At 61.9% G+C, this 55,398-nt stretch carries 64 protein-coding genes (2 of these 64 running past the window's edge); 8 read left to right on the top strand and 56 right to left on the bottom strand.

What is annotated here, in order from left to right:
- Window positions 1-496, bottom strand: the beginning of a protein-coding gene (locus ACQZF9_RS22605) for an NADP-dependent oxidoreductase (RefSeq protein ID WP_428311209.1). 524 nt of this gene lie to the left of the window's left edge; only the first 496 of its 1,020 coding nucleotides appear in the window; it begins with the start codon at window positions 494-496; the stop codon falls past the left edge of the window.
- A 933-nt stretch (window positions 497-1,429) separates the two neighbouring features.
- On the opposite strand from ACQZF9_RS22605, the gene ACQZF9_RS22600 reads away from it, so the two are divergent.
- Window positions 1,430-3,052, top strand: coding sequence for a hypothetical protein (locus ACQZF9_RS22600; RefSeq protein WP_428311208.1), 1,623 nt, complete (start codon window positions 1,430-1,432; stop codon window positions 3,050-3,052).
- 384 nt (window positions 3,053-3,436) lie between these two features.
- The gene (locus ACQZF9_RS22595) at window positions 3,437-4,780 is read left to right on the top strand and encodes a hypothetical protein (protein WP_428311207.1); all 1,344 of its coding nucleotides are present in this window, start codon (window positions 3,437-3,439) and stop codon (window positions 4,778-4,780) included.
- 281 nt (window positions 4,781-5,061) lie between these two features.
- Here ACQZF9_RS22595 and ACQZF9_RS22590 read toward each other — a convergent pair whose 3' ends face one another.
- The 4 genes from ACQZF9_RS22590 to ACQZF9_RS22575 form a co-directional block, all read right to left on the bottom strand.
- Window positions 5,062-5,172, bottom strand: coding sequence for a type II toxin-antitoxin system RelE/ParE family toxin (locus ACQZF9_RS22590; RefSeq protein ID WP_428311206.1), 111 nt, complete (start codon window positions 5,170-5,172; stop codon window positions 5,062-5,064).
- Window positions 5,169-5,405, bottom strand: a complete 237-nt coding sequence (locus ACQZF9_RS22585; RefSeq protein ID WP_428311205.1) for a hypothetical protein — start codon at window positions 5,403-5,405, stop codon at window positions 5,169-5,171. The genes ACQZF9_RS22590 and ACQZF9_RS22585 overlap by 4 nt, the downstream gene beginning before the upstream one ends.
- A 280-nt stretch (window positions 5,406-5,685) precedes the next feature.
- A complete protein-coding gene (gene ssb, locus ACQZF9_RS22580) occupies window positions 5,686-6,198 on the bottom strand; it encodes a single-stranded DNA-binding protein (protein ID WP_428311204.1) in 513 nt (170 codons plus the stop codon).
- 98 nt (window positions 6,199-6,296) lie between these two features.
- The gene (locus ACQZF9_RS22575; RefSeq protein WP_428311203.1) at window positions 6,297-7,367 is read right to left on the bottom strand and encodes a hypothetical protein; all 1,071 of its coding nucleotides are present in this window, start codon (window positions 7,365-7,367) and stop codon (window positions 6,297-6,299) included.
- Between the two features lie 259 nt (window positions 7,368-7,626).
- On the opposite strand from ACQZF9_RS22575, the gene uvrA reads away from it, so the two are divergent.
- Window positions 7,627-10,527 (top strand): excinuclease ABC subunit UvrA, encoded by a 2,901-nt coding sequence (gene uvrA / locus ACQZF9_RS22570; RefSeq protein ID WP_428311202.1) that lies wholly within the window; start codon window positions 7,627-7,629, stop codon window positions 10,525-10,527.
- Between the two features lie 51 nt (window positions 10,528-10,578).
- Here uvrA and ACQZF9_RS22565 read toward each other — a convergent pair whose 3' ends face one another.
- The 17 genes from ACQZF9_RS22565 to ACQZF9_RS22485 all read right to left on the bottom strand — a co-directional run bounded on the left by ACQZF9_RS22565 (window position 10,579) and on the right by ACQZF9_RS22485 (window position 26,866).
- Window positions 10,579-10,989, bottom strand: coding sequence for a hypothetical protein (locus ACQZF9_RS22565; protein ID WP_428311201.1), 411 nt, complete (start codon window positions 10,987-10,989; stop codon window positions 10,579-10,581).
- A gap of 105 nt (window positions 10,990-11,094) precedes the next feature.
- Window positions 11,095-12,012, bottom strand: coding sequence for an alpha/beta hydrolase family esterase (locus tag ACQZF9_RS22560; RefSeq protein WP_428311200.1), 918 nt, complete (start codon window positions 12,010-12,012; stop codon window positions 11,095-11,097).
- A 240-nt stretch (window positions 12,013-12,252) separates the two neighbouring features.
- Window positions 12,253-13,218 (bottom strand): ABC transporter ATP-binding protein, encoded by a 966-nt coding sequence (locus ACQZF9_RS22555; RefSeq protein ID WP_428311199.1) that lies wholly within the window; start codon window positions 13,216-13,218, stop codon window positions 12,253-12,255.
- 103 nt (window positions 13,219-13,321) lie between these two features.
- A complete protein-coding gene (locus tag ACQZF9_RS22550; protein ID WP_428311198.1) occupies window positions 13,322-14,113 on the bottom strand; it encodes an ABC transporter permease in 792 nt (263 codons plus the stop codon).
- 146 nt (window positions 14,114-14,259) lie between these two features.
- The gene (oppB, locus tag ACQZF9_RS22545) at window positions 14,260-15,177 is read right to left on the bottom strand and encodes an oligopeptide ABC transporter permease OppB (protein WP_428311197.1); all 918 of its coding nucleotides are present in this window, start codon (window positions 15,175-15,177) and stop codon (window positions 14,260-14,262) included.
- A gap of 58 nt (window positions 15,178-15,235) precedes the next feature.
- A complete protein-coding gene (locus ACQZF9_RS22540; protein ID WP_428311196.1) occupies window positions 15,236-16,786 on the bottom strand; it encodes a peptide ABC transporter substrate-binding protein in 1,551 nt (516 codons plus the stop codon).
- Complete coding sequence (locus tag ACQZF9_RS22535) at window positions 16,783-17,673, bottom strand: EamA family transporter (RefSeq protein WP_428311195.1); 891 nt, start codon at window positions 17,671-17,673, stop codon at window positions 16,783-16,785. The genes ACQZF9_RS22540 and ACQZF9_RS22535 overlap by 4 nt, the downstream gene beginning before the upstream one ends.
- A gap of 76 nt (window positions 17,674-17,749) precedes the next feature.
- Entirely contained in the window at window positions 17,750-19,120 is a 1,371-nt protein-coding gene (locus tag ACQZF9_RS22530; RefSeq protein WP_428311194.1) for a tetratricopeptide repeat protein, read from the bottom strand.
- A complete protein-coding gene (locus ACQZF9_RS22525; protein WP_428311193.1) occupies window positions 19,033-19,695 on the bottom strand; it encodes an energy transducer TonB in 663 nt (220 codons plus the stop codon). The genes ACQZF9_RS22530 and ACQZF9_RS22525 overlap by 88 nt, the downstream gene beginning before the upstream one ends.
- Window positions 19,696-19,701: 6 nt before the next feature.
- Window positions 19,702-20,112, bottom strand: a complete 411-nt coding sequence (locus ACQZF9_RS22520; protein ID WP_428311192.1) for an ExbD/TolR family protein — start codon at window positions 20,110-20,112, stop codon at window positions 19,702-19,704.
- 6 nt (window positions 20,113-20,118) lie between these two features.
- On the bottom strand, window positions 20,119-20,535 hold the full coding sequence (locus tag ACQZF9_RS22515) for an ExbD/TolR family protein (RefSeq protein ID WP_428311191.1): 417 nt from the start codon (window positions 20,533-20,535) through the stop codon (window positions 20,119-20,121).
- Window positions 20,536-20,547: 12 nt separating this feature from the next.
- On the bottom strand, window positions 20,548-21,063 hold the full coding sequence (locus ACQZF9_RS22510; RefSeq protein WP_428311190.1) for a MotA/TolQ/ExbB proton channel family protein: 516 nt from the start codon (window positions 21,061-21,063) through the stop codon (window positions 20,548-20,550).
- A 1-nt stretch (window position 21,064) separates the two neighbouring features.
- A complete protein-coding gene (locus ACQZF9_RS22505; protein ID WP_428311189.1) occupies window positions 21,065-22,447 on the bottom strand; it encodes a MotA/TolQ/ExbB proton channel family protein in 1,383 nt (460 codons plus the stop codon).
- A complete protein-coding gene (locus ACQZF9_RS22500; RefSeq protein ID WP_428311188.1) occupies window positions 22,447-23,220 on the bottom strand; it encodes a DUF3450 domain-containing protein in 774 nt (257 codons plus the stop codon). Before ACQZF9_RS22500 ends, ACQZF9_RS22505 begins: the two co-directional genes overlap by 1 nt.
- Before the next feature lie 174 nt (window positions 23,221-23,394).
- Window positions 23,395-23,673, bottom strand: a complete 279-nt coding sequence (locus ACQZF9_RS22495) for a hypothetical protein (protein WP_428311187.1) — start codon at window positions 23,671-23,673, stop codon at window positions 23,395-23,397.
- A gap of 50 nt (window positions 23,674-23,723) precedes the next feature.
- Window positions 23,724-25,547 (bottom strand): sulfotransferase, encoded by a 1,824-nt coding sequence (locus ACQZF9_RS22490; RefSeq protein ID WP_428311186.1) that lies wholly within the window; start codon window positions 25,545-25,547, stop codon window positions 23,724-23,726.
- Window positions 25,544-26,866, bottom strand: coding sequence for an aspartyl/asparaginyl beta-hydroxylase domain-containing protein (locus ACQZF9_RS22485; RefSeq protein WP_428311185.1), 1,323 nt, complete (start codon window positions 26,864-26,866; stop codon window positions 25,544-25,546). Before ACQZF9_RS22485 ends, ACQZF9_RS22490 begins: the two co-directional genes overlap by 4 nt.
- A 75-nt stretch (window positions 26,867-26,941) precedes the next feature.
- Here ACQZF9_RS22485 and ACQZF9_RS22480 point away from each other — a divergent pair, with 75 nt between their 5' ends.
- Window positions 26,942-27,511, top strand: a complete 570-nt coding sequence (locus ACQZF9_RS22480) for a 2OG-Fe(II) oxygenase (protein ID WP_428311184.1) — start codon at window positions 26,942-26,944, stop codon at window positions 27,509-27,511.
- On the opposite strand, the gene ACQZF9_RS22475 is transcribed toward ACQZF9_RS22480, so the two are convergent.
- The 34 genes from ACQZF9_RS22475 to rpsL all read right to left on the bottom strand — a co-directional run bounded on the left by ACQZF9_RS22475 (window position 27,508) and on the right by rpsL (window position 51,319).
- Window positions 27,508-29,328, bottom strand: a complete 1,821-nt coding sequence (locus tag ACQZF9_RS22475) for a sulfotransferase (protein ID WP_428311183.1) — start codon at window positions 29,326-29,328, stop codon at window positions 27,508-27,510. The genes ACQZF9_RS22480 and ACQZF9_RS22475 overlap by 4 nt on opposite strands.
- A gap of 65 nt (window positions 29,329-29,393) precedes the next feature.
- The gene (locus ACQZF9_RS22470; protein WP_428311182.1) at window positions 29,394-32,258 is read right to left on the bottom strand and encodes a TonB-dependent receptor domain-containing protein; all 2,865 of its coding nucleotides are present in this window, start codon (window positions 32,256-32,258) and stop codon (window positions 29,394-29,396) included.
- A 563-nt stretch (window positions 32,259-32,821) separates the two neighbouring features.
- Window positions 32,822-33,214 carry a 50S ribosomal protein L17 gene (rplQ, locus tag ACQZF9_RS22465; RefSeq protein WP_428311181.1) on the bottom strand — a complete coding sequence of 131 codons (393 nt, stop codon included), beginning with the start codon at window positions 33,212-33,214 and terminating at the stop codon, window positions 32,822-32,824.
- A 48-nt stretch (window positions 33,215-33,262) separates the two neighbouring features.
- Entirely contained in the window at window positions 33,263-34,246 is a 984-nt protein-coding gene (locus ACQZF9_RS22460; protein ID WP_428311180.1) for a DNA-directed RNA polymerase subunit alpha, read from the bottom strand.
- 99 nt (window positions 34,247-34,345) lie between these two features.
- Window positions 34,346-34,969, bottom strand: coding sequence for a 30S ribosomal protein S4 (gene rpsD / locus ACQZF9_RS22455; protein WP_428311179.1), 624 nt, complete (start codon window positions 34,967-34,969; stop codon window positions 34,346-34,348).
- Window positions 34,970-34,980: 11 nt separating this feature from the next.
- A complete protein-coding gene (gene rpsK / locus ACQZF9_RS22450; RefSeq protein WP_299698550.1) occupies window positions 34,981-35,379 on the bottom strand; it encodes a 30S ribosomal protein S11 in 399 nt (132 codons plus the stop codon).
- Between the two features lie 36 nt (window positions 35,380-35,415).
- Window positions 35,416-35,772, bottom strand: a complete 357-nt coding sequence (gene rpsM, locus ACQZF9_RS22445; protein ID WP_428311178.1) for a 30S ribosomal protein S13 — start codon at window positions 35,770-35,772, stop codon at window positions 35,416-35,418.
- Between the two features lie 106 nt (window positions 35,773-35,878).
- Complete coding sequence (gene rpmJ / locus ACQZF9_RS22440) at window positions 35,879-35,995, bottom strand: 50S ribosomal protein L36 (RefSeq protein WP_428311177.1); 117 nt, start codon at window positions 35,993-35,995, stop codon at window positions 35,879-35,881.
- A 59-nt stretch (window positions 35,996-36,054) separates the two neighbouring features.
- The gene (gene secY, locus ACQZF9_RS22435; RefSeq protein ID WP_428311176.1) at window positions 36,055-37,461 is read right to left on the bottom strand and encodes a preprotein translocase subunit SecY; all 1,407 of its coding nucleotides are present in this window, start codon (window positions 37,459-37,461) and stop codon (window positions 36,055-36,057) included.
- Window positions 37,462-37,503: 42 nt separating this feature from the next.
- Entirely contained in the window at window positions 37,504-37,941 is a 438-nt protein-coding gene (gene rplO, locus ACQZF9_RS22430) for a 50S ribosomal protein L15 (protein WP_428311175.1), read from the bottom strand.
- A complete protein-coding gene (rpmD, locus tag ACQZF9_RS22425; RefSeq protein ID WP_428311174.1) occupies window positions 37,941-38,132 on the bottom strand; it encodes a 50S ribosomal protein L30 in 192 nt (63 codons plus the stop codon). Before rpmD ends, rplO begins: the two co-directional genes overlap by 1 nt.
- Before the next feature lie 9 nt (window positions 38,133-38,141).
- Window positions 38,142-38,645, bottom strand: coding sequence for a 30S ribosomal protein S5 (gene rpsE, locus ACQZF9_RS22420; RefSeq protein ID WP_428313480.1), 504 nt, complete (start codon window positions 38,643-38,645; stop codon window positions 38,142-38,144).
- 15 nt (window positions 38,646-38,660) lie between these two features.
- Window positions 38,661-39,017: a 50S ribosomal protein L18 gene (rplR, locus tag ACQZF9_RS22415; protein WP_428311173.1), complete on the bottom strand. Its 357-nt coding sequence runs from the start codon at window positions 39,015-39,017 to the stop codon at window positions 38,661-38,663.
- Window positions 39,018-39,079: 62 nt separating this feature from the next.
- Window positions 39,080-39,610 carry a 50S ribosomal protein L6 gene (rplF, locus tag ACQZF9_RS22410; RefSeq protein ID WP_428311172.1) on the bottom strand — a complete coding sequence of 177 codons (531 nt, stop codon included), beginning with the start codon at window positions 39,608-39,610 and terminating at the stop codon, window positions 39,080-39,082.
- A gap of 40 nt (window positions 39,611-39,650) precedes the next feature.
- Window positions 39,651-40,049, bottom strand: a complete 399-nt coding sequence (rpsH, locus tag ACQZF9_RS22405; protein WP_428311171.1) for a 30S ribosomal protein S8 — start codon at window positions 40,047-40,049, stop codon at window positions 39,651-39,653.
- A 15-nt stretch (window positions 40,050-40,064) separates the two neighbouring features.
- Window positions 40,065-40,370 (bottom strand): 30S ribosomal protein S14, encoded by a 306-nt coding sequence (rpsN, locus tag ACQZF9_RS22400; RefSeq protein ID WP_428311170.1) that lies wholly within the window; start codon window positions 40,368-40,370, stop codon window positions 40,065-40,067.
- A gap of 17 nt (window positions 40,371-40,387) precedes the next feature.
- Window positions 40,388-40,927 carry a 50S ribosomal protein L5 gene (gene rplE / locus ACQZF9_RS22395; protein WP_428311169.1) on the bottom strand — a complete coding sequence of 180 codons (540 nt, stop codon included), beginning with the start codon at window positions 40,925-40,927 and terminating at the stop codon, window positions 40,388-40,390.
- 97 nt (window positions 40,928-41,024) lie between these two features.
- A complete protein-coding gene (gene rplX, locus ACQZF9_RS22390; protein ID WP_428311168.1) occupies window positions 41,025-41,345 on the bottom strand; it encodes a 50S ribosomal protein L24 in 321 nt (106 codons plus the stop codon).
- A 21-nt stretch (window positions 41,346-41,366) separates the two neighbouring features.
- Complete coding sequence (rplN, locus tag ACQZF9_RS22385) at window positions 41,367-41,732, bottom strand: 50S ribosomal protein L14 (RefSeq protein WP_428311167.1); 366 nt, start codon at window positions 41,730-41,732, stop codon at window positions 41,367-41,369.
- 21 nt (window positions 41,733-41,753) lie between these two features.
- Window positions 41,754-42,038 (bottom strand): 30S ribosomal protein S17, encoded by a 285-nt coding sequence (gene rpsQ / locus ACQZF9_RS22380; protein ID WP_428311166.1) that lies wholly within the window; start codon window positions 42,036-42,038, stop codon window positions 41,754-41,756.
- Window positions 42,039-42,042: 4 nt separating this feature from the next.
- Window positions 42,043-42,231, bottom strand: coding sequence for a 50S ribosomal protein L29 (rpmC, locus tag ACQZF9_RS22375; RefSeq protein WP_428313479.1), 189 nt, complete (start codon window positions 42,229-42,231; stop codon window positions 42,043-42,045).
- A gap of 17 nt (window positions 42,232-42,248) precedes the next feature.
- The gene (rplP, locus tag ACQZF9_RS22370) at window positions 42,249-42,662 is read right to left on the bottom strand and encodes a 50S ribosomal protein L16 (protein ID WP_428311165.1); all 414 of its coding nucleotides are present in this window, start codon (window positions 42,660-42,662) and stop codon (window positions 42,249-42,251) included.
- 54 nt (window positions 42,663-42,716) lie between these two features.
- The gene (rpsC, locus tag ACQZF9_RS22365) at window positions 42,717-43,406 is read right to left on the bottom strand and encodes a 30S ribosomal protein S3 (RefSeq protein WP_428311164.1); all 690 of its coding nucleotides are present in this window, start codon (window positions 43,404-43,406) and stop codon (window positions 42,717-42,719) included.
- Between the two features lie 9 nt (window positions 43,407-43,415).
- A complete protein-coding gene (gene rplV / locus ACQZF9_RS22360; RefSeq protein ID WP_428311163.1) occupies window positions 43,416-43,760 on the bottom strand; it encodes a 50S ribosomal protein L22 in 345 nt (114 codons plus the stop codon).
- Window positions 43,761-43,770: 10 nt separating this feature from the next.
- Window positions 43,771-44,043 carry a 30S ribosomal protein S19 gene (rpsS, locus tag ACQZF9_RS22355; RefSeq protein WP_428311162.1) on the bottom strand — a complete coding sequence of 91 codons (273 nt, stop codon included), beginning with the start codon at window positions 44,041-44,043 and terminating at the stop codon, window positions 43,771-43,773.
- A gap of 23 nt (window positions 44,044-44,066) precedes the next feature.
- The gene (rplB, locus tag ACQZF9_RS22350; RefSeq protein WP_428311161.1) at window positions 44,067-44,903 is read right to left on the bottom strand and encodes a 50S ribosomal protein L2; all 837 of its coding nucleotides are present in this window, start codon (window positions 44,901-44,903) and stop codon (window positions 44,067-44,069) included.
- Between the two features lie 34 nt (window positions 44,904-44,937).
- Window positions 44,938-45,279 (bottom strand): 50S ribosomal protein L23, encoded by a 342-nt coding sequence (gene rplW / locus ACQZF9_RS22345; RefSeq protein WP_428311160.1) that lies wholly within the window; start codon window positions 45,277-45,279, stop codon window positions 44,938-44,940.
- Window positions 45,276-45,881 (bottom strand): 50S ribosomal protein L4, encoded by a 606-nt coding sequence (gene rplD, locus ACQZF9_RS22340; protein WP_428311159.1) that lies wholly within the window; start codon window positions 45,879-45,881, stop codon window positions 45,276-45,278. The genes rplW and rplD overlap by 4 nt, the downstream gene beginning before the upstream one ends.
- Before the next feature lie 14 nt (window positions 45,882-45,895).
- Window positions 45,896-46,531, bottom strand: a complete 636-nt coding sequence (gene rplC / locus ACQZF9_RS22335) for a 50S ribosomal protein L3 (RefSeq protein WP_428311158.1) — start codon at window positions 46,529-46,531, stop codon at window positions 45,896-45,898.
- 15 nt (window positions 46,532-46,546) lie between these two features.
- Window positions 46,547-46,861 carry a 30S ribosomal protein S10 gene (rpsJ, locus tag ACQZF9_RS22330; RefSeq protein WP_072895552.1) on the bottom strand — a complete coding sequence of 105 codons (315 nt, stop codon included), beginning with the start codon at window positions 46,859-46,861 and terminating at the stop codon, window positions 46,547-46,549.
- A gap of 106 nt (window positions 46,862-46,967) precedes the next feature.
- A complete protein-coding gene (tuf, locus tag ACQZF9_RS22325) occupies window positions 46,968-48,170 on the bottom strand; it encodes an elongation factor Tu (RefSeq protein ID WP_428311141.1) in 1,203 nt (400 codons plus the stop codon).
- 57 nt (window positions 48,171-48,227) lie between these two features.
- Window positions 48,228-50,324, bottom strand: coding sequence for an elongation factor G (gene fusA, locus ACQZF9_RS22320; protein WP_428311157.1), 2,097 nt, complete (start codon window positions 50,322-50,324; stop codon window positions 48,228-48,230).
- A gap of 113 nt (window positions 50,325-50,437) precedes the next feature.
- Complete coding sequence (gene rpsG / locus ACQZF9_RS22315) at window positions 50,438-50,911, bottom strand: 30S ribosomal protein S7 (protein WP_428311156.1); 474 nt, start codon at window positions 50,909-50,911, stop codon at window positions 50,438-50,440.
- Between the two features lie 3 nt (window positions 50,912-50,914).
- Entirely contained in the window at window positions 50,915-51,319 is a 405-nt protein-coding gene (rpsL, locus tag ACQZF9_RS22310) for a 30S ribosomal protein S12 (protein WP_428311155.1), read from the bottom strand.
- A gap of 389 nt (window positions 51,320-51,708) precedes the next feature.
- On the opposite strand from rpsL, the gene ACQZF9_RS22305 reads away from it, so the two are divergent.
- The 4 genes in view from ACQZF9_RS22305 to ACQZF9_RS22290 are tightly spaced (at most 46 nt apart) and all read left to right on the top strand, a layout consistent with a single transcriptional unit that may run on beyond the window.
- Window positions 51,709-53,064, top strand: a complete 1,356-nt coding sequence (locus ACQZF9_RS22305) for a hypothetical protein (RefSeq protein ID WP_428311154.1) — start codon at window positions 51,709-51,711, stop codon at window positions 53,062-53,064.
- Window positions 53,061-53,936: a glycosyltransferase gene (locus ACQZF9_RS22300; RefSeq protein WP_428311153.1), complete on the top strand. Its 876-nt coding sequence runs from the start codon at window positions 53,061-53,063 to the stop codon at window positions 53,934-53,936. The genes ACQZF9_RS22305 and ACQZF9_RS22300 overlap by 4 nt, the downstream gene beginning before the upstream one ends.
- Window positions 53,933-54,709: a glycosyltransferase family 2 protein gene (locus tag ACQZF9_RS22295; protein WP_428311152.1), complete on the top strand. Its 777-nt coding sequence runs from the start codon at window positions 53,933-53,935 to the stop codon at window positions 54,707-54,709. The genes ACQZF9_RS22300 and ACQZF9_RS22295 overlap by 4 nt, the downstream gene beginning before the upstream one ends.
- A 46-nt stretch (window positions 54,710-54,755) precedes the next feature.
- Window positions 54,756-55,398, top strand: the 5' portion of a protein-coding gene (locus ACQZF9_RS22290; protein WP_428311151.1) for a glycosyltransferase family 4 protein. The gene runs 530 nt beyond the window's last position; the window shows 643 of its 1,173 coding nt (coding positions 1-643); the start codon lies at window positions 54,756-54,758; the stop codon falls past the right edge of the window.

Below are 55,398 nucleotides of genomic sequence, written 5' to 3'. Positions count from 1 at the left end.
TCTGGCCGACCAGCATGCCGACCGCGCCGGCCGCCGCGGTCACCACCACGGTGTCGCCGGCCTTGGGCCGGCCGATTTCCATCAGCCCGACCAGCGCGGTGGGGCCGGCGATCGCCAGTACGCCGAAAGCCTCGGCGAGTTTCAGGCCCGCAATGCGCGGTACCAGCGACAGGCCGCTGCCGTCGCTGAGCGAATAGTCCGACCAGGGCACCAGCCCGGCGACCAGCGAGCCGGCCGGAAATGCGGCGTTATGCGACTCGATGACCTCGCACAGTGCAAAGCCCTTCATCGCCTCGCCGGGCCGCACCGGCTCCATGTACAGATCCCAATCGCCCAGCCAGAGCCGGTTGGTCGCGTCCATCGACAGGTAGATCGTGCGCAGCAGCAACTGCCCGGCCCCGGCTGGCGGCAAGGCCTCCTCCCGCAGCAGAAGGGTGTCGGCCTCGATGTCCTTGGCAGGACGCCGGTTGAAGTACCAGCGGCGGGTGTGGGTCATGGGCAGCTCGGCGGGACCGGGTTACCCAGTGTCGACCCGCCACTGGCGCACGGCCCTACCCGAAAGGATGGCCGGCGGCGGCCACGCTCACAAAATGGCGGCTACGTCGCCGGAACAGCTCCGCGTCCAGCCCCGGATGCGGGCGCGCCGCTCAGAACGGGTAGCGGCTGCCAGTCTGCACGCAGTAGTCGAAGCCGGCCGGCCGCGCATAACGTTGGGGCAAGAAAAGAGCCCGACTTCCAGGGGGAAAAGTGCGGGCTTTTTACCAACAGTTTTAGCGTTTAGTCAGACTCAGAACGGTAGTGCACACAATCGGTTGGCGAAAGTATCTGGGTGGGTTAGTTGACGGTCTGGCTGCATCTTTTCAGCCAATTTTTTTACATACATATTTCGTAAATGTGTAACCGCTATCGGTGTGCCAGCGGGACATATCGCAATGTTTTGGCGCGCGCCGCGCCATGCTGCGACCTTGATTCGAGAGGCGCCGTCCGGGCGCACGACAGATGATCGGAGCGCGCCTACACGGATCCTCCGCCGTCCCTTTGCGGGCGCCACTAGGCCGCCCGCAAATCCGCTTGGCGGTGGCGACGACATAGGCTCTATTAACAATCAAATTCAGACTCTGCTCCCAACTCATTGAACGAGTTAGGAAATGGGGCGACGTGTTCTGCGTAACGATCAATGGGACCGGATCAAGGATATGTTGCCCGGGAAGGAGAGTGATCCAGTTCATCACTGGGCGTCCATATGTAATTGGTCCCGCCAGCCGTGCCCCGGACCAACGAGATGTGCCCCGCACTTTTAAGGAATGCTCCGGCCGTTGTGGCATCGTTGCTGCTGGCCTTTTTCGTAAGGTCAAGTTCGTAGGGCCGTGTCGTTGCGATTTGCGCGGCCATCAGTAAGCCGATCGAAAACTATGACGGGGAAGCCTCAATGTTAAAAGGCGCGTTCGTCGCCGGTATGGCGACACTTTTTTTACCGTGGGCAATCAATGCGGCAGCTGCCAATCCCGCAGTGCATTTGATTCCGGAGGACGACGGCGTGCTTGCGGTGAATTCCAGCGGTATCCCGCTTTGGCATCGCTACATTGATCTATCCCAGCCGCTACAAGTCGAAAGCCTGCCAGGCGGTGATTTTTCGATCAACGGCGACATCCGCATCTCATCGACCGGCAGATTAATGCCATCGACGGCGGACGGCGCTCTCCAATTTACTGAGCGTGAGCCTGCCTACGTATGGACAATGCCCAATCCTGTTTATGACACACCTTCAGGATCCTATAGTCCGCCCGTATTCGATTCCAAAGGCAACGCTTGGACGCTGATACAAGATGGCGCCGCCGGCAAAGCGCGCGTCATGCAGTATGTTGCAAAAAAAGGGGTTTGGAAAAGCATAAAGACCCTTCCTCTGGTTTGGTCGACGGCGCATCTCGAAGTTGACGTGCTTGGGAACGTCACGATTGCGCTCATTACGGCTTCAGAAGACACCGGTTGGTCGATCAACGCCGTTCGTTATGAACCGGATATGGGCTGGAGCAAACCCGAGGCAATCTATACCGAGCCCTACACGCCGAACGCATTCCTTAACTATGACGTCGCGTCTGATAAATCAGGCAACGCGGTGATCGCGGCTGAAAACGCTTCATTAGGCGCGATCACGCTGGTCTATTCAATTGAAGCCCATGCATGGCAACCGTACCAGCAAGCGCCGTTGCCCACTAACTTTGCGGGAGAGCAGACCAACTACATCGCCTTGTCGCGCAGCGACAATGGCAAGTATTTAAACCTCGTCTATCTCGCACGCGTGCAGAGCAAACCCAAACTCGTACAGCGCGCTTACTACGGCAGTAGCTTCGATCGTAGTACCTTGAAGTTTGGCCCTGCTGAATACCTACCAGGCTCGCTTGGCATCGCTGGCGATGGCAGCAGCTCTACCGAAAACTATCTCGATCAGGTCAAAGCGGTCGTCGACAACAGCGGGACGGCCACCGTTATTTGGAGCGATGGCGGAAACGTACCTGTCCAAGCTTTGGGCGTTTACGCCAATCGGCGCGTTGGCGGCGTCTGGAAAGATGCCTCCCGCTTGTCCAAACAACATCTCAACATGACGACCGACTTCTCCAGCATCGAGGTCGATGCCGACGGCCGGGTGGCTGGGTGCACCACGGGCGGGACTTCTCAGAGCGATGGCACTGCCACCACCGATTTTGTCGTCTTTAAATTTATCCCCAATACCGGATGGTCGACCGACATACCTGCCAGTTGGGCAAGGGGCCTCACAACCCGCACCCGTATCGCGTGGATCGGTAGTGGAAAAGCGGTTGGAACCTATATGGTTGCGCCCGATAGCGACGTGGGCTACCTCGGACTCTCGTATAGCGTATTCGATGGCATGCAATGGGGCGAGAGCGAAACCGTAACGCCCGAAGTTACCAACGCCTTTTTTCAAAGTGTCGCCTCGACTGAAAAGGGGACAACGCTTCTGGAATTTGATCCGAGTGTGGATGATCAGACCGTCACCAAGGTGTACGCCTCATTCCTGATCGGAGCGCAGTAAAGATCTCGTGTGCCGCCTCGGGAGGGAGGTACGCGATGGCTCGTTGTTTCATTTAAAAAGGTGGGGGATATGATGGGGAAGACTTCGCTATATACGCTTTCGCTCGCGACAATCTTGCTAGCATTGGTCGGTACGCCTGAAACTTGCCTTGCTCAGGTCATCGAAGGACCGGGGGTCACACCCACTGCCGGCTTATGCCCGCAAGCTCACTGCACGGCAACACTATCTAACAACGCCGGCACCACGCCGCCGGCAGGCGGCAATACCTTGGTTCTCGACAAACCGTTCAACAACGGCGGCAGTAGTGTTGGCCTGGGGTGCTCAAGCAACGACACAATCGTCGCCTGTTCTTACGCGACCGCTACTGGCGATGAAGATACTTAAGTGCGCGTGTTCGATGCCAGTACTTACACGCAATACGGCGACAGCAATAACATCTTTGTTCCCTCCGCATTCGGCTCTGCCCCAATCGTCTTGTCCGATGGCGGGGTAATCGCAGCCGATGCTAAACGAGTTGGATACCGTCCGCCGGGCAACAACACGACATGGATTACCACCAGAAAAAAGACCACCGACACTACGCCCGTTAATGACGATGGCACCCCGGTCAGCCCCGTCCTCGTAGGATCCAAAATTGTTTTCATAGCTGAAAAGTGTCCGATCGGCTCCTCGCCAACGACTGCACCAGATTGCGGAATCTCGACCTACAAGGTCGTGCAGTCCGGAACAACCGTTACCTCACTTGATCTAAAGGCTTTCAAGCGGTTGAAAGTTGGCTCGAATTACTATGAAACGCTGAATACGCCGACGGTGGATCTCGTTCACAATCGCGTGTATATCGCGGCGTCAATCATCTGTCCCGCATGTGGATTGAACCAAGATCGAGACGCAAAAATTTTCTCTGCCGATATTGACCCTGCGAGCGGCGGGATTTCCAATCTGACTGCCATATATAGCTTTACAGGACCTGGTGGCGCGAGTCCTGTGCTGGTCGTAGGTGAGCAAATTGGAGGCGTTACTGGTAACGGCATCTACTTCGATGGTCAGACTCATTATGTTCCGCCAGCGACCCCGGATTGCAGCGCATCGGTCGCCACCGCGTCGGACTACGCCGGTTGCTTTTATAAAATCTTTGACACGACCGCAGGCACCACGCCGACCGTGATTGCCTCAGCAGTTTGGGTGCACAGCTATCGCGGAAGCACCTTTCAGGCGGGCGGTGCGTTGGATCCGCGTGGCGGCCTTTGGGTATATCCCTTCTTTCAAGCTGGCAGTGGCGATCCGCCGACTTGTGTCTATGGCGCACTCGACCACGGAAACTGCTTGATTAGGCTTGATCAAACCACTGGCAACGTGGTCAGCGGTTCTGAAACCGACCTCACGATGCTTATTAACGGGTTTACGACAACACCTACGCAAAGAAAATACGCGTTTATGCCTTCGTCAGCTTTAACGCTAACAAGGAACCTCTCTACTTCCAGCTATTATTTGACCATGGGAGCGATGAAGGCCTCCGCTGGGAACTATGGCACTGTGCCATCGGTGGTCACGGTCAACGTGACCTCAACACCAGCGCTCTATTCGACAACGCAGACCACCGTCATCGGCGCCGATACACCGAGCCTTCCTTCGCCAGCCAACGGGCAGTTTCCCGTCGTAACAATCGGCACCCATCAGAAGACGGTGTTCACCGGCCAATCATTTGGCCCATATTTTTTTGGAAACTAGGCAGGCTCTTATGCCGAAGCATGTGTGGCCGAGTTTCTTACGGGCCTGTGAGTGCAGGCAGGGTCTGCAAGAGTAAGGCTGGCTGCAAAGGACGAGGCAGGCGTCAGACGGGATGGCGGGGCGCTTACAAAGATTCAGCCAATTCCTCTCCCCCTCAGCATACTGCGGGCGGGAATAGAAAGAGTCGCGTGCTCAGTCGTCCGCGGGACTGGGCTATTTTTTTATTGCGTGCACAGGAAACCTCCGAGTGGCGGTGTTGACCGCCGGCTTGTTGGTTCGCTTCACAAAAGCGCGTCGATCTGGCGGCGCGCCGCCGGCGGATTGTCATTGGCGATGAAAGCGCGGAGCCGTTGCAGGTCGGTCGCCGCGCGATAGGTAAAGCGCAGCCTCACCGTGGAAGCTGCGGCGCTTCAAGCTCGTGGTCGGTGCCCCAGCTGTCGATCCAGCGCAGCACCTCGTCGCCGTCGACGACGCGCCCGGCCTTGATGTCGGCCAAGCCTTCGTCGGCTTCTGCGCGCACGGCCGCCTGGTAAGCGACATCGCGCCAGGTCGCATTCTCGGGCAGATGATCGATCAGTTCATGAGCTTTCTGCTTGAGGGTGGCAGCGGCGCTGGGAGTGGGCACGGTGATTTCCTCGAAAACGGCTTTCAGTGTAGACGCTGGGCCTGCGCCAGCGAAGCCTCGGCGCCTGTGTCGGCGGCAAAATGTCCCCCAATTTTGCGAATCCGCGCCTTCACGCATTCCGCTTCTTTTATCGGATGTGTCCGGAAAATCGGGGGAAGGTCAGAGGTAGCTAATAAGTAGCAGATAGTCTAGCTACAAACGCACCACTGACTTTTTCTATAACTATCTGTAAATAAATAATATAAATACAAAAAAGCAACAGATAAAAGGGTGGTAGGCCCTAAAACGGGATATCGTCATCCTCGAAGCCGGCGTCCTGGGCCGGGGCCGGCGCGCTGCGCGGGGCGCCGCGTTCCGGGGCCGCGGAAGAGCGGCCGCTGCCGCCGTAACCACCGCCACCGCCGCTGGAGCGCTCGGAGCTGCCGCCGAATTCGGCGCTGCCGCCACCGCCGCCGGTCTTGCCGTCGAGCATCTGCATTTCGTTGGCGTGGATCTCGGTGATGTAGCGATCCTGGCCGCTGGTCTTGTCCTGATACTTGCGCGTGCGGATCGCGCCTTCGACGTAGATCTTGGCGCCCTTGCGGCAGTACTGCGCAACGATTTCGCCGAGCTTGTTGTGGAACACCACGTTGTGCCACTCGGTGCGTTCCTGCTGGTTGCCTTCCTTGTCTCGCCAGGAGTCGGAGGTCGCCAAGGTGATGTTGGTGACGCTGCCGCCGTTGGCGAAGGATTTGGCTTCGGGATCTTTGCCCAGGTTGCCGATGAGAATGACCTTGTTGATACCACGAGCCATGGGAGTCCCCTGATGCGATGAACCCTATTGTAAGAGGCTCGGCACCGGCGCGAATAGCGATGCGGTCGGCGAAACCGCATCGCCGCCCTGCAGGCGTCTCAGAAGCCGCAGCCGCCGTCGGCCTTGGCCTGGTCGAGCTCCGCGCGTGTCAGCGTACCGTTGGAGCCGCCCTGGAACTGGTAGCTGGCGCTGCCGTCGTTGTTGAACACCACCGTGACAGCTGCGCTGCTGGTGCTGAGCTTGAGCGTGCCGCCGTTGATATAGCTGCCGGCGTCGTCGCTGGCGGTGGTCAGAGTCGCGGTGGTGTCGGCGGTGGCGCTGCCGCCGTCGCACTTGCTGGTGTGATAGGCGTAAGGCCCGTCGAGGCTGTAGGCGGACGAGGTCTTGCTGGTGGCGACGTAGAACGGCGTGGAACCCGAGCCCAGGTCGACTTCGCCGCTGCTGGTCAGGCCCAGTGCGGACACGGTGTAGTCCAGCGAGATGATGCTGCCGACGGTTCGCAGGCTGTCGGTGCTTTGGGATTCCTCGGTACCGGTCGCCTTGAGCACGACCTGCGCGCCGGCCGAGCCGGTGGTGACGGTTGCCTGCAAGGGCGTGCCGCCGCTGCCGGCGATCAGGTAACGGTAGTCGGCGCCCTCGATCGCCTGCAGCGTGCTGCCGACTTCGGCCGCGCCATCGAGCGTCGCCTGATAGCTGACGCCGCTGCTGTCGTCGGTGCGGGTGCGCTTGCAGGCCGCGAATGCATGGAGCTGATAGGCAACCGATCCGCTCAGGTTGCCGAAGTAGGCGAAGCTGCGCGTCTTGGTGCCGCTGGACTGGGTGTCGGTGCCACCGTCGGTGCAGGGCGAATCGCTGGTGGCGGCAGCAGCCGACATCGCCTGGGTCGCCAGCGCGCGCGGGCTGGCCGAGGCTGCAGCAAAAGCCGACGAACCGTCGATGGCACCGGACAGCGTGTCGAGCGCGCCGACGGCCGAACTCAGCAGCGAGACCTCGCGCAGCACATCGGCTTCGCTGGACAGCGGTACCGAGCCGTCGTCGGGCGAGCCGCTGTCACCGCCACCTCCGCCGCCGCCACAGGCGGATAGCGCCAGGCACGTCAGGGACAATAGCGCGGCAGACAGCTCGAAACCTGCAGTCCGCTGCAGCGGCTGATGGTACTGACCTTCCATGGCATTTCTCCCTGTCGACGGTTCGCCCTTGGTACGCCGCCCGTGGACCGCGCGTCAAGGCCGATGCGGCGCCGCGGAGCCGTGCGGTGTCGAACAGCCGACCAACAGCGCGCAGCGGGCGCACCACGATGCGCCTTGATTCCCGTCGTCCCGGCCCGATAGTCCTGGGCCACCATCCGCTTTTGAGCCGCGGCATGCTCCCTGCCTATAGTAGGGGCTTGCCTTCGCCGGCTCCCCCTGTAGGCCCGACCGGAACCCCATGGACTCCATCCGCATCCGCGGTGCACGGACGCATAACCTGAAGAACGTGTCGCTGGATCTGCCGCGCGACAAGCTCATCGTCATCACCGGGCTTTCGGGCTCGGGCAAGTCCTCGCTGGCATTCGACACGCTCTACGCCGAAGGCCAGCGCCGCTATGTCGAGTCGCTGTCGGCTTATGCGCGGCAGTTTCTGTCGATGATGCAGAAGCCCGACGTCGACACCATCGAAGGCCTGTCGCCGGCGATTTCGATCGAGCAGAAGTCGACCTCGCACAACCCGCGTTCGACGGTCGGCACGGTCACCGAGATCTACGACTACCTGCGTCTGCTGTTCGCGCGCGTCGGCACCGCGCGCTGCCCGGATCACGGCGTGGTGCTCGAGGCGCAGTCGGTGGCGCAGATGGTCGATCACGTGCTGGCGCTGCCGGAGAATTCCGCGTGGATGCTGCTGGCGCCGGTGGTGCGCGGCCGCAAGGGCGAGCATGCGGAATGGTTCGAGCAGATGCGCGCGCAGGGCTTCGTGCGTGCGCGTGTCGACGGTCGCGTGTACGAGCTGGACGAAGTGCCCAAGCTCAACCGCAAGCTCAAGCACGACATCGAGATCGTCGTCGATCGCTTCAAGATCCGAGCCCGCGGCGTCGCTGGCGACGCCGCCACAGATCAAGGTCTCAAGCAGCGTCTCAGCGAGTCCTTCGAGACCGGCCTGAAGCTGTCTGAAGGTCTGGCCTTGGTCGTGCCTCATGGACCCTCACCCGCCCCTTCGGGGCAGCCTCTCCCGGAGGGAGAGGGCAACAACGGGCACACCTTCTCCGCGCGCATGTCCTGCCCGCATTGCGGCTACTCGCTGGAAGAACTCGAACCGCGGCTGTTTTCGTTCAACGCACCGCACGGCGCCTGCCCGACCTGCGACGGCCTGGGCACGATGCAGGTGTTCGACCCGGACCGCGTCGTGCATCACCCGGAGCTGTCGCTGGCCGCCGGCGCGATCCGCTCCTGGGACAAAAAAAACGCGTACTACTGGCACTTCATCTCGTCGCTGGCCAAGCACTACGGCTTCGATACCGACAAGCCCTGGAACAAGCTGACCAAGAAAGTGCAGGAGCTGATCTTGAATGGCAGCGGCGATGAAAAGCTGCCGTTCCAGTATCCCGACGAGCGCGGCCGCATCGTCACGCGCACGCACAAGTTCGAGGGCATCCTGCCGAATCTCGAGCGGCGCTACAAGGAAACCGAAAGCGTCGCGGTGCGCGAAGAACTCGCCAAATATCTGTCGAACAAAAGTTGCCCGGATTGCGGTGGCGATCGCCTGAATCGCGCCGCGCGCAACGTCTACGTTGCCGACACGCGGCTGCCGCAGATCACCTCGCTGTCGATCCGCGAAGCCGAAGCTTTTTTCCTGAAAATGAAGCTGCCCGGCCACAAGGGCGAGATCGCCGACAAGATCCTGAAGGAGATTTCGGCGCGTCTCGGCTTCCTCAACAACGTCGGCCTCGATTACCTCACGCTGGCTCGTTCTGCAGAGACGTTGTCGGGCGGTGAAGCGCAGCGCATTCGCCTTGCGTCGCAGATCGGCGCCGGCCTGGTCGGCGTGATGTACGTGCTCGACGAGCCCAGCATCGGCCTGCACCAGCGTGACAACGAGCGACTGCTGAAAACCCTGTTCCGGCTGCGTGACCTGGGCAACACCGTGATCGTCGTCGAGCACGACGAGGACGCCATCCGCCAGGCCGACTACGTCGTCGACATCGGCCCCGGCGCCGGTGTGCACGGCGGCCGCATCGTCGCCGAAGGCACGCCGAAGCAGGTCATCGCGAATCCCAAATCGGTGACCGGCCGTTACCTGTCCGGCGCCGACGGCATCGAGGTGCCGAAGCAGCGGCGCAAGGCCGATCCGAAAAAGAAGATCGTGATGAGCGGCGCGCGCGGCAACAACCTGAAGGACGTGACCGCGGAAATTCCGATCGGCCTGATCACCTGCGTCACCGGCGTGTCGGGCTCCGGCAAATCCACGCTGATCAACGACACGCTGCTCGGCTTCGCCGCGCGTGCGCTGAACAACGCCGGCACGCGTCACGCCGAATGCGACGAGATCGAGGGCCTGGAGCATCTGGACAAGGTCATCGACATCGACCAGTCGCCGATCGGCCGCACGCCGCGCAGCAACCCGGCGACCTACACCGGTTTGTTCACGCCGATCCGCGAGCTGTTCGCCAGCGTGCCGGAGTCGCGTGCGCGCGGTTACGAGGCCGGACGCTTCAGCTTCAACGTCAAGGGCGGCCGCTGCGAAACCTGCGAAGGCGACGGCCTGATCAAGGTGGAGATGCACTTTCTGCCGGATGTCTACGTGACCTGCGACACCTGCCGCGGCCGCCGCTACAACCGCGAAACGCTGGAAGTGAAGTACAAGGGCAAGAGCGTCGACGAAGTGCTCGACATGACCATCGAAGACGGCCTGGCCTTCTTCAAGGCCGTGCCGAACCTGGCGAAGAAACTCGAGACCTTGATGGACGTGGGCCTGAGCTACATCAAGCTCGGCCAGAACGCGACGACGCTCTCGGGCGGCGAGGCGCAGCGCATCAAGCTGGCAAAAGAGCTGAGCCGTCGCGACACCGGCCAGACGCTCTACATCCTCGACGAGCCGACCACCGGCCTGCACTTCCACGACGTCGCGCAGCTGCTGAAAGTGCTGGAGCGTCTGCGCGAACACGGCAACACGATCGTGATCATCGAGCACAACCTCGACGTGATCAAACGCGCCGACTGGATCATCGACCTCGGCCCCGAAGGCGGCAGCGGCGGCGGCGAGATCATCGCCACCGGCACGCCGGAAGACGTGGCCAAAGTCGCGCGCTCGTATACCGGGCAGTTCCTGAAACCCTTGCTCAAGCGCAGCAAGTAACGGCGGAAGCAGGGCGGGAGCGGCCCGCCCTGCCGATCGCCAGTTCGATCGCTAGTTGTCGTCGCCCAACTCGACGTAGGGCTTGCCCAGATTCAGGCGCAGCGTGATGTCGCTGCTCTTGCTGAAGTCGATCCCCGGCCAGACCAGGCTGGCGCCCTGGCGATCCATCAGCTTCAGATCCCATTTTTCGACCGAAGCGCCACGCGGGATGGTGATGTCGGCGTCGTCGCCGTCCAGCAGCTTCTCGCCCTGCAGCAACTCGTCCTGCCAATCGGCCGACTGGTTCGGCGCGGCGTACAGCGCCTTGATGTCGACACCGGTGCGGTTGTGCAGGATGAAGCTCAGATCGTCCTGCGGCGCGGCCTGGACCACGCCGCAGGCCATACCCAGGGCCAGCGCGGCGGCGAGCCGCAACCGGTAGCCGATCGCCGTCGCGCGCGCTGCTATGTCCTGGTTCCGCATGCTCAACTCCTGGTGCCGGCGTCGATGCGCCCGGTTCTCGCCTGTTCTGGCGGGCGACAGTTTACCGGGCGCGCCTGCGCAGCGGGTGGCCCGCCGCCGCCGCGTTCAGCGGCTGAAGCGCTTGACGAAGTTCCAGATGGTCAGCGTGCCGTCGATGTCGAACGTGGTCTTGCCCTGGTAGCTCAGGTTGTAGGGCGAGCCCGGCCAGGTGTGGCCGCCGTTGTTGATCGTGTACAGGCTCACCGAGTCGCCGGTGGCGCAGCCGAGATAGCTGGTCAGCGTCACCGTGGTGCCGTCGGTGGTCGACAGATCGGCCAGGTTGCTGACCACCGGCGCGGCGCCGCAGCCGTTGATCTTGGCCCAGTGCTTGGCCGAATCCGGCAGCGTCAGCGAGATGCCGTAGGGCGTCGGGCTGTACTTGGTGATGGCGTCGGCGGTGCCGTTGAGCAGCGCCATGGGCGTCGCGAAGCTCGGGCTGGTGCAGACCGAAACCAGGGTCTTGAGCATCGTGCCGGAGACCGCGGCGGCGGCGGCGATCTTGTCCGGGCGGTCGCAGGCATAGCGCAGCGTCATCATCGCGCCGTCGGAGAAGCCGGTCATGTAGACGCGCTTGGCGTCGACCGGATACGCGGCGACCGAGTTGTCGATCAGCGTGGTCAGGAAGCCGACGTCGTCGGTGGTGCTGGTGTCGGTGGGATCGTCATGCCAGCTGCCGTCGGCGACCGGCGGCACCGCGACCCAGATGCCGTAGTCGCGCACCAGCTCCTGCACTTCGGTCAGCGTCGACATCGCCTCGGGCGTGCCGCCGTTGTAGTGCAGCACCACCAGCAGCGGCACCTTGGTCGTGGTGCCGCTGCTGGGCTTGAAATACAGCGTCGAACGGGCGACGCCCTGGTAGGTGGTGGTGACCTTGAAACTGCTGACGCCCTTGATGACGACGAACGCCGACGCGTTCGAAGACAGGCACAAAAAGCCCAGCGCCAGCAGGATTTGCAGCAGGTGATTCCGAATGACCTGAAACATGACGCTCCCCTTGGGTCGGTGTGCGCGCAGAGTGGCAGGGCTAAAACCGAACGACGCGTCGGGGACGATACGCGGCAGCGGACGTCGGGATAATCGGCGGTTATCACGATTTCTCGATGTCTTGTCCTCTCCCTCCGGGAGAGGGTGGGCGCAGCGCCGGGTGAGGGCCTTCGAGGCGCAACGAAGTGTGATGTGCCGGAGACGCCCTCACCCCTGCCCCTCTCCCGTTGGGAGAGGGGTTTAACCCGGCGCGACGGGATACCGGCATGCCGCGCCGTGCTGCCACGGCGGTGGCGACTCGCTGCAATCGGCGCGTCGCTGCGGGCAGCGCGGCGCGAAGCGGCAGCCGGCGATGGCTTGGCGAGGATCCGGCGGCTGGCCCGGCAGCGCGTCCAGCGGCAGGCCGGCCGGATGCTGCATCGTCGGCCTCGCGCGCAGCAGCGCCGCGGTGTACGGATGCCGCGGCCGCTGCAGCAGCTCGCGCGTGGCGCCGGCCTCGACCACGCGGCCGGCATACATCACCAGCGTGCGCTCGCACAGCCGCGCCATCACGCCGAGGTCGTGCGTGATCAGCAGGATCGCCAGGCCGCGCTCGCGGCGCAGCTCGTCGAGCAGGCCCAGCACCTGCGCCTGCACGGTCGGGTCCAGCGCCGTGGTCGGCTCGTCGGCGATCAGCAGCTGCGGGCCGGCGATGATCGCCATCGCGATCATCACGCGCTGGCGCATGCCGCCGGACAGCTCGTGCGGATACTGCTGCAGCCGCTGGGCCGCCGCCGACACGCGCACCGCGTCCAGCGTGCGCGCGGCCTCGGCCCAGGCCGCGGCGCGCGACGCGCCGCGATGCGTCTGCAACACCTCGGCGAGCTGCACGCCGATGCGCAAATACGGATTCAGGCTGGCCATCGGATCCTGAAACACCATCGCGATGCGGGCGCCGCGCAATGCACGTCGACGCGCCGCCGACAGCTGCAACAGATCTTCGCCGTCGAACATCAGGCGCCCGCTGACGCTCGCGCTGGCGCCGCTGAGGCCGAGCAGCGCCAGCGCGGTCTGCGACTTGCCCGAGCCCGATTCACCGACGATGCCGAGCGTGCCGCCGGCCGCGATATCGAAGCCGACACCGTCGACGACGCAGACTTCGCCGCGCGCGCTGCGATGCTGCACGCGCAGGTTCTCGACCGACAGCAAGGGCGCGCCGTCGCTCATCGGTCATTCCCGCGTAGGCGGGAATCCAGCGACGCCGCGCTCGAACCTGCAGGAACTGGATTCCCGCCTGCGCGGGAATGACAACCGTGGAACGGCATCGCGTTCATCGCCGCCGCCGCGGATCGAGCGCATCGCGCAGCGCGTCGCCGAGCAGGTTCAGCGCGAGCAGGGTCGCGGCCAGGAACGTCGCCGGGAAAATCAGCGCGGCCGGCGCCACCTCCATGTCGCGCGCGCCTTCGCTGACCAGCGCGCCCCAGCTGGTCGCCGGCGCCTGCACGCCGAGGCCGAGGAAGCTCAGGAAGGCTTCCATCAGAATCACCTGCGGTACCGTCAGCGTCGCGTAGACGACGACCACGCCCAGCAGGTTGGGCACGATGTGCCGCGTGATGATCTGGCGCGAATCGTTGCCGGAGACGATCGCAGCCGCGACGAAATCGCGCTGCTTCAATGCCAGCGTTTCACCGCGGACGATGCGCGCCATGTCCAGCCAGTTGATCGCGCCGATCGCGATGAAGACCAGCAGCAGATGGCGGCCGAACAACAGCATCAGCAGGATCACCAGGAACAGGAACGGCAGCGCGTAGAGGATGTCGACCGCGCGCATCATCAGGCTGTCGATGCGGCCGCCAACGTAACCGGCGACGGCCCCGTAGGCGACGCCGATCAGCAGCGACACCAGGGTGCCGACCACACCGACCGCCAATGAGATGCGCCCGCCGACCAGGGTGCGCACATACAGATCGCGGCCCAGAGAATCGGTGCCGAACCAGTGCTGCGCCGACGGCGGCGCGGACCAGACGCCGTCGAAGTCGATGCTGTCGAAATCCCAGGGCGCCAGCCACGGGCCGACGATGCACAGCAGGGCGACTGCGATCAGCAGACCAACAGCGAACATGGCCCAGCGCTTGGACTTTGGCGCGTCGATGCTTGGCGATGAGTTCAGCATGAGCGATGGATCGTGCGCCGAGGCAAGGCGTGAGGAGGAGTCATAGCAGCGCTATGGCGACGACGAACAACGCCGCATCGGCGCACGAGACGCGCTCATTCGCGCTGACGCGGATCGAGCCGCGCATAGAGAAGATCGACGATGAAGTTGAACAGCACGATCAGCGTGCCGTAGATCAGCACCACGCCGAGCACCAGGCCGTAGTCACGATTCATCGCGCCGAGCACGAAGTGGCGGCCGACGCCGGGCAGGCCGAAGATCTGCTCGATCACCACCGAGCCGGTCAGCGTGCCGGCCGCCGCCGGGCCGAGATACGAAATCACCGGCAGCAATACCGGCCGCAGCGCATGGCGCAGCACGATGCGGCTTTCGCTCAAGCCCTTGGCACGCGCAGTGCGGATCCACGGCGTCTGCATGACCTCGAGCATCGCGGCCCGCGTCAGCCGCGCGATCGTCGCGATCTGCGGCAAAGCCAGCGCGATCACCGGCAGCAGCAGTTGCCGCGGCTCGCCGCTCCAGCCACCGGCCGGCAGCCAGTGCAAGCCCACTGCCATCAGCAGAATCAGTAGCGGCGCGAGCACGAAATTCGGAACCGACAGGCCGGCCACCGCGAAGGCCATCACCGCGCGATCCTGCAGCCGATGCGGCTTCATCGCCGCGACGATACCCAGGCTCATGCCGGCGATCAGCGCCAGGCTCATCGCCAGGCTGCCGAGCAGCGCCGATACCGGCAGGCCGGAGGCGATCAGTTCGGCGACGCTGCGATCGGGATACTGATACGAAGGCCCGAGATCGCCGCGCGCGAGATCGCCGAGATAAATCAGGTACTGACGCCACAGCGGTTGATCGAGGTGATAGCGCGCCTCGAGTTGCACGCGCGTCGCTTCGGGCAACGCGCGCTCGGCATCGAAAGGGCCGCCCGGCGCGGCATGCAGCATCAGAAACGTGATCGTGACCAGCAGCAGCAGGGTCGGCAGCAGTTCGAGCAGGCGGCGCAACAGACGCGGGCTCATCGGCTGGTCTCCTTCCCCCGCCTGCGGGGGAGGGAGATTCATTTGTTCTGCTGTCATCTCACGGCACCAAGGCCAGATCACGCGAGTAGTGACGATCCAGCGCGTTGTCCTGCCAGCCTGTAACGCGCCGGGAAACGAGGTGCTTGGTTACGTAGAAATAGATCGGGATCACCGGTGCATCGTCCAGCAATTGCTGCTGAGCCTGCATCAACGCGGCGCGACGTGCATCGCCGTCGAGCCGGGTCGCCGACAGCAGCGCGGCGTCGTAGCGAGTGCTGACGTAGCCGGTGTCGTTGCGCGGATTGTCGCCGGCCAGCAGATCGAGAAAGCTGCTGGCGTCGTCGTAATCGCTGACCCAGGAGCCGCGGAACAGCTGCACGCGTTTGCGCTCGCGCCGGCTTTGCAGAAACACCTTGGTCTCCTCGTTGCGCAGCGTGGTTTCGACGCCGAGAAACTGCTTCCACATCGCCGCGATCACCACCGCGATCTTCTGGTGAACGTCGTTGGTGTTGTAGAGGATCTCGGTACGCAGCGGATGCTGTGCGGAGTAGCCGGCCTGCGCGTACAGACGCTGCGCCTCATTGATGCGCTGCGCACGCGTCCAGGCTGCCCACGGCGGCTGCAGGCTGGCAGCGCCGGCGACACGCGGCGGCAGCCAGCTATAGGCCGCGCGCTCGCCGCTGCCGAGCAGCTTGCGCACGATGACCTCGCGATCGACCGCCAGGCTCAGCGCGCGGCGCAGTTCGGGCCTGTCGAACGGCGGCTGGCTGAGGTTGAAGCCGTAGTAGTAGATGCCAAGATAGTCGGCGATGCGCAGTTGCCGGCGCAGCGCCGGCGACATCGCCGCGATCTGCGTCGCCGGCACCTGTTCGGTGATGTCGAGTTCACCGGCGCGAAAGCGCTGAAACTCGGAACCCATGTCTTCGGTGACGAGGTGCTGCACGCGGTCGATGCGCGTCTGCGCATCGTTCCAGTAGTGGCGATTGCGCTGAAGCTCGACCCGCGACTGCAGCACATGGTTTTGTAGCCGGTACGCGCCGTTGGAAATCAGCGGCTCGCCCGCCGCGGGCAGCGGCATATGCACCGGATACGCGGCCGGATTCACCAGCAGCGCGAGAAAATACGGTGTCGGTGCCTGCAGCCTGATCTGCAGAGTGTGCGCATCCAGCGCCTGCACCGCGAGCGCGCTCGGCGCCGCGCGGCCGGTCATCACCGCGCTGGCGTTTTCGATCGGCGACAGCAATTGCGCCGACGGCGACGCGGTCTGCGGATCGACGCTGCGCCGCAGTCCGGCGACGAAATCCTGCGCGGTCACGGGCTCGCCGTTGGACCAGCGCGCGTTGTCGCGCAAGCTGAAGGTGTAGACGCGGCCGTCGTCGGCGATCTGCCAGCTTTCGGCGACGCCGGGAATCAGCGCGCCGTCGGGTGCTTCGCTGACCAGGCCTTCGTAAAGATCGCGCACCACATTGCCGGCGGAAACGCTACGCACCTTGTGCGGATCCAGCGTCTCTACGTCGGGGCCATTGCCACGGCGCAGCACGACCTCGGCGGCGTTCGCCGTGAAGCTCGTCAGCAACAGTGACAGCAACAGGCCGCGCGCCGCTGTCACGCCTTCTTCCGCGCGCTACCCAAGCTCACCAGCAACACGCCGAGCAGGATGACCGCTGTGCCGATGATCTGCGTCTGCCCGAGGTGCTCGTCGAGTATCCACCAACCAAGCAGCACCGCGATCGCCGGATTCACATAGGCGTAAGTGCCGAGTACCGCCGGCGAGACTTCGTGCACCAGGTAAAAGAACGCGCCGTAGGCGACGCAGGAGCCGAACACGATCAGGTAGGCCAGCGCCAGCCAGCCGCGCGGCTGCCAGCTGAGCTGGCTGGCTTCGCCGGCGGCCAGGCCGATCACGGTCAGCACGATGCCGGCGGTGAGCATCTGCAGCGCAGCCGACATCGCGCCGGTCAGCGCGACCGGATGGCGCTTCGCATAGACCGAGCCCAACGCCCAGAAAAACGGCGCCGCGAGCAGCGCCAGATACGCCGGCAGCGGCGCTCCCTGCGCCTGAATGCCGCCACCGACCAGCAGCGCGACGCCGGCGAAACCGGCGAACAGGCCACACAGGGTCAGCGGACTGAGACGCTCACCCTTGGCGCCGATGGTGCCGAAACCGGCCATCCACAACGCGGACGTCGCGACGATCAACGCCGCCTGGTTTGACTCTACCCATTTTTCCGACCAGGTCACCAGACCGTTGCCTGCGACCAGCAGCGCGATACCGGTCAGGACGACGCTGTTCCACTCCGCACGCGTCTTCGGCAGCTTGCCACCGCGCGCCAGCGCATAGATCAGCATCAACGTGCCGGCGACGTCGAAGCGAATTCCGGCCGACAGCGCTGGCGGCAGATGTTCGACGACGATACGGATCGCCAGATACGTGGAGCCCCAGACCAGATAGACCGCTGCGAAAGCCAGCAGCAATTGCACCGCGCGACTGTTCATCCTGCGTCCCCGGAAAGCAGATCGCCCGGCGAAGGGCCGGGCGATCTTGGCAAAGCGGATTTTAAGACCAGCCTGCTCAGCCCGCTGGGGCGCCGGCCGCCAAACCCTGATCGGAGCGGATCTGGCGCAGCCACTGGCCGGCCTGACCGCGGACGTTGTCGTAACTCATCGCCTTGTTAACCGCAGTTTCGGCGCTTCTGTAATCCTTCAGGCCATAGTTGGCGACGCCGAGACGCAAATAGGCCTCGCCTGCCTTGGTGCCGAGATTGCCCTTGGAGATAGCCTTTTCGAGCATCTCCTTTGATTCTTTCCAACGTTCGTCGTCGCCGTACATCGCACCGAGCTTGAAGTAGTACTCGCCCTTTTCGGATTGCGCGGCCAGCTTTTTCAGCACGGATTCGGCCCTGGCGGATTCGCGCGCGTTGATCCAGGCATCGGCGACCGAATTCAGGTTTTTCTCGTCACCCGGAACACGATTCTTGTCGATTGCGTCCTGCAGGAAAGTGCCGGCTTTATAAGGCAAGTCTACCGACATGTAGATGTTGTACAGATTCCGTATCTCGTTCGGAGTGGTCAGGAAGCCCTGGCGATCGGCGAGTGCCAGCGTAGCCACGGCGCCGGCGTCATCCTTGAGTTCCATGAACATGCCGGACAACTGCTTCCAGTAGTCCGACTTGGCCGGCGTGATCGAAATCAGCTTCAGCAGCACGTCGGCGCAGGCGCGATAGTTCTTGAGCTCGTAATTGATCGCGAGCTTCAGCTGCAGCCAGCTTTCCTTGACGGTTTTGGACTTCGCGATCGCCTGATCGACCTGCGGCAGTGCATCTTTGAATCGCTTCTGTTCCAGATAAGCCTGAGCCAGGAAAATGTTGGCGTCGGGTGGCACCGGCGTGCAGGACTCGGCGATGTAACGTTCAAGCGTCCGAATGCCGTTATCGTACTGTTTGTCCGCAACGTAAAGCTGGCCAAGGTTGAACAGCAGTTGGTCGTACTGCTGCTGCGGCATCGCGTTCAATGCCAGCGATTTTTCGAAATTCTTCGCCGCGTTGGTGTAGTCATTTTTGGAGCTGTAGGCAAAGCCGAGGTTGTAGTAGACGATCGACTTCTCGTACTCGCTGCCGCCGCCATCGACCATCTTGCTCAGCTTGTCGATGGCCTCCTGGTTCCTGGACTTGGACATCAAGTCCATCGCCTGCTCGACGCCGCGATAGTAGGGCTCGGACATCGTGCCGTCAGCCTTACGCGGATTGGCGCAGGCGGCCGGCGTGCCTTGGGCCAGGCTGGCCACTGCGTAGCCCGACAGCGCGAGCGCAACAAGGGCCTGGGCCAGGGTCCGAGTCAGTGCTTGGGAACTGCGCATCACTCTTCGCCCAACTTGAAATTGATCGTCTGGACGCCGCGCTGATCGACCGGCTTGCCATCGACCACTTTCGGCTTGAACTTCCACCGCAGCGCGGATGAGATCGCCGCCGCGTCGAATACGCCGCGCGGCTTGGACTCGAGCACCTTGGCCTCGCGAACGGTGCCGTCGGCATTCACCGTGAACTGGATCTTGACGTAGCCCTCAATGCCGTCGCGCGCAGCCTGGCGTGGATAGGTCGGCTGGATGCGCTGCATCGGAATGATGTCGCCGTCGAACAGACCGCCGGCCGGGGCACCACCGCCCGAGCCCATCGCGCCCAGGAACGGACCGCCACCGACGCTGGCGGACAGCCCCAGATTCGGCATCGCGAACGGCGTCTGCTGCTCCTGTGGCGTATCGGTCGCGACTTTCAATTTCGGCGGCGGCGGGGTCTTCGGCGGCGGCGGCGGGGGTGGCGGTTTGCGCCGTTCCAGCGTCTGCAGTTCGGTATCGCGTTTCAGGCGCACGAAGTCGATCGTCGGTAAGGTGTCGGCCTTGTCGATGCCGCCGCCATGACGATTGATCAGGCCAAACAGGCCGAGAAACATCAGCGCCGAAAACACCAGACCGGCGAAGGCGGCGATCGGCAGTCGGGTACGGCTGGAAGTGGTGTTTCGCATTCGCTATTACCCGCCCGAATGCAGTGCGGCGATTGACACGTCGTTGACGCCGCCGAGCTTGACCTGGTCCATGACCTTGGTCAGCGTGCCGGTCTGCGACGCTTGGTCGGCGATGATGACGACGGTGTCGTCCGGACGCTCGGCATGCAGGCGCTCGACCGAGCCGCGTACGTCGCGCAGATCGATACGTCGCTTGTCCATCCAGATGTCGCCGTTGGGGCGGATCGCGATCAGGATGTTGCCGTTGTCGCGGCTTTCGGCGGTCTCGGCCGCGGGACGCGTGACGGTGACGCCGGCCTCTTTGACGAACGAGGTCGTGATGATGAAAAAGATCAGCAGATTCAGCACGAAGTCGAGCATCGGCGCCAGATCGATGCCGGTTTCCTCGTTCTCGGGGGTATGACGACGGGACCTCATTTCGGATCAGCCTCCCGCCGCCGCGGCAGACGCGGCGATGGATACATTCTGCACGCCGCCCTGGCGCACCTGGTCGATCACCTGCACCAGAGCGCCGGTGGGGGCAGCTTCTTCGGCGGTCACGACGACGGAATCATCGGGCTTCTGCGCATGCAGACGTTCAATGTTGGCGCGGACAGCGCGCAGATCGACCAGGCGATTGCCGACGTAGATTTCACCGCTGGCGCGGATCGCGATGATGATCGCGCCGCCTTCCTTCTTCTCTGCGGCGGCGGAAGTCGGGCGGCTGACGGTGATGCCGATCTCCTTGACGAACACCGCGGTGATGATGAAGAAGATCAGCAGATTCAGCACGAAATCCAGCATCGGCGCGAGATCGATGCCGGCCCCGTCGGACTCCTCGCTGTGTCGGTGGCGACGCATACGCATGGCGGCTTAATACTCGAACTTGTCGGCGAGCAGCTCGGTTTCGAGCCGCGCGCGATTACGGAAGTAGTACACCGGGTACAGACCGCTGATGCTGACCGACAGGCCGGTGAGCGTGCAGATCATCGCCTCGGACACGCCGTTGGCCATCGAACGCGCGTCGGCCGAACCGCGGGCCGCCATCGCGTCGAACACGTTGAGCATGCCCGACACGGTGCCGAGCAGGCCCAGCAAGGGGCACAGCGGCACCAGCACGCGCAGCAACTGCAGGTTAGCCGTCATCGCCGCGTTCAGACGCGAGATCATCGCCGTGCGGATGTTGCGCGAAGCCCAGGTGTGGTGGTCGGCGCGCTGCTTCCACTGATCGAGGTAGTTCGCCGCATCGCGCGGCAGTACCTTCGAGAAGTACCAGTAGCGCTCGAACGTCAACGTCCACATGCACAGGCATGCGAAGAAAATGTAATCGACAATCGGGCCGCCCAGTTCGCGCATGCGATGCAATGCAACGAACGGGGCGAGCAGCATGTCAAGCACCGGTCTTGCCCTCAAGACGCTCGGCCAGCAGGCCCGTGCTCTGCTCGTCCAGGATCTGAATGATCTGCTTGGAAAGCGAGGTCAGCCAAGCGTTGGCGAACAGCAGCGGGATCGCGATACCCAGGCCGAGCACCGTGGCGATCATCGCCGCCGAGATACCGGCGGCCATCAGCTTGGGATCGCTGGAGCCGGACTCGGTGATGCTCTGGAAGGTGATGATCATGCCGATGACGGTACCGATCAGGCCGAGCAGCGGGCCCGCGGCGACGGCCAGACGCAGAAAGGCCTGGAAGCGCTCCAGCGGCGGCACTTCGCGCAGAACCGCCTCGGAGATGCGCAGCTCGACGACTTCGGCATCTTCTTCGATGCGGCTGCCGTCGCCCTTGAAGCTGGCGAGCACGCGGCCCAGCGGATTGTCGGTGGTCGGGCGATCGATCTGCGTCAGCTGCTTCTTGACCTTGCCGCGCACGCCCATCAGGTAGAAGAACTGGTAGACGCCCAGGATCGCACCGATGATGCCGACCAACAGGATCACGTAGTTGACGCCTTCGCCATGCTTGATGCGCTCGATCCAATTCGGACGCTGCGCGTAAATCGTCAGCAGCACACCGCGGGTGGGGTCAAGTTCGGTACCGACGTAGCCGGAAGTGGCCGCAGTCAGATCGGACGCCGCCGACTGGAACTTGCCGCCCGGCTGGCGCGCCATCACCGCGAGCTTGTGTTCGCTGGGCAGATAGGCGAGGTACTTGCCGTCGGCCACCGCGGTGAACGAACCGATGCGCGACACCGACTCGTCGACCGAGCTGCCATCAGGCTGGACGACCTTGCTCTTGAACCGCACGACGCTGCCGGTCTCGGTCATTTCGCGCTGCAGCTCAAACCAGAAGCGCTCGAGGTCGCTGATCGACGGCAGCGCCTTGGTGGCGGCGAGCTTGGTTACGAATTCTTCGCGATCCGGATACTGCGCACTGATCATCGAGTTGCGCACCACCGACGAGAAGTCGTTGGCGACCTGGCGCACGACGCCGAACATTTCACCCATGTTGCCGGACTTGGCGTCGAGCTGGGCCTGCAGCTCGGTGAGCTTCTTTTCGTTGGAATCGAAGGCGGCGGAAAGCGATTTCTGCTTGTTCTGCAGCTCGCTCAACTCAGCCTTGGCCTGTGACAGCAGTGCAGCCTGCTTGTCGCGCTCGGCGAGGAACTTGGCTTCACGCTCCTTGTTGGCGGCGGCTTCACGATCACGCTGCGAGCGGGTCTGCTCGAGCAGTTCGTCGAGGTTGCCCGGAGCGGCGGCGTAGGCCACCGGAGCGGCGGCGGCGAACAGCATCAGCGCAACCGCTGACGCACGAATTTTCTGCGACATCGGGCGCGACATTACTTGATCTCCTTCGGAGCCGGGACCGGGACCTTGATGAAGTCCGGTGCCGCTTGCTTCTTGGCGACCTTCAGGCCTGCCGTGATCGAATCGTTATAGGCCGAGTCGACGACCCACTTCTTGGCGTTGACGTCCCAGTAGCCGGTCTCCTTGCCGTCCAGCGTCTGGTACAACAGCGCGACGCGGCCGGTACGCAGGAACTGCACGGTCTTTTCGCCGACCTTGCCTTCGTAGGCCTCGATCGTGCGGCCATATTCCATCTCGACCTGATAGGCCTCGACGATGCGGCGATATTTCTCGGAAAGCGACACGTCGGCACGCGTCATCATTTCTTTGAGCGTGGCGATGCGGTTGCTGCGCTCATCGGGCAGGAACGGCATATCGAGTTTGACGAACTGCTCAAGCGTATCGAGCATCTTGGTCATCATCGGCAGCACTTCGCGCGACGTGGTCTCGATGTCGGCGATCTGGGTCGACATGCCCTTGATCTCGTCGTCCTGGGACTTGACCTGCGCACCCAGCTGGTCGGTGTAAGCCTTCAGGCTCTGAGCCTCGACCAGCGCCTGACGGTAGTCGGCGAGCATGCCGCTGGCCTCCTCATCGAGCTGGGTGATGCGCTTCTGGGAAGCCTGCGCGGCCGCCTCGGTCTTGGTCTGCTCGCCGACAACGGCCGTGACCTTGTCCTGCGCCCATCCGGAATTGCCCAGAAGTAGCGCCGGCGAAATGACCAAAGCTGCGAATACGAGTCGGCGTGGCCGACTGGTCGTCATCATCATGTTTATCCTGAAATGAAGATCGGCGCCCCAAATGGCGCCGGCGGAAGCGAACGAGTCCGGGCCGCGATGCTAGCACTTCCAACTCGGGCGAACGCCCGGAGTCGGGCGCTCGGATTCCACTCTTGCGCCAGCAAATGCCTCATGTTACGCCGGCGCACCCATCGGTTCTGTTTAGCCGCCGCCGCCGATCGCGGACGTCTTGCGGCGAGCCGACGACATCACTTGGTGGGCGTTGTCCCGCATCGCGGCACGCTGAGACGCCGTCATGCAGACCCGATGCGGCAGATTCGAGCCAGTCTGGCGCTCCGTCGTGCAAATAACCTTGTCCTCGACAGGTACGGTCTCAACTGAAGCAGCGGGGGGCTGCGGCGCAACGATCTCGTCGGCCCGGACGACATTGGCCGATAACAGCGCCAGAAGGAGGAAGCAACTCGGTTTGACCATGCTCACGACAGACTCCTTGAACTCTTCTTGGGACAACAAGCAAAAATGATGGCAACTCACCCCAAAGCACGCAGGCGGCTCCAAGTCTGCTCCAGTTTATGCAAGATTGGGACAATCGAGCCAGAGTTGCTCAGCCATTTGTCGGGCGCCGGTGGTGTGAGAGTATGTTTAGACGACGGCAGCGGCCGGGTCGTTCGCTGTTTGAGCTCGGCATCAAATTGCAACCCGGCAAATGAACAAATGCGCTGGATGGTCATGCCAGGGCTCTGCAGCAATTCAGCGTAGTTGACTGTCAACACACGCTGCGGATCGATAGCGCTCAGATCGTCCATGATGATCCGGTTAGTCGAATCCCACTGAAAGGCGGCAATCTCAGCTAACGGCTGATTGCGCATCGATTGCCACCCTGGTGGTAACAGCAGGGACCATGGGCCTTGCCATTGCGGCAGACGTGGATAGGTTATCCATCCCCCGGACTTCCATGCCTCGATGATGCTGCTGACATTTTCGCGAGGATCGCGCCATAGAAATACAAACAGCGCATCCGGGAAAATTTCGTTGAAGAACGGAATCCGCAGCGAATTTTTCGGCGTCTTCTCGAGCGAACGAAACATGTCCGGCAACACTGTTGCCCCCTGATTGATCAGCTTCTGTGCCAAGCGTGACTTGATCAGAGCCGATATCTCAGGCGTGGCATGTGCTGCCAGCAATCGGTTGCTGTCAATTCCGGGCGCGCCCGGGGCGAGCTGATCAATGCCTTCGACCAACCAATGGGCTTCGCCGCCCACTGTCCATAGCTGCGTTGTGCAAGCCAGAGTCTCGAATAGCAGCGTGCTTCCTGAACGCGGCGCGGCGACGATAAAGATGGGGCGCTCGAACACGGGCACAGGTGCGACTCGGGAGCTAGACGACGCATTACGCGGCGATTCAAGCCGAGGCGCTTGGTCTTCAGGCAGGTTGATCGCATATTGCAGCCGCGCGTTCATCACTTTGGCAACCGGCGTTCCATTCGCGTGAACCGCCAGTCCCTCGGCTATCGGTGCAATCGCCTGACCCAATTCCGTCATCAGTTGTTCGTACTGCGCCAAGCCAGCGTCGGTATCGCCATGTAAACACCAAAGCTGTCGCCAGTTGCTGCAGAACGACTCCAACAGGTGCTGAAACAGGGCCACGCGCGGGACGGCCTCGGCGGCTTGAGGCACAGCTTCCTGAGCCAAATCACTCATCAGCTGTTCCATCTCCGCTGGATGCATGACCTTGGATACGTTGAACCGCTCTAGCAGCAGTCGCACGTTGCGGCCCGGCTGAAACTGTACATCGCGGAATGCTTCGGCTCGCAGTCCAGCCGAGGCCAGGTTCCAGAAAGCGGCGCTACCCGTGGTGTCGGCGACCAAATGCACGCGATCAGACGCCGAGTTGTTCTCTACCCGATGCGGGCGCCAGTTATCGAAGATCCAGGATTCCCCCGCGGCCATATGCACCACGTCCTGTCCGCAGTAGAACTTGACCTCTGGCGTGGTCAGTATCGGAATGTGAACGCGAACTCGTTTGAACCAGTGATAGTTGATGTCGGCATGTTCGGGTACGGTTGCACCAGGTGCCAGCTTCATCAGGCGCGAGCGACTCCATACCGTGTTGAGGCTCTGCAGCACCTGCTGCAAATACGGCGACGCCATCAAGTGTCGTGTTGGCCGCATCTCGCCGCCAGTCATGGCGTCGTTTTCTCCGCCATCGAGTGTAATCAACCGGACGGCACTGTTACCTTTGTATCCGGTCGGGTGCGAAGACCAAGCCTCGGGCGGCAACGCCTTCACCTCGGCGGCGAGCCTTGCGACATCAAAACGCAATGGCAAACGAACAAAAGCCTGTGGCAGTTTCATGCTGGCAGCGCCGGCAAAGTTTCTCCCGCAACCCGAAAGTCCCCAATCGCCATCACCAGCTCTTTGACTGCAGCCCGCTCCATCTCGGTCAGGTATGGGTTCCAGATATCGAAAATCAACACGATCCGGAGTCGGTCACTTTTGTTCCAGGCCTCGTGCGAGTAAGTATCGTCGAAGAGCACGGTGCTTGATTCGGACCACTGGTATTCGATACCAGACACGCTTAGCGCACAATCAGGAGGGACAATCAACGCTAAGTGGCCTACCGAGCGGGTGTTAGTGACTCCGCGATGCGGCAACAGATGAGTTCCCGGTGCAAGCACGGAGAACAGTGTTTCCGGGCCGTGTTCGCGCACTCGGCACAACGGCAGTCGATCCAAAGCGGCAGCGGTATACGGGCAGGCGGCGCGATTGTCTTTTCTGGGATCGCCATGGCGATGGAAGTAATAGCCGTTCCAACTGGGCTTGCCTCGATAACCACGCAAATTTACATCTTCCACCGAGTCATCTAGAAAGACCCGCTCCATCCCGGTCTGACCATCTAACACTGCCAGCAACTCGTAACGAATTGCCTCGGTGCTGGCCTCAAGCTGCTCTAGTTCTGGCACCAACCGCTTGTCCAGATACGGGCTGGCCGGCAGGCCGGGGAAATAGAGGAATGTCGGCCGTTGCTCCGGATCAGAATACTGGACCTGTCTCTCGCCCAAGTACGCGGCCAGACAGTCGGCGACGCGAGTCAGTCCAGCGCTGCCGAACTGTTGCTGCAGTCCATCCATCAAGCGCCCAAACAGCTTCCGGCGGCCTTCGTTCACCACACGAATCGCATGCTGGACCAGCGGCTGGAGATTCAGAGATGTCGAATCCGCACTAAGCCATCTTCCATGCCGCTGCGCGTCGGCTATTGCTTTGAAATAGAGGGGGAGGGCTTCGTCGCCACGCCCCGCCTGCTCCAGCAATCGAGCAACCGACAGGCGCGTAACATATAACTCTGGCTTGACGCTAAGCGCCGCGGTGTAGGCCGCGAGCGCCTGCTGCGAGGCATTGGCGGCCTGGTAGGCCTGACCCAAATTGTTAAGAGTCAGAGCATCGCGGGGATGGATCTGAGCCGCCTTTTCGAGCAAGCCGACCCCCTTCCCGAGATCGCCGGAACGCATAGCATTCATCGCCAAAGCATTGAGCGCTTCAGCGTGACTCGCGTCGACGCCCAGAATCGCCGTGTACACTTCTACCGCTTGCGCCAGTTGGCCAGCAGCCATTGCTTGACGTGCCTGCATCAGTGCGCGTTCAAGCGACTCTTGATCATTACCAATATTGGTCACACGAGAACTCTTGTAGATGCCTGTTAATGACAATTTGCCGGCTCCTGGGACATCCGACGAAATTGGCGACACAACATGAATAACAAAACCGATGTGACTCGCTACATCAAGGTGTTCGATCATCATCTCGAACAGGATATCTGTGACCGGCTCGTTAGCTCATTCGACGAGTCCACCGGCCTTCATACACCTAACGGGCGCGGCTATCGCGCCGGCTTGGAGCAGAGCGGATGGACCGAGCTGAATCTTACAAAAGCGGCGACTGAAGACCTCCGTCAGTTTTTTCGCAACAAGATGAACGGGGCCCTAACTCGTTACAACCTCGATGTCCCTCAGCGAATTCCGGTGCCTAATTCACGCTCGACGGCTGATCTCATTTTGAAGCGCTACCGTCCAGGCGGCGCCGACCAGTTCCAACTGCATTTCGACTCGTTGCACGACGTGTGCAATCGATACCTTGTGTTCTTATGGTATCTGAACGATGTTGAAACGGGAGGCGAGACTTGGTTTCCAGAGTTCGACGTCAAGATCACAGCCCGGAGAGGCCGTTTGTTGATGTTTCCTCCGTACTGGATGTATCAGCACGCCGGCTTGGCTCCCGTATCGTCGGACAAATACATCCTCTCGAGTTACCTGTTGTTCTAAAGATAATCCCATTTCCGCAGGTAAGGCTGTGTTTGCTGCACCACTTCGCCGAGTACCTGCTCGTAGCGGCGCCAACGTCCTACCGCCTTGGTGTTGACCGGCTGAATTACCTGCGAGTAGCTCGGTGTACTGATAAAACCTTTAGCACGAGCATGTTTGGCTGGCGACAGCATGTCGTCGTGCCACGCAAGGTGCAGGAACTCGGCGATTGAGCGGGATTGGCGATCGAAGTCCGTAACGAAGCTTTCGTAACGAACTTCCAGCACGTCCGCCTTCAATATCGCCTGCTGTGAATACCAAAAGTCGAAGCATTTGCGGTAGCCCAAAGCCAAATTCGGCAACTCCCGACAAAGCATTACGAATTCCGGCGCACGGTAGTGCTGGAAATAGTTGCTGACGATGACATCGCAGGGATGTCGGATCGCGAGCAGGATCTTGGCATTGGGAAACAGGCGGCGGATTGCCGGCAGGCGGAGCATGTTCAGTGGATTTTTATCCAGTAACCGCTGCCCTGGCTTGAGCTGGACTTTTGTCGCGACCATCTCCCAATAGTGCCGACGGATGGCCGCCAGCTGGTCCGGGCGCATATCGGCCAGAGCCGAGGGATATTCGAAACCAAGCTCCGCGAACTGCAGTGTCGCCTTCTGCAAGAAGGGTTGCTCGTCGATCGTAAACACGCCCGGGTGCGCATCGAGCATTTGTTCAAGCAAGGTCGTGCCTGAACGCGGAAAGGCGACGATGAAGATTGGGCTGTCGTCAGCCGATGGTGGCGCCGCCTCCTGCCAACCCGCTGCATCTTCTACGTCGCAACGATATTGCGTGATCGCCATCACTTCGCGATCCTCGTCCAAGGGCATCAGCTTCTCTAACACTTCGACCTGAGTCTGATGAGCCTCGGCGATGACGGAAATGGCGCGATCATAACTACCCAGTGCATCCAGCACTTTTGCAAATGAGAACAGGTGGTGCTGTCGATCTGCGGGTTCCGAGGGCAGCGTCAGCAACTGCTCGTACAACGAGGCTGCCAGCAGATTGTCATCACGCCTGGACGCCAGCTGCGCACTCATCGCAAGCCACCTGCGATAGGTCGCTTCCGCGGCGCTGGTAACGGTGCCCAATTTGGCAAGCCTTGTGGCCGCTTCATCGACCCGGTTGACCCGCTCGAGCATGGCGATCATCCGCAGTTCCATGTCGGTGCTACGCGCTGGCAGCCGTTCCAATTGGGCCACGATTTGCTCAGCGTCGCTTTGCATTCCCATCTGGAGCAGCAGGCCGGCAGTTGTTATCAGCAACTCAGGGGTCCAGTTCTGCCACTGCCTCCAACTTGCCACCGCTAAAGCAGTTGCCTCGGTGTCCACTTGGGTAAAGCAGGCCTGAACGTGAGCACAGCGAATTTCGGCATCTATCGGAGCGCGGATGGCGGCCAATTCCAAACTGTTGCGCATACCCTGTAAATCGCCCAACTGCTGCTGCAATAGCGCTACGTTGTAGTGGAAATCGGCGTCGTCCTGGCCACGCCGCTCTGCTTGCTGATATGCCTGGAGGGCTTCCTGGTCAGAGCCGCTGGAACGCAATGCCGTGCCCAGATTCATCCAGTGCGCTGCGACATCCGGCTCGAGTTGCGTGAGCTTACGGAAGGCGCGAAGTGCAGCACCGTAACTGCCCCGGGCGCTCATGACGGCACCATAAACATGAACAACAAAGGGATCGTCCGGGGCGAATCGATAAGCCTGCTGGCTTAGACGCTCGGCGTCAGCCGGCGCTGATTGGCTCAGCGAATCAAGTGCCGCGGACGCGAGCTCGATAGGATCTTTCACTGCTATTCCCGACCAAAAAAAAGGCCGCGCGAGAGCATCGCGCGGCCCGATACCACTATAGACGCTTAGAAGCTCTGCGACACGCGGAAGTACAGATAGCGGCCGATCGCATCATAAGTCTCGACGTTGGTGTTGGCATTCAGCGCGTACTGGTAGAACAGCGGCGGCTGCTTGTCGAACACGTTTTCCATACCGAGCAGCACTCGGGTACGAGTCGGCTCATACGTGTAGCCCACCACCACGTCATGATAGGTCACAGAACCGACCTTCAGAACTTCGGTGGCTGCCGGACGAGCAGAACCCGGCCCAAGGCTCGCGGCGATGTCGACGCCATCGATGTAACGAGACGTCCACTGCGCTTCGAAGCCATTCAGCTTCCAACCCAGCGACGCGGTAGCGCGCCACTTGGCGTAGTTGCCGAAAGTCGGGTCGAACGTGCCGGCAGCATCCGTCGGAGCGGAAAGCGGCGACAGGTTGTATTCGAACTTGTCGGTGTACGACGAGTCAGCCGTGAACGTGAACGAACCGAACGGGGTCTTCGGCACGCGATACTTCACACCGATGTCGACGCCTTCCGTCTCGAAGTAAGCCGAGTTGGTCGTCGGCAGCGAGATGTAGAACACCTGGCCATCGGGGTAGCGGTTGATCAGATTGCAGAAGTTCGGATCGCCGCTCTCGATGCAAGTACGAGCAACCACCGTCGGGTCGGCAGAAGTGATCGCGTCGTTGATCTTGTAGTGCCACAGATCGACCGAGGTCGAGAAGTTCGGCAACCAATGCGGATCGTAGACGATGCCGTAGGTAACGACTTCGCCAGTTTCCGGCTTCAGATCCGGGGACGAGGTCAGCACGCCGCTGATCTGCGTGTTCTCCGGCTGGAACGAGCCATCCGTCGGAACGTTGGCACAGGCCGCCGTGTAGTTCGGATTGCCGGCAACGTCCGCCGCCGTCAGGCCCTGGCAAGGATCGGAGAACAATGCCGCCGTCGAACCCGCCGCACCGAAGCGGTCGGAGATGGTCGGCGCACGGAACACTTCCGCGTAGCTCGCACGAACCAGCAGGTCGTTGACCGGACGCCATTCCAGCTTGGCGGTACCGTTGGTGGTGTCACCGAAGCTGTCGTAGTCCGAGTAACGAAGACCCAGGATCAAGTTCAGCGACTGGGCACCGGGCTTGCCGGTCAGCAAGGGCAGGAACAGTTCGGCCGAAGCTTCCCAGAGATTGTCGTCACCACGGGTGTCACCCGAGCAGGTTTCCTGCGACAGCTGGCAGCTCAGGAAAGTCGGCGGCTGGGCTTCGGTAAGACCATCGACGTCGGCGTTGAGGAAGTCTTCGCGATAGTTCAGGCCGAAAGCGGCCAGCGCAGTACCTTCGCTCCAGGTAAACAGATTGCCGCTGAAGCTGGCTTCTGCAATGCGCGAAGTCTGCACGGTGCGATTTTCATAGCCGGCCGTGATCGCGTTCAGCGCCGTAGCAGCCGCGGGGTCTTCCAGATTGAAGATATTGATCGGCGTGCAACCGGAGATCGGCGCGTCCGGGGTGCCGCAAGTCGGCGTGCCGTTGTCGTCGAAGGACGGCCCAAGTGCGTTCTGCAAGCTGGCGCCGACCAGATAACCCGAAACCGCGGCCACCTGAGCCGAGCGCTGGTAGGTACCCGCAACATCCCAGGTCCAAGAGCTCGCGCCGAATCCACCCTTGAAACCTGCGGTGATCTGATCAGTGGTCGTCTCGACCTTGGACTGGCGGTTGCCGAGATTGGTAAAGCGCGTCAGGAACTGCGGATTGGCACCCGAGTTACCGCCGAAATCGATGCCGAACGGGTTGTACATGCTATCGGCGGAGATCACGTAGTTGTCATTACGTGCGTCGAACGGCAGGGGCGCAATGGTGAAACCCGACTGCGTGAAATTGTGGAACAGATCGGTATAGGCCTCGACCGAATCGGTCAGCTTGTAGGCCGCGGACGAAAACAGGCTGCCACGCTCCTGCGGCGTGACGATCAGGTTGAACGGCTGATAGTCGTACGCGTCGGCCGGGGTATAGCAGTGGTAGTCGTTGACAGGGTCAGCGCCGGACGCTCCGTCGTTGCGAACCACGTTGGCGCAGCCCAGGGCAGTGCGGGTCGGATGGCCGCTAGGCAGCGAAATGCGGCCATTCGGCACGCGGCTCGAACCCAGCGTGATCAGCGTATCGGAACCGTAGTAGTTGTAGATGTAGAGGGCGTTTTTGGAGAACTTGCGGTTTCCGGCGCCGATCTTGTTCTGCTTGTTGTAGTTCAGGCCCAGCATCAGCGAGCCCTTGTCGCTCATCGTGCCCCAAGTCATTTCAACCGACTGGCTCTCGCCATCGTGCTTGGAGCTTTGGCCGCCTTGATAGCTGATATCAAAGCCCTGGTAGTCTTTGCGGGTGATGAAGTTGACAACGCCGCCAATGGCGTCGGAGCCGTACACGGCGCCCGCACCTTCCTTAAGAACTTCAACGCGATCGATCAGGTTGATCGGCAACGCATTGACGTCGAACGACGGGCCGAGACGACGGCCGTTCAGCAACGTCAGCGTACGCTCGGAGCCCAGACCGCGGAGCGACACCGTCGCAGCACCGTCGCCGCCGCCGTTGTTGACCTGCGGGTTGGTTGCCGCGCCCGAGATGGACGGCATTTCCTGAAGCAATTCGCCTAGCGTCGTGACACCGGACGCTTCGATGGCAGCACGGTCAATCGTGTAGACCGGGCTGGCGGTTTCGGTATCAACGCGGCGCAGACGCGAGCCGGTAACCTCAATCGCGCCCAAATCAGTCGATTCTTCCGACGTCGCCGGCGTGGTGGCGGGTCCTTCTTGCGCATAAACCGAACCCTGAGCGCCCACGGTGATGCCCGCGAGCAGCGCAGTCTTAACGGCAAGACGGAACTTGCCTTCCACACTGAGTTTCATATGAGAGTTCTCCCTAAGTCAGACAGACTACATAACAGCAGAATAGTTATCCCTTTCAATCAGTTACAGCAACGCCAACCCCGCGCCGTGTCTATTGCCGATCGAGAATAACGACGCGTGTCACATGCGTCAAGAAGGTGCATGGACGACACTTCATGAATTACATGAAGGGGTTACGGGACTTCGGTATTACTCACTGTGATGAGCCATTAACGTGCCAGTCAGCCTGAGAACTTTCCCTCAGTTGGAGAATGAACCCATCCTCTTGACATCGTCAGATGCTGCCTTTTATCGCATCTGGGATAAGTTCAATATTTTTGTAACGACGATTTGAGCAGGCTCGACATTGTTGCGACATCAGTTCTGGCTGCGATTATCGCGCAAGGTGTGATCGGCGCATCGCAGTGGCTCTCCGGAGAGAACTTGGTCGGTGCGCCGCGATGTTCACGAACCTTCGGAAAGAGACAGCTGAGCTTGCCGCATTCGAAACGCAGTGTTTTGTCGTTGAGAACAAAAAAGGGCGCCCAAAGGCGCCCGATTTACATCCGATACAGATCCGCCGTCTATTCCGCAGCAGCGCCTTCCGCCGCGCCGCCGATCTTACGATCGACCAGTTCGACATAAGCCATCGGCGCGTTGTCGCCGGGGCGGAAGCCGCAGCGAAGGATGCGGGTGTAGCCGCCCGGGCGGGTGTTGAAGCGCGGGCCGATGTCGGTGAACAGCTTGGTCACCGCGTCGCGGTCACGCAGGCGGGAGAAGATCAGGCGGCGATTGGCCACGCCATCTTCTTTTGCGCGAGTGATCATCGGTTCGACGAGCTTACGCAGTTCCTTGGCCTTCGGCACCGTGGTGCGGATCAGCTCGTTCTTGAACAGCGCAACCGCGATGCTCTGCATCGTCGCCTTGCGGTGGCTGCTGGTGCGGCCGAAAGCGCGGCCTGAGTTACCGTGACGCATTGTCCTTTCCTTACTCTGTTAGATGCTAAGTGCTGGAGACCAGCAGGCTTAGTTGACCGACGACTTCGGCGCCGACCAGTTTTCGAGCTTCATGCCCAGGTCCAGATCGTGGGCCTTGAGGGCTTCCTTGATCTCGTTGAGCGACTTCTTGCCCAGGTTCGGCGTCTTCATCAGCTCGGTCTCGGTGCGCTGCACCAGGTCGCCGATGTAGTAGACGTTTTCGGCCTTGAGGCAGTTGGCCGAGCGCACGGTCAGTTCCAGATCGTCGATCGGGCGGAACAGGATCGGCGACAGCTCCTTCTTGCCGGCGACCGCGGTGCTGGTCGTCTCGGCTTCGAGGTCGACGAACACGGCCAGCTGATCGCGCAGGATGCGCGCCGCCAGACGAACCGCTTCGGCGGGGTCGATGCCGCCGTTGGTGTCCAGATCCAGGATCAGCTTGTCCAGATCGGTGCGCTGCTCGACGCGGGCACGCTCGACGCTGTAGCTGACGCGGCGGACCGGGCTGTACGAGGCGTCAAGCTTGAGCACGCCGACGGCCGAGGTGCTGTCGTCGGCGCCGCGCTGCGCAGCGGCCGGCACGTAGCCGCGGCCGCGCGTGACCTTGAGGCTGACGTTGAGCTTGCCGCCGGTGAGGTTGGCGATCACCAGATCCGGGTTGACGATCTCGACGTCGTGGTCGAGCTTGATGTCAGCGGCGGTAACCGGGCCCTTGCCCGACTTCTCCAGACGCAGCGTCGCTTCTTCGCGCGAGTGCATGCGGATGGCGATGTTCTTGATGTTCAGCAGGATGTCGATGACGTCTTCCTGCACGCCTTCGATCGAGCTGTACTCATGCACCACGCCTTCGATCTGCACTTCGGTGACCGCGGCGCCCGGGATCGACGACAGCAGGATGCGGCGCAGCGCATTGCCCAGCGTGTGGCCAAAGCCACGTTCCAGCGGTTCCAGCGAAACACGGGCGCGCGTGGAGGTTTCAGCCTCGACTTCGACGAGACGCGGTTTTAGCAAATCAGCGACGAAACCCTGCATTTGTGTACCTCGATCTGCGGACCAGGGCCCGCAGTAGAAAAAGCCAGAAACGGGCAAACCATCCACCGGCTGCGCGTTGCAGCCGGTGGGGTGCAACGATTACTTCGAGTAAAGCTCGACGACCAGGTTCTCGTTGATGTCCGGAACGATCTGGTCACGGCTCGGCAGCGTCTTGAAGGTGCCCTTCAGGCCCTTCTCGTCCACTTCCAGCCACTCGGGGAAACCGATCTGCGCCGCGATCGACAGCGACTCGGCGATACGGCTCTGCGCCTTGGACTTCTCGCGAACCGCGATCACGTCGCCGACCTGCACCTTGTACGACGGAATGTTGACCGACTTGCCGTTGACCAGCACGGCCTTGTGGCCGACCAGCTGACGTGCTTCCGAACGCGTGCGGCCGAAGCCCATGCGATAGATCACGTTGTCGAGGCGCGTTTCCAGCGCCAGCAGCAGATTCAGACCGGTGGCGCCCTTGGTCTTGGTTGCCTTGTAGTAGTAGTTACGGAACTGCTTTTCGAGCAGGCCGTACATCTGCTTCAGCTTTTGCTTCTCGCGTAGCTGCGTCGCGTAGTCAGACAGGCGCTGCTTGCGCGCGCCGTGCTGGCCCGGAGGCGTTTCCAGCTTGCACTTGGTGTCGAGCGAGCGGCCGCGACCCTTCAGAAGAAGGTCGACGCCACCGGCACGACGGGACAGTTTGCACTTCGGGCCAATATAACGAGCCATGATCGTTTCTCTTAGACGCGGCGGCGCTTGGGCGCGCGGCAGCCGTTATGCGGAATCGGCGTCACGTCCGTGATGTTGGTGACCTTGAAGCCGGCGGCGTTGAGCGCGCGAACCGCGGATTCGCGGCCCGGGCCCGGGCCCTTGACGCGAACTTCCACGTTCTTCACGCCGTGTTCGGCGGCAGCCTGGGCTGCCTTGTCGGCCGCGACCTGCGCCGCGAACGGCGTGGACTTGCGCGAGCCCTTGAAACCGGCGGCGCCAGCGGTCGACCACGACAGGGTGTTGCCCTGGCGATCGGTGATCAGAATGATCGTGTTGTTGAACGATGCGTGGATGTGGCAGACGGCGTCTGACACATTTTTCTTGACACGCTTGCGGGCTTTAGCAGCGCCGGCATTCGGAGTAGCCATTAGGCAGCAGACTCGGTTCTATAACTGAAAAAAGGATTACTTCTTGATCGCACGACGCGGACCCTTGCGGGTACGGGCGTTGGTGCGAGTGCGCTGACCGCGAACCGGCAGACCACGGCGATGACGCGTGCCGCGATAGCAACCCAGGTCCATCAGGCGCTTGATGCTCATGGACACTTCACGGCGAAGGTCACCTTCGACGGAGAAGCGGCCGATCTCAACGCGCAGGGATTCCAGCTCGGCCTCGGTCAGGTTACGCACCTGAGCGTCCGGCTTGACCTTGGCGGCTTCGCAGATGATTTTCGCGCGGGTCGCGCCGATGCCGTAGATCGCGCGCAGCGCGATGACGGTGTGCTTCTTGTCAGGGATATTGACGCCGGCGATACGTGCCATGACGCTGGTGACTCCTAAAGAACGGGGCGCGCGAAAAGGGCGCGAATTCTACTGGGACTACGGCAGATAAGCAACAGCCAGCGGCAGAACCGCTGGAGGACGCTGCTTAGCCCTGACGCTGCTTGTGACGCGCGTCCGACGAGCAGATGACGCGGACCACGCCGGCGCGGCGGACGATTTTGCAGTTGCGGCAGATCTTGCCAACGGACGTGCGGACTTTCATGACGAACCTCTAACGACTTCTATTGATAGCGACGACCCGACCCGGTTGCCCGGATCCGATCAGCGTTGCGAGCCCGAACCACTCAGGCTCTTGGTTTCCGTGCGGCCGAGCGCGCGGGCGCCCGGCTTGCCACCACCTTCGCCGCCCTTGCCAAGCGTCTTCAGGTTGGCCTTCTTCAGCAGGCCGTCGTACTGGTGCGACATCAGGTGCGCCTGCAGCTGCGCCATGAAGTCCATCACCACCACCACGGTAATCAGCAGCGACGTGCCGCCAAATGCGATCGGCACGCTCCAGTAAGCGATGAACAGCTCCGGCAGCAGGCAGACCAGGGTGATGTAGATCGCGCCGGCGACGGTCAGGCGGGTCAGCACCTGGTCGATGTAACGGGCGGTCTGCGTACCGGGACGCACGCCGGGAATGAAGGCGCCCGACTTCTTCAGGTTCTCCGCGGTCTCGCGGGAATCGAACACCAGCGCGGTGTAGAAGAAGCAGAAGAAGATGATCAGCACGGCGTACAGCACGCTATGCAGCGCCTGGCCCGGCGACAGCGCATTGGCCAGCTGTTGCAAAAAACCGCCGCCCTGCTCGCCGCCGAAGAAGCGCACGATCGAGGCCGGGAACAGAATGATGGACGAAGCGAAGATCGGCGGAATCACGCCGGCCATGTTCAGCTTCAGCGGCAGATGCTGGGTCTGCGCAGCGAACAGCTTGCGGCCCTGCTGACGTCGAGCGTGGTGGACCGGAATCCGGCGCTGCGAGCGTTCGACGAACACCACACCCCAGGTCACGGCGGCAACCAGCAGGATCACTGCGATCACCATCAGGCCGGACATCGAGCCTTCCGACACCAGCTGCGCGGTCGCGCCCAGCGCCGGCGGCAGACCCGCGACGATGCCGGCGAAGATGATCATCGACATGCCGTTGCCGATGCCGCGCTCGGTGATCTGCTCACCCAGCCACATCAGGAACATCGTGCCGGTCACCAGCGACACCGTCGCGGTGAACACGAAACCGAAGCCGGGCGAAATCGCCACGCCGCTCTTCTGCAGCGCGGTCGCGGCGCCGATCGACTGGAAAATCGCCAGGCCCAGCGTGCCGTAGCGGGTCAGCTTGGTCAGCTGGCGACGGCCGGACTCGCCTTCCTTCTTCAGCTCCTTGAGCTGCGGAACGACGGCGGCCATCAGCTGCACGATGATCGACGCCGAGATGTACGGCATGACGCCGAGCGCGAAAATCGACAGACGATGCAGCGCGCCACCCGAGAACATGTTGAACATGTCCAGGATCGAGCCCTGGGTGTTGCTGAACAGCTGCTCGAGCTGACGCGGATCGATGCCCGGCACCGGGATATAGCTGCCGATGCGGTAGACCACGATGGCGCCGAGCAGGAACAGCAGACGGCCGCGAACTTCCCCGATCTTGGAGAGGTCCGGCACCATGCCTGCGCTGGCGGGGGTCTTGGCCATATTTCCTTGTGCTTGGCTGGTCGCTAACGAACGAAGAACCGATTATTCCGCGATGCTGCCGCCGGCAGCCTCGATGACTTCGCGCGCGCCCTTGGTGACCAGGATGCCCTTCAGCGAAATCTTGCGGCCCAGCTCGCCCGACTTGATCACCTTGGCCTGCTCGCAGGTCGCCGGGACCACGTTGGCCAGTTTCAGCGTGGCCAGGTCGATCTCGCCTTCGAACTTCAGCTTGGCCAGCTCGGACAGACGCACTTCGGCGGTCTTGTTGATCAGCGGGCTGTTGAAGCCGCGCTTGGGCAGACGACGCTGGATCGGCATCTGGCCGCCTTCGAAGCCGACCTTGCCGCGGCCGCCCTTGCGAGCGCGCTGACCCTTGTGACCACGGCCGGCGGTCTTGCCCATGCCGGAGCCGATGCCACGGCCGACGCGAACGCGGGCCGTCTTGGAGCCTTCTGCAGGCTTGATGTCGTTGAGTTTCATTAGGCGACCTCTTCCACTTTCAGCAGGTAGTACGCCTTGTTGATCATGCCCAGGTTCTCGGGAGTGGCGGCGATGACCACGCTCTGGTGCGGCTTGCGCAGGCCGAGGCCGTTGACGCATTCCTTGTGGCCCTTGACGCGGCCGAAGATGCTCTTCGTCAGCGTGACCTTGATTTGCTTCGTCGTGCTCATGGCGAATCCTTAGGCGAGCAGTTCTTCGACCGACTTGCCGCGCTTGGCGGCAATTTCGGACGGCATGTTCATGCGCTTGAGCGCATCCAGCGTGGCGCGAACCATGTTGATCGGGTTACGCGAGCCGAAGCTCTTGGCCAGCACGTTCTGCACGCCGGCGACTTCGAACACCGCGCGCATCGCGCCACCGGCGATAACACCGGTACCGTCGGATGCCGGGCGCATGAACACCTTGGTGGCGCCGTGCGTGCCCCAGATCTCGTGCTGCAGGGTCAGGCCCTTGAGCGGCACGGTGATCATGTTCTTGCGCGCCTGGTCCATCGCCTTGGAGATGGCCTGCGGCACTTCGCGCGCCTTGCCATAACCAAAGCCGACACGGCCGGCGCCGTCACCGACCACGGTCAGCGCGGTGAAGGCGAACTGCTTGCCGCCCTTGACCGTCTTGCTGACGCGGTTGACGGTGACCAGCTTCTCTTTGAAGTCGCCGCTGCTCTGCGAGTCGTCGTACTGCATGTTCGTTGCCATGAATTAAAACTCCAGACCGGCTTCACGCGCGGCATCGGCCAGCGCCTTGATACGACCGTGATACTTGAACCCGGCGCGATCGAACGCGACCGACGTGATGCCCGCGGCCTTGGCGCGCTCGGCGATGACCTGACCCACCTTCTTGGCGGCGTCGACGTTGCCGGTGCCCTTCAGGCCTTCGGCGATGCTCTTCTCGACCGTCGATGCGGACGCGACGGTTTCGCCGGCGTTCGGCGCGATGATCTGCGCATAGATGTGGCCCGACGTGCGGTGCACTGCCAGGCGGAACACGCCCAACTCGCGGATCTTGAAACGCGTGCGGCGTGCGCGACGCAGGCGAACTTGCTTCTTGTCTTTCATGGTGCCGGCTCGGTACTTCTCAATAGTGGGAAGAAAACGCTGGTGCGCAATGGCGCGGGGCGTTACTTCTTCTTGGCTTCCTTCAGCACAACCTTCTCATCGGAGTAGCGCACGCCCTTGCCCTTGTACGGCTCTGGCGGACGGTAGCTGCGCAGCTGGGCGGCCAGCTGGCCGACCTGATGCTTGCTCGAACCGGTGATGACGATTTCGGTCTGGGTCGGGCAAACGACGTTGATGCCCTCCGGGATCGGGTGATTCACCGGGTGCGACAGACCCACCTGCAGGTTGACCTTCTTGTCGGCGATCGAGGCGCGGTAACCCACGCCGACGAGCTGCAGCTTGCGCTCGTAGCCCTTGGTCACACCGGTCACGGCGTTGTTCAGCAGCGCGCGGATGGTACCGGCCTGCATCGCATTGGCCTTGGCCGAATCGGCATTGATGACGGCTTCGCCGGCGGCGATGTCGACGACGATGCCGTGGCTCAGCGTCACGGTCTGCGTCGCCTTGGCACCCTTGATGGTCACGACACCAGCATTGCTGGTGATGGTGACGCCGGCGGGGATCACCACCGGCATTTTAGCTACACGGGACATGGGTTCTCGTCCTACTTGTCTTGTTATTCGGCGGGAAGGCTTAGGCGACGATGCAGAGCACTTCGCCGCCCTGCCCGGCAGCGCGAGCCGCCTTGTCCGTCACCACGCCGTTCGGCGTCGAAATGATCGCGATGCCCAGGCCGCCGAGCACGGTGGGGAGCTCGCCCGATGCCTTGTACACGCGCAGGCTCGGCTTGCTGACGCGGTCGATGCGCTCGATCACCGGCTTGTTGTCGAAATACTTCAGCGTCAGCGCCAGGGTCTTCTTGCCGGCGCCGGAATCCACGGTCTCGAACGAGGCGATGTAGCCTTCGTCCTTCAACACCTGGGCGATCGCCGACTTCAGCTTGGACGCCGGCGCGGTGATCTGCTTTTTGCGCGCCTGCTGACCATTGCGGATGCGGGTCAGGAAGTCGCCAACGGGATCAGTCATGCTCATGTTCTTGCTCTTTCCTTACCAGCTGGCTTTCTTCAGGCCCGGCACTTCGCCGCGCATGGCCGCTTCACGCAGCTTGTGACGGCCGAGGCCGAACTTGGAGTACACGCCACGGCTGCGGCCGGTGATCGCGCAACGATTGCGCTGGCGGGTGTAGCTGGAATCGCGCGGCAGCTTCTGCAGTGCGACGGCGGCAGCCTGCTTCTCGTCGTACGAGGCAGTGGGGCTGATCGACAGCGCCCGCAGCGTCTCACGCTTCTTGCCGAGCTTGGCAACCAGCTTCGCGCGCTTGGCTTCGCGCTCGATCATGTTTCTCTTGGCCATGTCAGTCTCGCTCGGTCTTACTGCTTGCGGAAGGGGAAGTTGAAAGCGTCGAGCAGGGCCCGGCCTTCAGCGTCGGTCTTCGCGGTGGTGGTGAAGGTGATGTTCATGCCGCGCAGCGTATCGATCTTGTCGTACTCGATTTCCGGAAAGATGATCTGCTCGGTGATGCCGAAATTGAAGTTGCCGGCGCCGTCGAAACCCTTCGGCGAAATGCCGCGGAAGTCGCGGATACGCGGCAGCGCCACGACGATCAGGCGCTCGAGGAATTCCCACATGCGCGCGTCGCGCAGCGTGACCTTGACGCCGACCGGGAAGTTCTCGCGAACCTTGAACGCGGCGATCGAGATGCGGGTCTTGGTGATGACCGGCTTCTGGCCGGCGATCGCGATCATGTCCTTGACGGCATGCTCGATGACCTTCTTGTCGCTGGTGGTCTCGCCCACGCCCATGTTCAGCGTGATCTTGGAAAGACGCGGAACCGCCATCGCATTGCAGCCGAGCTTTTCCTTCAGCTCGGCGGCGATCTTTTCTTTGTACTGCTTCTGCAGATTAGCCATGACTCTTTCGTTTCCAGTTGTGCTTCCGGTCGGAGCTTCCGAATTCTTCTGCTGATGCAGAGGACCGGTCGCCTAGGACTGAAAACCTGTTGATTACTTAATCGATCAGCTCTTTGCTGGACTTGAAGATGCGGACCTTCTTGCGGTCTGCGCCTTCGCCGACAAACTTGAAACCAACGCGATCGGCCTTGCCGGTCTTGCTGTTGAACAGCGCGACGTTGGAGATGTCGATCGGCATCTCTTTTTCGACGATGCCACCGGCGACGCCAGCCTGCGGGTTGCCCTTGGTGTGACGCTTGGCAACGTTGATGCCTTCGACCAGCAGGGCGCCTTCGAGCACGCGCGACACATTGCCGCGGCGACCCTTGTCCTTGCCGGTGATGACGATGACGTCGTCGCCTTTCTTGATCTTGCTCATACGATTCTCTTGACCTGCGCCTTAGATGACTTCGGGCGCGAGGGAAACGATCTTCATGAAGTTCTCGCGCAGCTCGCGCGTGACCGGCCCGAAGATACGGGTGCCGATCGGCTCGCCCTTGCTGGTCAGCAGCACGGCGGCGTTGGTGTCGAAGCGGATCGTCGAGCCATCCGGACGGCGCACGCCATGACGGGTGCGGACGACGACGGCGTCGTGCACTTCACCCTTCTTGACCTTGCCGCGCGGGATCGCGTCTTTGACGGTGACCTTGATCAGGTCGCCGATGTTCGCGTAGCGGCGATAGGTGCTGCCCTTGACCTGGATGACCTGCACGGTCTTCGCGCCGCTGTTGTCGGCGGCGACGAGGAAACTTTCTTGCTGCATCATGGCGAGTTTCTCCTGCGGCTCTTAAGCGTGCGTCTGCAGGACTTCGACCAGCTTGAAGCGCTTGGTGCGCGACAGCGGACGGGTCTCGACGATGGCGACCAGGTCGCCCTCTTTGCACTGGTTGGTTTCGTCGTGCGCGTAGAGCTTGGTGGAGCGACGCAGGATCTTGTTGTAGATCGGATGCTTCACGGTGCGCTCGACGACGACCGTGATGGTCTTGTCGCCCTTGTTGGAGGCAACGACACCGACGATGCGACGCTCTTTGTGCTCGGCCGCGGCCGGGCTTTCGTTCTTAACTTCGCTCATGACTTCAAGCCTTGCTCTGCTTCGACTGGAGGAAGGTCTTGACCTGCGCAATCTTCTTGCGCGTGTTGGCCGCCAGATGCGACTGGTTGGCCTGACCCATAGCACCCTGCATGCGCAGGTTGAACTGCTCGCGGCGCAGGGCCTCGAGCTCGGTCTTCAGACCGGCGCCGTCCTTGCCAGACAGCGACTTCAGATAATCGGTGGTCTTCATTACAGAATCGTCCGCTGAACGAAGGTGGTCTTGACGCAGAGCTTGGCGGCGGCCAGGTCGAAAGCCTCGCGGGCTTCGGCTTCGGTCACGCCTTCGATTTCGTACAACATCTTGCCCGGCTGCACTTTGGCGACCCAGTACTCGACGTTGCCCTTACCGGAGCCCATGCGGACTTCCAGCGGCTTCTTGGTGACCGGCGCGTCCGGGAAGATGCGGATGAACAGCTTGCCGCCTTTCTTGGCGTAGCGCGTGATGCAGCGACGCGCCGCTTCGATCTGGCGAGCGGTGATCATGCCGTGCTCAGTGGCCTTCAGGCCAAAGTCACCGAAGCTGACCTTGTTGCCGTTCTGCGCCAGGCCGCGGTTGCGACCCTTCATCTGCTTACGGAATTTGGTTCTCTTGGGCTGCATCATGGCAGCGAACTCCTAAAAAAACGGTTGCGCGGTCTGCGCTATTGATTCGACGACTTAAGCGGTTGCGGCTTCGCCGGCTTCTTCTTTCTTGCCGGCCTTGGCATCGACTTCGAAAGTTTCGCCGGTGAATACCCAGACCTTGACGCCGATGATGCCGTAGGTGGTCTTCGCTTCGGCGGTGTTGTAGTCCACCATCGCGCGCAGCGTGTGAAGCGGAACGCGACCTTCGCGGTACCATTCGGTACGGGCGATTTCAGCGCCGTTCAAGCGACCACCGACCTGAATCTTGATGCCGCCCGCACCCAGGCGCATCGCGTTCTGCACCGCGCGCTTCATCGCACGACGGAACATGATGCGGCGCTCGAGCTGCTGGGCAACGGACTCGGCGATCAGACGCGCATCGAGTTCCGGCTTGCGGATTTCTTCGACCGAGATGTGAACGCTGTCGGCCTTCAGGCCCATCTTGGCGGCGACTTCCTGCTTCAGCTTCTCGATGTCCTCGCCCTTCTTGCCGATGACGATGCCCGGACGGGCCGTGTGGATCGTCACGCGCGCCGACTTGGCCGGACGGTCGATCTGGATCTTCGACACCGAGGCGCTCGCCAGCTTCTTGCGCAGGAATTCGCGAACGGCGATGTCCTTGTTCAGGTTCTCGCCGTAAGCGCGACGCTCGGCGTACCAGTTGGACGTCCACTGGGTGGTGATACCCAGGCGGAAACCGTTCGGATTGACTTTATGGCCCATAGGTCTGCCTTACTTCTTTTTCGTTTCGTCGGAGACGCGGACGGTGACGTGGCTGGTCGGCTTGGAGATGCGATCGGCGCGGCCCTTGGCACGCGGCATGATGCGCTTCATCACCGGACCGCCATCGACGAAGATTTCCGACACGCGGAGTTCGTCGACATCGGCACCGTTGTTGTTCTCGGCGTTGGCGATGGCCGATTCAAGAACCTTCTTGATCAGGCCCGCGGCGCGCTGGTTGGAGAACTTGAGGATGTTCAGAGCCTCGTCGACTTTCTTGCCACGGACCAGGTCCGCAACCAGGCGGCCCTTGAGCGGCGAAAGACGGACGAACTTGAGGACGGCTTGAGTGTGCATGCTGTTCTCCTTAGCCCGTCTTCTTGTCGCCGCCGTGACCCTTGAAGGTCCGGGTCGGCGCGAATTCGCCCAACTTGTGGCCGACCATGTTGTCGGTGATGAACACCGGCATATGAGCCTTGCCGTTGTGCACCTGGATCGTCAGGCCGACGAAATCCGGGGTCACCATCGAACGACGGGACCAGGTCTTGATCGGCTTCTTCACACGGCTGCCCTGCATGTCGCCCACCTTCTTCGAGAGATGGTGATCGACGAACGGGCCTTTCTTTACGGAACGCGGCATGGCGGATCTCTAGTTTCCTGGCCTTACTTCTTCGCTTTGTGACGGCTGCGGATAATGAACTTATCCGTGCGCTTGTTCTTGCGGGTCTTGAGACCCTTGGTCTGCTGGCCCCACGGCGTAACCGGGTGCGGGTTGCCCTGACCAGACTTGCCTTCACCACCACCGTGCGGATGGTCGACCGGGTTCATGACGACGCCGCGAACGGTCGGGCGGATACCCTTCCAACGCTTGGCGCCGGCCTTGCCGTACTGGCGAAGGTTGTGCTCGTTGTTGCTGACTTCGCCCATGGTGGCGCGACCGTCGCTGTGCACCTTGCGCATCTCGCCCGAACGCAGGCGGATCGTGGTGTACTCGCCGTCACGCGCGACCAGCTGCACGGCAGCGCCGGCGGAGCGGGCCAGCTGCGCGCCCTTGCCCGGACGCATCTCGATGCAATGGATCGTCGAACCCAGCGGGATGTTGCGCAGCGGCAGCGCATTGCCCGGCTTGATCGGCGCATCCGAGCCGGACTGCAGCGTGTCGCCCGCCACCACGCCACGCGGCGCGATGATGTAGCGGCGCTCGCCGTCGGCATAGCACAGCAGCGCGATGTGCGCGGTGCGGTTCGGATCGTATTCGACTCGCTCAACCTTGGCCGGCACGCCGTCCTTGTTGCGCTTGAAGTCGATGATGCGATACGTCTGCTTGTGACCGCCGCCCTTGTGACGGACGGTGATGTGGCCGTTGTTGTTGCGAGCAGCGGCCGGGCCGTTCTTCTCGAGCAACGGCGCGTGCGGCTCACCTTTCCACAAACCCGGCGTAACCACCTTGACCTGGTGGCGACGGCCCGGCGACGTCGGTTTCATTTGGACCAATGGCATGGTCTTATCTCTCTAGTATTTCGTGTGGCTAGGCTTAGGCGTTCGCGGTGCCGAGGAAATCAATTTCCTGGCCGGCGGCGAGCGTGACGTAAGCCTTCTTCCAATCGCTGCGATGGCCGAAGCTCTGGCCGAAGCGCTTGGTCTTGCCCTTGACGTTGCTGGTCTGCACGTCTTCGACGGTGACCTTGAACAGCGCTTCGATCGCCGCCTTGATCTCCGGCTTCTTGGCGTCGCGCAGGACCTTGAACACGGCCTGGTTGTGCTTCTCGGCGGCGCGGGTGCTCTTTTCGGAAACCACCGGCGCGAGAATGATCGCGTGGATGCGCTCGCTCGACAGCTTCACCGGCTTGGTGGCGTTATTGACGATGTTGCTCATGACAACCAGGCCTCCAGCTTCTTGACCGCGTCGGTCGTGATGACAACTTTGTCGTGCTGCAGCAGCGTCACCGGATCCAGGGCCGACACGTCGCACAGGTCAACCTTGTGCAGGTTGCGCGCGGACAGGTACAGGTTCTGGTCGATGCTCTCGGAGACGATCAGCACATCACTGTGGCCGATCGTGGTCAGCTTCTCGACCAGCGACTTGGTCTTGCCGACTTCAACCGTGAAGGTGTCGGTCACCAGCAGGTTGCCGCTGCGGGCGAGCTCGGAGACGATCGAGCGGATCGCGCCGCGATACATCTTGCGGTTGACCTTCTGCGAGAAGTCGCGCGGCACCGCAGCGTGGCTGACGCCACCGCCGCGCCACAGCGGCGAGCGGATCGAGCCGGCGCGAGCCTGGCCCGTGCCCTTCTGCTTCCAAGGCTTCTTGCCGCCACCGCGGACTTCGCCCTTGGTTTTCTGTTTCTTGGTGCCCGCACGACCGGCAGCCTGGTAGGCCGTCACGATCTGATGCACGAGCGCTCGGTTGTACTCGACACCGAAGACCGCCTCGGAAACGGCGACCGTGGTGGAGCTATTGTGAAGTTGGAGTTCCATGTGATGTCGTCTTCTTACTTCACGGTCGGGCGAACGATCACGTTGCCGTTGGCGGCACCCGGAACGGCACCCTTGACCAGCAGCAGGTTGCGTTCGACGTCGATCTTCACGAGGTCGAGGTTGAGAGCGGTGACGCGCTTGTTGCCCATGTGGCCGGCCATTTTCTTGCCCTTCCACACCTTGCCCGGCGACTGGCGCTGGCCGATCGAGCCCGGGGCGCGATGCGACAGCGAGTTACCGTGGCTGGCGCGACCGCCACCGAAGTTCCAGCGCTTCTGCACACCGGCGAAACCCTTGCCGATGCTGGTGCCGGTCACGTCGACGGCCTTGACGCCGTCGAAAGCGTCGACCTTGATTTCGCCGCCCGGAGCAAAGTCAGCGCCTTCACTCTCGTCGAGGCGAATTTCGCGCAGCAGACGGCCAGCAGCAACGCCGGCCTTCTTGAAATGGCCGGTGAGCGCCTTGTTGACGCGGCTGGTTTTGACTTCACCCGCAGTCACCTGGACAGCCTTGTAACCGTCGGTGTCGACGGTCTTGAGCTGGGTGATGCGGTTGGGGCTGCATTCGATAACGGTGACCGGAATCGACTCACCGGCTTCGGTGAAGATTCGGGTCATGCCGGCCTTGCGGCCAATAATGGCGATGGTCATGTCTGAGTCCTCGCCTTAGTTGACTTTAATCTGGACTTCGACGCCCGCGGGGAGGTCGAGCTTGGAAAGCGCGTCGACGGTCTTTTCCGTCGGGTCCACGATCTGCATCAGGCGCTTGTGGGTGCGAATCTCGTACTGGTCGCGCGCGTCTTTATCAGCGTGCGGCGATACCAGGATGGTGAAGCGCTCTTTGCGAGTCGGCAGCGGGATGGGCCCGCGCACAACGGCGCCGGTCCGCTTCGCGGTCTCGACAATTTCTTTCGCCGACTTATCGATAAGCCGATGATCGAATGCCTTAAGCCGGATGCGAATGGATTGGCTGGCGGCCATACTGAGGTCTCAGTCTTTAAAGAACGGTGGGAACTAACAGCGGGGCGCGGATTGTACGCGCCCCGCTGGGGTTTGTGAAGCGCTTTTGGCGCTTCTTCGTAAAACTTTAAGCGAGGATCTTGGTGACGACGCCGGCGCCGACGGTGCGGCCGCCTTCACGGATCGCGAAACGAACCTGCTCTTCCATCGCGATCGGGTTGATCAGTTCAACCGTCACCTTGATGTTGTCGCCCGGCATCACCATCTCCGTGCCTTCCGGCAGGAACACAGAGCCCGTCACGTCGGTCGTGCGGAAGTAGAACTGCGGACGATAGCCCTTGAAGAACGGCGTGTGACGACCGCCCTCTTCCTTCGTCAGCACGTAAACCTCACCCTCGAACTTCGCATGCGGCTTGATGCTGCCCGGCTTGCACAGAACCTGGCCGCGCTCGATGTCTTCCTTCTTCGTGCCGCGCAGCAGCAGGCCGACGTTGTCGCCCGCCTGGCCCTGGTCGAGCAGCTTGCGGAACATTTCCACGCCGGTGATGGTGCTCACCGCCGTCGGGCGAATGCCGACGATCTCAACGTTCTCACCGACCTTGATGATGCCGCGCTCGATACGACCGGTCGCCACGGTGCCACGGCCCGAGATCGAGAACACGTCTTCCACCGGCAGCAGGAAGGGCTTGTCCACCTGGCGTTCCGGCTCCGGAATGTAGGTGTCCAGCGCGTCGTACAGCTCCTGCACCTTGGCCACCCACTCCGGCTCGCCGGCGATCGCCTTGGTCGCGCTGCCGCGGATGATCGGGGTGTCGTCGCCCGGGAAGCCGTACTTGCTCAGCAGGTCGCGTACTTCCATCTCGACCAGTTCCAGCAGTTCGGTGTCTTCCACCAGGTCGCACTTGTTCAGCCACACCACGACCTTGGGCACGTTGACCTGCTTGGCCAGCAGCACGTGCTCACGGGTCTGCGGCATCGGGCCGTCCACCGCCGACACTACCAGGATCGCGCCGTCCATCTGCGCGGCGCCGGTGATCATGTTCTTCACATAGTCCGCGTGGCCGGGGCAGTCGACGTGCGCGTAGTGGCGCGCGTTGGTTTCGTACTCCACGTGGCTGGTCGCGATCGTCAGAATCTTCGTGCTGTCACGACGACCCTGCGATTCCGACGCCTTCGCCACTTCGTCGTACGCCACGTACTTGGTCTTGCCAAACTTGTCCGACGAAATCTTCGTCAGCGCCGCCGTCGTCGTCGTCTTGCCGTGGTCAACGTGACCAATCGTGCCAACGTTCACATGCGGCTTCGCGCGCTCGAACTTTTCCTTTGCCATGACAACAAACCTCTTTGCTTAATTATTTAGGGGTAAAGCAGCAGCGCCGGGCGCCGCTTACTTCTTCTTCGTCAACGTCTCGGTGACGTTGCGCGGAGCTTCCTGGTACTTCTTGAATTCCATCGTGTACGTCGCACGGCCCTGGCTCATCGAGCGCACGGTCGTGGAGTAGCCGAACATTTCCGCCAGCGGCACTTCGGCCGAAACGACCTTGGCGCCGAAGTTGTCTTCCATGCCCAGGATCACGCCGCGACGGCGGTTGAGATCGCCCATCACGTCGCCGGTGTAGTCTTCCGGGGTTTCGACTTCCACCGCCATGATCGGCTCGAGCACGACCGGGCTGGCCTTCTGGCAGCCTTCCTTGAATGCCATCGAGGCGGCGACGCGGAATGCGATTTCCGAGGAGTCGACTTCGTGGTAGGAGCCGTCGGTCAGCGCGATCTTGATGTCGACCACCGGGTAACCGGCGAGCACACCGTTCTTGATCGCGTCGCGCAGGCCCTTGTCCACCGCCGGGATGAATTCCTTGGGGATGGCGCCGCCGACGATTTCGTTCAGGAACTCGTAGCCCTTGCCGGTCTCGTTCGGCTCGATGCGCAGCCAGACGTGGCCGAACTGGCCCTTACCACCCGACTGCTTGGCGTACTTGCCTTCCTGCTCGACGCTCTTGCGGATGGTTTCGCGATAAGCAACCTGCGGCGCGCCGACGTTGGCTTCGACGTTGTACTCGCGCTTCATGCGGTCGACGAGAATTTCCAGATGCAACTCGCCCATGCCGGACATGATGGTCTGGCCGGTCTCTTCGTCGGTGAACACGCGGAACGACGGATCTTCCTGAGCCAGGCGCGACAGCGCGATGCCCATCTTTTCCTGGTCGGCCTTGGTCTTGGGCTCCACCGCCTGGCTGATGACCGGCTCCGGGAACACCATGCGCTCGAGCACGACCGGCTTGGCCAGATCGGCCAGTGTGGTGCCGGTGAACACGTCCTTCAGACCCACGCAGGCGGCGATGTCGCCGGCGTGCACTTCGGTGATCGCCTGCTGCTCGTTGGCGTGCATCTGCACCAGACGGCCGATGCGCTCGTTCTTGCCGTTACGCGAGTTGTAGACCGAGTCGCCCTGCTTCAGAACGCCGGAATACACGCGGATAAAGGTCAGCGCGCCGACGTACTTGTCGGTCATGATCTTGAACGCCAGAGCCGAGAACGGCTCGTTGTCCTGGGCCTTGCGCTCGATCAGCTGGTCGTAGTCCTCGACGTCGTGCGCCATCAGCGCCGGCACGTCGGTCGGGGCCGGCAGGTACTCGACGACCGCGTCGAGCATCGCCTGCACACCCTTGTTCTTGAACGCCGAGCCGCACAGCATCGGGAAGATTTCCAGTGCCAGCGTGCGCTTGCGCAGCGCGAGCTTGATCTCTTCCTCGGACAGGTCGCCCTGCTCGAGATACTTGTTCATCAGGTCTTCGCTGGCTTCCGCCGCGGCTTCAACCATGTTTTCACGCCATTTCTTGGCGGTCTCGGCCAGCTCGGCCGGGATCTCGCCATAGGTGAAGCTGACGCCCTTATCGGCGTCGCTCCAGATGATGGCTTTCATCTTGACCAGGTCGACCACGCCCTGGAAGTTGTCTTCCGCGCCGATCGGGATCTGGATCGGGACCGGGTTGGCGCGCAGCTTCTCTTTGATCTGCCTGACGACCTTGAAGAAATCCGCACCGGTGCGGTCCATCTTGTTGACGAAGGCCAGGCGCGGGACCTTGTACTTGGTGGCCTGCCGCCACACGGTCTCGGACTGCGGCTGCACGCCGCCCACGGCGCAGTACAGCATGCAGGCGCCGTCGAGCACGCGCATGGAACGCTCGACTTCGATGGTGAAGTCGACGTGTCCGGGGGTGTCGATGATGTTGATGCGGTGCTGGTCGAACTGGTTGGCCATGCCCTTCCAGAACGTCGTGGTCGCAGCGGAGGTGATCGTGATGCCACGCTCCTGCTCCTGCTCCATCCAGTCCATCGTGGCGGCGCCATTGTGGACTTCACCGATCTTGTGGTTCACGCCCGTGTAGAACAGGACGCGCTCGGTGGTGGTGGTCTTGCCGGCGTCGATATGCGCGGAAATACCGATGTTGCGATAGCGCTCGATGGGCGTAGTGCGTGCCATGGCTCAGCTCGTTGGGGTTCGTAAGAACGGGGACCCCGTATATAGGGACGAAACGGCGCCTTTCCAGGCGCCGTTCATTTACTGCGGTTTGCTGCTTTGACGCGCCGCGGTGACTACCAGCGGAAGTGGGCGAAAGCCTTGTTGGCCTCGGCCATCTTGTGCGTATCTTCGCGCTTCTTGACGGCGGCGCCGCGGTGCTCGGAAGCATCCATCAGCTCGCCCGCCAGACGGTCGGCCATGGACTTCTCGCCGCGCTTCAGAGCGGCGTCGATGACCCAGCGCATCGCCAGCGTGGTGCGGCGGGCGGAGCGGACTTCGACCGGAACCTGGTAGGTGGCACCACCGACGCGGCGGGACTTCACCTCGACCGACGGGGCAACGTTGTCGAACGCGGTCTGCAGCACGACGGCCGGCTCGCCGGTCTTCTTCTTGTTGGCGATCTGGTCCAGCGCGCCATAGACGATCTTCTCGGCGGTGGACTTCTTGCCGTCTTCCATGACCATGTTCATGAACTTGGTGACGACCAGGTTCTTGTACTTCGGATCCGGAAGAATGACGCGGATTTCTGGCTTGCGGCGACGTGACATGGCTTACTTCTTCTTGGTGGCGGCCGCGGCAGCGCCGGCCTTGGGACGCTTGGCGCCGTACTTGGAACGGCTCTGGCGGCGCTTGTCCACGCCGGATGCGTCGAGCGCACCGCGGACCGTGTGATAGCGAACGCCGGGAAGATCCTTGACACGGCCGCCACGAATCATGACGACGCTGTGCTCCTGCAGGTTGTGCCCTTCACCACCGATGTAGCTGGTGACTTCGAAACCGTTCGTCAGACGAACGCGGCAGACCTTACGCAGAGCGGAGTTCGGCTTTTTCGGCGTCGTCGTGTAGACGCGGGTGCAGACGCCACGCTTCTGGGGGCAGGACTCCAGTGCAGGGGCCTTGCTCTTGTAGGTCTTCGGGCTGCGGCAGTTACGCACGAGCTGATTGATTGTTGGCACGCGGATGCTTCCCAGCTTGACAAAGAGAGGACAGACCGCGGACAGGCGGCCTATCGGGAAAGGGCGCGCATGGTAAGAGGGGCGTCAGGCCGTGTCAACATCCATACGCCGCCTGCGCATGAGCCGCGGTGAGGACATTCAACCGAGCGTTGGCACCGACGCAATCTGCCCGCGACGGTCCAGCTGGAAAAGCCGGCCAAGCGGGATGCCTGCGATAGGCGGCCTGAGCGCGCTGCTACACTTCCTCCGCTGCCCCCCGCATCCTCGATAAAAAGGGCGGCGCACGACGCCCCATACTCGCGATTCAAGCCACAGTCCCAGCAATCTGCGCGCACCGCCGAACCCGCCACAAGCCGATTTTCTCTCGCGCTCACGACCAAGAATCAAGCTTGCATGCCAACGACCGGGCCAGCCGACCTGATGTTAGACCGCAGATCATGCCCGCCGCGCTGCCTTTTGACCACATGCCTGGATTTGGGTCAAGCCGCGCCGCGGGCGGCTCCATGAACGTATCTACGCTGCTGATCCGCGCGAGTTCCGCCCTACGCGAGCATGGGCGGTCCACAGCGGTCCGCGGCATGAGCGCCGTCTGCGCGCTGGCGATCAATGTCGCGGTGGTTGCGGGCCTGAGTCTTGCCGATGTCGGCTACTACTACTTATTTGCCACGGTCGCTTATTTCGGAAATGCGGCTGTGTTCGTCGGCATCGGGCTGCAACTGCAACGCAAGTCGTCATCTCTGGCCAGCACTGGACACTTGAACAAATCGGCGACGCTGGCCTACATCGGCAGGGGCTGGCTTTGCGGCGTCGCCATTGTCGCCGTTTCAGGCGGTAGCTATTTTGCCGCCACGCTGCCGGACGCCTGGTGGTCGACCGCCCTGAGCTGTGCCGTGCTGTCCGGTGCGAGCTATCTGTCGGCGACCGGTCGCGATCTGCTAACGCTGTACCGCAAGCAGGAACTGGCGGCCTCGGCCAATCTGCTCGAGCAGATGCTGAGACTGGGCCTTACCTTGTTGGCTTTAAGCGCATTCCCCATCAGCCCGACGGGCCTGATCCTGGCCAATGCGATGGGCGCCTCGATGGCGGGTCTTTGCGGAATCGGCTACGTGCTCAAATCGGCTCGCGGCTCTCAGCAGAAGCTGGGGATACGACCGGCGGAGCTTTACAGGATCGTTTCCTCGGTCGGCTGCTCTTCGCTGCTGAACTGGGGCCAGTTGCAGGCGTATCGGCCGATCCTGATCTTGTTAGGTGTCGCGCCTGAGACCATCGGCATTGCCTCCCTGCTGACCACGTTCGGCAGCACGGGCTCGTTGCCGGTCTTCACCACTTTGTCACAGAAATACATTCCCAAGCTTTACTCCGGTCTCGACGTTCTGAAACCGTGGCTGAAAGCGCTGCTGATGAGCGCAGGTGCATTGGCCGTTCTGGTACTGCCAGCAGTGGCTGCGTTTCTGTTCGCCACAAACCGCATGTCGCTACTGCCGTATATGATCTTGGCTTCGATGGGAGTGCTCGTGGAAGGCGGCAACGCTTTGATCGGCGCGCTGGTGCATCAGAGAAACCATGCGGGGCGCTCGATATGGCCTATTGCCGGCGCGACCTCTCTTGGTTTTCTGGTGATTGTGTTCAGCTGGCAAATCACGGTTCCCCCACATTTAATCCCTTACCTGATCGGCAGTTCGCTGGTCGCCAGTCAGGTTGTGACTTTTTCCATCGCCTATCTGCGGCAGCGCCCGACGCAATGAAGATCCTCTCCGACAAGATCACCGTCTGCCTGTTCGCTTATAACGAGGCAGGTCGCCTTGAAAGAAGCCTGGCGAACTTCGCCGGGCTGATGGACGTGCTGGTCGTCGACAATTGCAGCACCGACGCCACCCGGGAAGTGGCAGGCCGGCTCGGCGTCCGATGCGTAACTATCGGTAATCCCGGATTCATCGAGACGCCCGAGGTGATGGATCCGCTATGGCGGGCAGTTGGGACCGACTACATATTGATCGCCTCTTGCAGCGAATTCGTCCCTTTCGAGTTGCTGCGGCGCTACGCGCAGATCGCGGAGACCGATTCGCACGACGTGGCGCGCGCTTATCGGGTGAGCATCACGGCCGGGCTGCCGATCCCGATCAGCGGTCTTCCGGGACGCGGCAACCCTGGCGAGTTGCGGTTCTTTAAACGCGGCGCGGTCTCCTATGTCGGCAATACCGTGCACGGCCGCGGCCAGATCTGCTGTGCAGCGGACCGCGTGCTATCACTCGTGCACGACAGCCGCTGTCACTATTACCAGTTCCGGGACTATGACGTCTCCTGGACGGAAAGAAAACACGGCGGATACAACGACGTGCTGGCGTATCAGCGCTACAAGGACGGCGCAAGGTTTTCGTGGTTCAAGATGATTTTCGAGTCGCTCAAGGAGTTTGGCAATGCCTATTTCCGCTTCGGCGCCTGCCGCTACGGAATGCTTGGGTTCATTCACTCGTTCTACCGCTTACAAATGGCAATCGGCATCTGGCTGCGCATCTGGGAATGGGAGCACGGCTACGAGCGCGCGAAGGTGATCGAAAACAACGGGCTGTTTCGCAGAGAAGAAGAACAACGCTTCGAGCGGGAACGTAGCAAATGATCCGCCCCACCGTCAGCCTGATCGTCGCGACTTACAACAGCGAAAAAACCCTGCACCGTTGCCTGCAGTCGGTCCGCCAACAAACCGAATCGGTGCAACTGATAATCGTCGACAACTGCTCGACCGATCGCACTATGGCCGTCGCCGCCGAGTTCGCACCACAGGCCGTTGTCTGTGAGAAAGATCGCGGCGTCTACGATGCCTGGAACAAGGGGATCGCTAGGGCCAGCGGTAGTTGGATCATTTTTTTGGGCAGCGACGACTACTTCAAGAACGCGAATTCCATCCAGCGCGTCGTAGACGACGCTACGTCCGTCGACGACAGCGTCGGCGTGATCTACGGCAAAGTCTATGTCGTGGATCCGGATGAACGCGTGCTGCGCGAGGACAACGGCCAGATCGATAATCTGTATAGGGCGCTATCGGCCAGCATGTGCTTCACCCATACCGGCACGCTGCATCGCACTCGGCTGTTCCATGAACTAGGGCTGTTCAATGCGGATCTGAAAATTGCGGGTGATTTCGAATTCATGCTGCGCGCACTGAAAATTTATCAGGCCCGCTTCTGCCCGAATTACGAGATCATGATGGCGGAAGGCGGCCTGTCGAACTCATGGAGCGCACGCCGCCGCCTGCTGCGCGAAATCATGCAGGCACGCTCGTCGGCGAACGCGCGGTGGTCCGTCACCGGCGATCTGTACATTCCGGCGAAGCGGCTTTTTTACGAGGTGGCGGAAGCCGTTACCACGCGACTCAAACGCTTAGCTCAGTGATCTGCGGCGCAGGCGATTAATAAGCATAACGGAAGCTGAACGAGTAATGAGCAATACGCGCATCCTGTTCGTCACATCGAAGAGCCTCGGCGGCTCGGGCAAATACATCTCGGTGCTTTGCGCGGCGTTAAAGGAACGAGGATTCGATCTCGGCCTTTGCTACTACGCGCTGGGGGGCTCGCAGGATCAGGAGATTGAAGCCGGCGTTCATAAGGTCTACCGGTTCCCGGCCGCACCGAGCATCTTCAACCCTCTATCGGCGCTGAAGAATGTCGGATTCCTGCTGCGAATCCTGAAGACGAGCCAATACGACATCGTCCACACACATACCAGCCTTGGCGGATTCATCGGGCGTGTCGCGGCAGCTCTGTCGCGTCGCAAGCTCAAGGTGGTTCATACAATTCATGCTTTCGGAGCCGACGAGTTCACGCCGAATCCGCAGCGATGGCTGTACGCATCGATCGAACGCGTTCTAGATTGGGGCACTGACGCCTACATCTCACCTTCGCGATACATCAGGCAGTTTGGCGAGAAAGAGAAGATTCTCGGCAAGGGAAAAACTCAGGTCATCTACAACTCGCTGCCGATGTCGGGACCTCCACCAGAGGTCATCGACAAGGTGGCGGCACGACTGGCCATACGCGATACGGTCAACATCGCCGAAGGCGAGAGCGTGCTGCTTTTCTGCG

Source organism: Hydrocarboniphaga sp. (genome assembly GCF_965279055.1).
In the GTDB taxonomy this organism is placed as follows: domain Bacteria; phylum Pseudomonadota; class Gammaproteobacteria; order Nevskiales; family Nevskiaceae; genus Hydrocarboniphaga.
This window is presented reverse-complemented; position numbering and strand designations above follow the sequence as displayed.

Coding starts and splice junctions, on each gene's coding strand:
- ACQZF9_RS22600 (WP_428311208.1), top strand. CDS start 1,430: ATGTTAAAAGGCGCGTTCGTCGCCGGTATGGCGACACTTTTTTTACCG.
- ssb (WP_428311204.1), bottom strand. CDS start 6,198: ATGGCTCGTGGTATCAACAAGGTCATTCTCATCGGCAACCTGGGCAAA.
- ACQZF9_RS22575 (WP_428311203.1), bottom strand. CDS start 7,367: ATGGAAGGTCAGTACCATCAGCCGCTGCAGCGGACTGCAGGTTTCGAG.
- uvrA (WP_428311202.1), top strand. CDS start 7,627: ATGGACTCCATCCGCATCCGCGGTGCACGGACGCATAACCTGAAGAAC.
- ACQZF9_RS22565 (WP_428311201.1), bottom strand. CDS start 10,989: ATGCGGAACCAGGACATAGCAGCGCGCGCGACGGCGATCGGCTACCGG.
- ACQZF9_RS22560 (WP_428311200.1), bottom strand. CDS start 12,012: ATGTTTCAGGTCATTCGGAATCACCTGCTGCAAATCCTGCTGGCGCTG.
- ACQZF9_RS22555 (WP_428311199.1), bottom strand. CDS start 13,218: ATGAGCGACGGCGCGCCCTTGCTGTCGGTCGAGAACCTGCGCGTGCAG.
- ACQZF9_RS22550 (WP_428311198.1), bottom strand. CDS start 14,113: ATGTTCGCTGTTGGTCTGCTGATCGCAGTCGCCCTGCTGTGCATCGTC.
- oppB (WP_428311197.1), bottom strand. CDS start 15,177: ATGAGCCCGCGTCTGTTGCGCCGCCTGCTCGAACTGCTGCCGACCCTG.
- ACQZF9_RS22535 (WP_428311195.1), bottom strand. CDS start 17,673: ATGAACAGTCGCGCGGTGCAATTGCTGCTGGCTTTCGCAGCGGTCTAT.
- ACQZF9_RS22525 (WP_428311193.1), bottom strand. CDS start 19,695: ATGCGAAACACCACTTCCAGCCGTACCCGACTGCCGATCGCCGCCTTC.
- ACQZF9_RS22520 (WP_428311192.1), bottom strand. CDS start 20,112: ATGAGGTCCCGTCGTCATACCCCCGAGAACGAGGAAACCGGCATCGAT.
- ACQZF9_RS22515 (WP_428311191.1), bottom strand. CDS start 20,535: ATGCGTCGCCACCGACACAGCGAGGAGTCCGACGGGGCCGGCATCGAT.
- ACQZF9_RS22510 (WP_428311190.1), bottom strand. CDS start 21,063: ATGCTGCTCGCCCCGTTCGTTGCATTGCATCGCATGCGCGAACTGGGC.
- ACQZF9_RS22505 (WP_428311189.1), bottom strand. CDS start 22,447: ATGTCGCGCCCGATGTCGCAGAAAATTCGTGCGTCAGCGGTTGCGCTG.
- ACQZF9_RS22500 (WP_428311188.1), bottom strand. CDS start 23,220: ATGATGACGACCAGTCGGCCACGCCGACTCGTATTCGCAGCTTTGGTC.
- ACQZF9_RS22490 (WP_428311186.1), bottom strand. CDS start 25,547: ATGAAACTGCCACAGGCTTTTGTTCGTTTGCCATTGCGTTTTGATGTC.
- ACQZF9_RS22480 (WP_428311184.1), top strand. CDS start 26,942: ATGAATAACAAAACCGATGTGACTCGCTACATCAAGGTGTTCGATCAT.
- ACQZF9_RS22470 (WP_428311182.1), bottom strand. CDS start 32,258: ATGAAACTCAGTGTGGAAGGCAAGTTCCGTCTTGCCGTTAAGACTGCG.
- rplQ (WP_428311181.1), bottom strand. CDS start 33,214: ATGCGTCACGGTAACTCAGGCCGCGCTTTCGGCCGCACCAGCAGCCAC.
- ACQZF9_RS22460 (WP_428311180.1), bottom strand. CDS start 34,246: ATGCAGGGTTTCGTCGCTGATTTGCTAAAACCGCGTCTCGTCGAAGTC.
- rpsD (WP_428311179.1), bottom strand. CDS start 34,969: ATGGCTCGTTATATTGGCCCGAAGTGCAAACTGTCCCGTCGTGCCGGT.
- rpsK (WP_299698550.1), bottom strand. CDS start 35,379: ATGGCTACTCCGAATGCCGGCGCTGCTAAAGCCCGCAAGCGTGTCAAG.
- rpsM (WP_428311178.1), bottom strand. CDS start 35,772: ATGGCACGTATCGCCGGCGTCAATATCCCTGACAAGAAGCACACCGTC.
- rpmJ (WP_428311177.1), bottom strand. CDS start 35,995: ATGAAAGTCCGCACGTCCGTTGGCAAGATCTGCCGCAACTGCAAAATC.
- secY (WP_428311176.1), bottom strand. CDS start 37,461: ATGGCCAAGACCCCCGCCAGCGCAGGCATGGTGCCGGACCTCTCCAAG.
- rplO (WP_428311175.1), bottom strand. CDS start 37,941: ATGAAACTCAACGACATCAAGCCTGCAGAAGGCTCCAAGACGGCCCGC.
- rpmD (WP_428311174.1), bottom strand. CDS start 38,132: ATGAGCACGACGAAGCAAATCAAGGTCACGCTGACGAAGAGCATCTTC.
- rpsE (WP_428313480.1), bottom strand. CDS start 38,645: ATGCAGTACGACGACTCGCAGAGCAGCGGCGACTTCAAAGAGAAGCTG.
- rplR (WP_428311173.1), bottom strand. CDS start 39,017: ATGAAAGACAAGAAGCAAGTTCGCCTGCGTCGCGCACGCCGCACGCGT.
- rplF (WP_428311172.1), bottom strand. CDS start 39,610: ATGTCCCGTGTAGCTAAAATGCCGGTGGTGATCCCCGCCGGCGTCACC.
- rpsH (WP_428311171.1), bottom strand. CDS start 40,049: ATGAGCATGACTGATCCCGTTGGCGACTTCCTGACCCGCATCCGCAAT.
- rpsN (WP_428311170.1), bottom strand. CDS start 40,370: ATGGCCAAGAGAAACATGATCGAGCGCGAAGCCAAGCGCGCGAAGCTG.
- rplE (WP_428311169.1), bottom strand. CDS start 40,927: ATGGCTAATCTGCAGAAGCAGTACAAAGAAAAGATCGCCGCCGAGCTG.
- rplX (WP_428311168.1), bottom strand. CDS start 41,345: ATGAGCAAGATCAAGAAAGGCGACGACGTCATCGTCATCACCGGCAAG.
- rplN (WP_428311167.1), bottom strand. CDS start 41,732: ATGATGCAGCAAGAAAGTTTCCTCGTCGCCGCCGACAACAGCGGCGCG.
- rpsQ (WP_428311166.1), bottom strand. CDS start 42,038: ATGAGCGAAGTTAAGAACGAAAGCCCGGCCGCGGCCGAGCACAAAGAG.
- rplP (WP_428311165.1), bottom strand. CDS start 42,662: ATGATGCAGCCCAAGAGAACCAAATTCCGTAAGCAGATGAAGGGTCGC.
- rpsC (WP_428311164.1), bottom strand. CDS start 43,406: ATGGGCCATAAAGTCAATCCGAACGGTTTCCGCCTGGGTATCACCACC.
- rplV (WP_428311163.1), bottom strand. CDS start 43,760: ATGCACACTCAAGCCGTCCTCAAGTTCGTCCGTCTTTCGCCGCTCAAG.
- rpsS (WP_428311162.1), bottom strand. CDS start 44,043: ATGCCGCGTTCCGTAAAGAAAGGCCCGTTCGTCGATCACCATCTCTCG.
- rplB (WP_428311161.1), bottom strand. CDS start 44,903: ATGCCATTGGTCCAAATGAAACCGACGTCGCCGGGCCGTCGCCACCAG.
- rplW (WP_428311160.1), bottom strand. CDS start 45,279: ATGAGCAACATCGTCAATAACGCCACCAAGCCGGTGAAGCTGTCGAGC.
- rplD (WP_428311159.1), bottom strand. CDS start 45,881: ATGGAACTCCAACTTCACAATAGCTCCACCACGGTCGCCGTTTCCGAG.
- rplC (WP_428311158.1), bottom strand. CDS start 46,531: ATGACCATCGCCATTATTGGCCGCAAGGCCGGCATGACCCGAATCTTC.
- rpsJ (WP_072895552.1), bottom strand. CDS start 46,861: ATGGCCGCCAGCCAATCCATTCGCATCCGGCTTAAGGCATTCGATCAT.
- tuf (WP_428311141.1), bottom strand. CDS start 48,170: ATGGCAAAGGAAAAGTTCGAGCGCGCGAAGCCGCATGTGAACGTTGGC.
- fusA (WP_428311157.1), bottom strand. CDS start 50,324: ATGGCACGCACTACGCCCATCGAGCGCTATCGCAACATCGGTATTTCC.
- rpsG (WP_428311156.1), bottom strand. CDS start 50,911: ATGTCACGTCGCCGCAAGCCAGAAATCCGCGTCATTCTTCCGGATCCG.
- ACQZF9_RS22300 (WP_428311153.1), top strand. CDS start 53,061: ATGAAGATCCTCTCCGACAAGATCACCGTCTGCCTGTTCGCTTATAAC.
- ACQZF9_RS22295 (WP_428311152.1), top strand. CDS start 53,933: ATGATCCGCCCCACCGTCAGCCTGATCGTCGCGACTTACAACAGCGAA.